At 39.9% G+C, this 41619-nt stretch carries 35 protein-coding genes and 2 pseudogenes (1 of these 37 cut by a window edge); 1 reads left to right on the top strand and 36 read right to left on the bottom strand.

Annotation, left to right across the window (positions count from 1 at the left end):
• Positions 1-170 precede the first annotated feature (170 nt).
• The 30 genes and pseudogenes from H8716_RS13705 to H8716_RS13560 all read right to left on the bottom strand — a co-directional run.
• Positions 171-1022, bottom strand: a pseudogene (locus H8716_RS13705) (glutamine--fructose-6-phosphate transaminase (isomerizing)); the annotation flags it as partial.
• 98 nt (positions 1023-1120) lie between these two features.
• Positions 1121-1315 (bottom strand): 4Fe-4S dicluster domain-containing protein, encoded by a 195-nt coding sequence (locus H8716_RS13700; protein ID WP_055299463.1) that lies wholly within the window; start codon positions 1313-1315, stop codon positions 1121-1123.
• 11 nt (positions 1316-1326) lie between these two features.
• Positions 1327-2187, bottom strand: a complete 861-nt coding sequence (locus H8716_RS13695) for an acyltransferase family protein (RefSeq protein ID WP_055299465.1) — start codon at positions 2185-2187, stop codon at positions 1327-1329.
• Positions 2188-2286: 99 nt separating this feature from the next.
• Positions 2287-3333 carry a Coenzyme F420 hydrogenase/dehydrogenase, beta subunit C-terminal domain gene (locus H8716_RS13690; RefSeq protein ID WP_249309620.1) on the bottom strand — a complete coding sequence of 349 codons (1047 nt, stop codon included), beginning with the start codon at positions 3331-3333 and terminating at the stop codon, positions 2287-2289.
• A 41-nt stretch (positions 3334-3374) separates the two neighbouring features.
• The gene (locus tag H8716_RS13685; protein WP_187002764.1) at positions 3375-4232 is read right to left on the bottom strand and encodes an ATP-grasp fold amidoligase family protein; all 858 of its coding nucleotides are present in this window, start codon (positions 4230-4232) and stop codon (positions 3375-3377) included.
• Positions 4233-4248: 16 nt separating this feature from the next.
• Positions 4249-5649 carry a lipopolysaccharide biosynthesis protein gene (locus H8716_RS13680; protein WP_177387069.1) on the bottom strand — a complete coding sequence of 467 codons (1401 nt, stop codon included), beginning with the start codon at positions 5647-5649 and terminating at the stop codon, positions 4249-4251.
• A gap of 35 nt (positions 5650-5684) precedes the next feature.
• Entirely contained in the window at positions 5685-6794 is a 1110-nt protein-coding gene (locus H8716_RS13675; protein ID WP_187002763.1) for a polysaccharide pyruvyl transferase family protein, read from the bottom strand.
• Between the two features lie 62 nt (positions 6795-6856).
• Positions 6857-7795 (bottom strand): glycosyltransferase family 2 protein, encoded by a 939-nt coding sequence (locus tag H8716_RS13670; protein WP_244807216.1) that lies wholly within the window; start codon positions 7793-7795, stop codon positions 6857-6859.
• The gene (locus H8716_RS13665) at positions 7785-8975 is read right to left on the bottom strand and encodes an O-antigen ligase family protein (protein WP_187002761.1); all 1191 of its coding nucleotides are present in this window, start codon (positions 8973-8975) and stop codon (positions 7785-7787) included. The genes H8716_RS13670 and H8716_RS13665 overlap by 11 nt, the downstream gene beginning before the upstream one ends.
• A gap of 117 nt (positions 8976-9092) precedes the next feature.
• A complete protein-coding gene (locus H8716_RS13660) occupies positions 9093-10040 on the bottom strand; it encodes a hypothetical protein (protein WP_249309619.1) in 948 nt (315 codons plus the stop codon).
• A 288-nt stretch (positions 10041-10328) separates the two neighbouring features.
• Entirely contained in the window at positions 10329-11513 is a 1185-nt protein-coding gene (locus tag H8716_RS13655; RefSeq protein WP_173704260.1) for a radical SAM protein, read from the bottom strand.
• 17 nt (positions 11514-11530) lie between these two features.
• Positions 11531-12412 (bottom strand): annotated as a pseudogene (locus tag H8716_RS17765) (glycosyltransferase family 4 protein).
• 396 nt (positions 12413-12808) lie between these two features.
• Entirely contained in the window at positions 12809-14059 is a 1251-nt protein-coding gene (locus tag H8716_RS13645) for a nucleotide sugar dehydrogenase (protein WP_276529928.1), read from the bottom strand.
• A 33-nt stretch (positions 14060-14092) separates the two neighbouring features.
• Positions 14093-15124: an NAD-dependent epimerase/dehydratase family protein gene (locus tag H8716_RS13640; RefSeq protein ID WP_187002793.1), complete on the bottom strand. Its 1032-nt coding sequence runs from the start codon at positions 15122-15124 to the stop codon at positions 14093-14095.
• A gap of 22 nt (positions 15125-15146) precedes the next feature.
• Positions 15147-16292 (bottom strand): glycosyltransferase family 4 protein, encoded by a 1146-nt coding sequence (locus H8716_RS13635; RefSeq protein WP_249309618.1) that lies wholly within the window; start codon positions 16290-16292, stop codon positions 15147-15149.
• 88 nt (positions 16293-16380) lie between these two features.
• The gene (locus tag H8716_RS13630) at positions 16381-17832 is read right to left on the bottom strand and encodes a sugar transferase (RefSeq protein ID WP_118486136.1); all 1452 of its coding nucleotides are present in this window, start codon (positions 17830-17832) and stop codon (positions 16381-16383) included.
• 675 nt (positions 17833-18507) lie between these two features.
• Positions 18508-19785 carry a sugar transferase gene (locus H8716_RS13625; protein ID WP_249309615.1) on the bottom strand — a complete coding sequence of 426 codons (1278 nt, stop codon included), beginning with the start codon at positions 19783-19785 and terminating at the stop codon, positions 18508-18510.
• Between the two features lie 67 nt (positions 19786-19852).
• Positions 19853-20503, bottom strand: coding sequence for a LytR C-terminal domain-containing protein (locus H8716_RS13620; protein ID WP_249309614.1), 651 nt, complete (start codon positions 20501-20503; stop codon positions 19853-19855).
• An 18-nt stretch (positions 20504-20521) separates the two neighbouring features.
• Complete coding sequence (locus H8716_RS13615; protein WP_249309612.1) at positions 20522-21421, bottom strand: hypothetical protein; 900 nt, start codon at positions 21419-21421, stop codon at positions 20522-20524.
• A 2-nt stretch (positions 21422-21423) separates the two neighbouring features.
• Entirely contained in the window at positions 21424-22245 is an 822-nt protein-coding gene (locus H8716_RS13610) for a CpsD/CapB family tyrosine-protein kinase (RefSeq protein ID WP_249309610.1), read from the bottom strand.
• A 12-nt stretch (positions 22246-22257) separates the two neighbouring features.
• Positions 22258-22983, bottom strand: coding sequence for a YveK family protein (locus tag H8716_RS13605; protein ID WP_249309608.1), 726 nt, complete (start codon positions 22981-22983; stop codon positions 22258-22260).
• 12 nt (positions 22984-22995) lie between these two features.
• Positions 22996-23715 carry a CpsB/CapC family capsule biosynthesis tyrosine phosphatase gene (locus tag H8716_RS13600; RefSeq protein WP_249309607.1) on the bottom strand — a complete coding sequence of 240 codons (720 nt, stop codon included), beginning with the start codon at positions 23713-23715 and terminating at the stop codon, positions 22996-22998.
• Between the two features lie 738 nt (positions 23716-24453).
• On the bottom strand, positions 24454-25620 hold the full coding sequence (rlmD, locus tag H8716_RS13595; protein ID WP_249309606.1) for a 23S rRNA (uracil(1939)-C(5))-methyltransferase RlmD: 1167 nt from the start codon (positions 25618-25620) through the stop codon (positions 24454-24456).
• A gap of 832 nt (positions 25621-26452) precedes the next feature.
• Complete coding sequence (locus tag H8716_RS13590) at positions 26453-26788, bottom strand: EamA family transporter (RefSeq protein ID WP_249309605.1); 336 nt, start codon at positions 26786-26788, stop codon at positions 26453-26455.
• Positions 26781-27131, bottom strand: coding sequence for an EamA family transporter (locus H8716_RS13585; RefSeq protein WP_249309604.1), 351 nt, complete (start codon positions 27129-27131; stop codon positions 26781-26783). The genes H8716_RS13590 and H8716_RS13585 overlap by 8 nt, the downstream gene beginning before the upstream one ends.
• Positions 27119-28327 (bottom strand): ATP-grasp domain-containing protein, encoded by a 1209-nt coding sequence (locus tag H8716_RS13580; protein WP_249309603.1) that lies wholly within the window; start codon positions 28325-28327, stop codon positions 27119-27121. The genes H8716_RS13585 and H8716_RS13580 overlap by 13 nt, the downstream gene beginning before the upstream one ends.
• Positions 28324-29268 carry a glycosyltransferase family 2 protein gene (locus H8716_RS13575; RefSeq protein ID WP_249309601.1) on the bottom strand — a complete coding sequence of 315 codons (945 nt, stop codon included), beginning with the start codon at positions 29266-29268 and terminating at the stop codon, positions 28324-28326. Before H8716_RS13575 ends, H8716_RS13580 begins: the two co-directional genes overlap by 4 nt.
• A complete protein-coding gene (locus H8716_RS13570) occupies positions 29265-30224 on the bottom strand; it encodes a 1-aminocyclopropane-1-carboxylate deaminase/D-cysteine desulfhydrase (protein WP_249309599.1) in 960 nt (319 codons plus the stop codon). Before H8716_RS13570 ends, H8716_RS13575 begins: the two co-directional genes overlap by 4 nt.
• Positions 30225-30434: 210 nt before the next feature.
• Positions 30435-32021 carry an AAA family ATPase gene (locus tag H8716_RS13565; protein WP_249309597.1) on the bottom strand — a complete coding sequence of 529 codons (1587 nt, stop codon included), beginning with the start codon at positions 32019-32021 and terminating at the stop codon, positions 30435-30437.
• A gap of 66 nt (positions 32022-32087) precedes the next feature.
• Entirely contained in the window at positions 32088-33341 is a 1254-nt protein-coding gene (locus H8716_RS13560; protein ID WP_249309595.1) for a saccharopine dehydrogenase family protein, read from the bottom strand.
• Positions 33342-33574: 233 nt separating this feature from the next.
• On the opposite strand from H8716_RS13560, the gene H8716_RS13555 reads away from it, so the two are divergent.
• Entirely contained in the window at positions 33575-34600 is a 1026-nt protein-coding gene (locus H8716_RS13555) for a branched-chain amino acid aminotransferase (protein WP_249309594.1), read from the top strand.
• A 133-nt stretch (positions 34601-34733) separates the two neighbouring features.
• On the opposite strand, the gene H8716_RS13550 is transcribed toward H8716_RS13555, so the two are convergent.
• From H8716_RS13550 to H8716_RS13525, 6 genes are all read right to left on the bottom strand, one after another.
• Positions 34734-35714: an ABC transporter permease gene (locus H8716_RS13550; RefSeq protein WP_249309592.1), complete on the bottom strand. Its 981-nt coding sequence runs from the start codon at positions 35712-35714 to the stop codon at positions 34734-34736.
• A gap of 11 nt (positions 35715-35725) precedes the next feature.
• Positions 35726-36802 carry an ABC transporter permease gene (locus H8716_RS13545; protein ID WP_330606629.1) on the bottom strand — a complete coding sequence of 359 codons (1077 nt, stop codon included), beginning with the start codon at positions 36800-36802 and terminating at the stop codon, positions 35726-35728.
• Complete coding sequence (locus H8716_RS13540) at positions 36795-38333, bottom strand: ABC transporter ATP-binding protein (RefSeq protein ID WP_249309588.1); 1539 nt, start codon at positions 38331-38333, stop codon at positions 36795-36797. Before H8716_RS13540 ends, H8716_RS13545 begins: the two co-directional genes overlap by 8 nt.
• A gap of 194 nt (positions 38334-38527) precedes the next feature.
• Positions 38528-39703 carry a BMP family ABC transporter substrate-binding protein gene (locus H8716_RS13535; protein ID WP_249309586.1) on the bottom strand — a complete coding sequence of 392 codons (1176 nt, stop codon included), beginning with the start codon at positions 39701-39703 and terminating at the stop codon, positions 38528-38530.
• A 144-nt stretch (positions 39704-39847) separates the two neighbouring features.
• The gene (locus H8716_RS13530; protein ID WP_249309584.1) at positions 39848-40492 is read right to left on the bottom strand and encodes an HAD family hydrolase; all 645 of its coding nucleotides are present in this window, start codon (positions 40490-40492) and stop codon (positions 39848-39850) included.
• Between the two features lie 54 nt (positions 40493-40546).
• On the bottom strand, positions 40547-41619 hold the 3' portion of the coding sequence (locus tag H8716_RS13525; protein WP_249309582.1) for a helix-turn-helix domain-containing protein. It continues 118 nt past the right edge of the window; only the last 1073 of its 1191 coding nucleotides appear in the window; its start codon lies beyond the right edge, outside the window — the gene reads right to left on this strand; the stop codon is at positions 40547-40549.

The raw sequence follows: 41619 nt of genomic DNA, 5'->3' as shown, positions 1-41619 counted from the left end.
ATCGATATTGAAAGTGTTGACCCATCTAAAGACCTCTCTATGAGAGAAGTATATGGACTGGATCCAGCAATGGCAAAGTAACTTAATAAACAAAATGGAGTGGCTCCGTTAGTCCGGACAGGTGGCTCTCGCCACACCGGACTGGCGGCTCTGCCGCACCGTAATATTCATGTCAAATCAATAAAATTCTCTTTTACAACAGAATTAATTGTATCTCCCACAACTTTAGGCTGCTCATGGATTTCTTTCATCATAAAATGTTCGTATCCTGCTTTTTCAGCCGCTTCTGCGTTCCAGTCAATAGTTTTTAATTCTTTCTCAATTTCATCTCCATCAAGATTATAGAAAGTAATTTCGCCCTTCCTTACACGAGCCATCTCCATGTTACCAATATAATATACATTTCTTGTATATTTTAAAATAGCAGGTACATCAGATGCGATATAAGATTCTCCATCTTCAATACCAAGAATCATTGGACTATCTTTTCTTGCGACATAAATTTCTTCTGGATATTCATTAAACATTACGGCTAAAGCATATGAACCACGAATACGCACCATTGCATGATTAATTGCATCTACTGGTGTCCCCTCATATTTTTTATAATAGTAATCAACAAGCTTCACTGCGACTTCCGTATCAGTATCAGAATAGAATGCATAGCCCTTTCTTACAAGTTTCTCTTTCAATTCCTGATAATTCTCAATGATACCGTTATGTACTGCTACAACATTTCCATCATCACTTCTATGCGGATGAGCATTATTCTCTGATGGTTCTCCATGAGTTGCCCACCTAGTATGACCAATTCCACATGAACCAATTACTGCTTTCCCATCATTGGTTTTTTCAGCAAGAATTTTAAGTCGTCCCTTTGCTTTTATAATATCAACATCCCTATCTCCATCACGAACTGCAATTCCTGCAGAATCATAACCACGATATTCTAACTTAGACAAACCATCTAATAAAATAGGTGCTGCCTGTTCTTTACCTGTAAATCCTACAATTCCACACATAATTATTTACTCCCTTTTACTTGTAATCTTGCCTTATGATAAATCTTATAGCAAAATTATTATCTTAGCTTTTACTTTATTGTTTCCCTCTTATTTTATTATGTTTCTTTAAATGGACATACCTTCAGACATTGATAGCATTTAATACACTTCTTTTCGTCTATCTGAGGATATTCAAATCCTTCTTCATCTTCAATCATTGAAATTGCCATTTGAGAACAAATTGCATAACAAGCGGTACACCCACAACATTCTTTTTTTTCTTTAAATAGTACAGGTATTTTCCTGTCCATCTTTTCCTCCTTTATACGCCTATTATATAAGCATGTTTTCCTAGTATTCTATGTGCCATCATAACGCACACTGTAGAAATCATGATTACAAATATTGCATTTATCGGAAATACATTTGCCATTGGAACTAACTTATTTAAGATTCTAATTATCAACATATGACACAGATATATTCCAAAAGAATTATCGCCCAAAACTTTTAAAAATTTTTTTAAAACAACTGGTTGCTCATTCAAATTTAAATCACCAGCTTCTATGTATATGTATGCACTTATACAAAAAAGCCCCGTTGTTATAATAGAACTCATTTTTAATTGTGTTGTCGCCATATCAAAGTTTCCCATCCAATACCAAATAAATCCTTCAACACCTTGAATTACCAATGAAAACAGGCACAAGTTAGTTAAACATTTTGGGGATAATTGTAAATTGATATACCCATTTTTTAAACTTACCCCTAAGTAATAAAATCCAAACCAAAAAACAAATAATTCACCCTGAAATGGAAAGCCTAATTCAATATTAAACCACAAGCTTATATAACGAATTAGAAAAATGCTAACGGGTGTTACAAACCACCCTAATTTAGAAAATCTACTTCGCAAAAGTTTAAACGTAACTGGTATTAATAGTACCATCTGTATATAAACCAGAATAAAATAATATATTCCATTACATTTTGACATGAAAACATCCGGTATAAAGGTATTTATTCTACGATTCACTATCGCAAATATAAATGACCAAATTATATAAGGAACAATTATTTTTTTAATTCTGCGATATATTATATCTCTATATACTCCATTTTCGTTTTCTTTGGTTAAATAACCAGAAAGAAATATAAACATACCTACTGCAAAATTAACCAATGGCCGAATTATTACTCCGTACCCCCCCACGCATATGTATTATATGTATGGATAACAATTACTGCAATAATTGATAACCCTCGCATTATTTGTATTTTTTTATTCATTCTTCTCTCCCACATTGAACTGCATTAACATACCGTAATCAAGATTTGACTTTATACCCCCCCGTCTTGCTCTTTTAAGCACCGGTTTTAATATCTTCTTAATAGCATTTTTTATTCTTTGTTTTATTGGCAAAGATAAATAACTTTTTCTTAACTCTTCAAAATCCATTTTCTTCATATCTATAAAAAAAGTCTCTCTCTCTTTTGGTCTATAAACAGAACGGAACTCTGCTGGATTTTCTTTTGTAGCATCGTCATATTCTACTTCCATAACTTTTACAGATGACTTAGATATGAGCCTGTTAAATATTTTTTCTCCTTGATTCGTTCGAACAATTACCAAAGATGTTCCTTTACTATCATTCATTTCTGGAGCAATAGTGTCAATCCCCCAGAAATCTCCTATCGTTAAATCTGATAATCTTAATGTCTTTGCTTTACATTCATAGCAGGATGGTCTAAGGCAGAAATCACTTAAAAACATTTGCATATACGGGTCTTTGCTTTTAGAGATATAAACTTCTTTAGACGAACCATACTCCTTCATTCCAAAGTTTTCCCATCCTTGATCTTTACATCTAAAATTAACTTTCTCCATCTTGCCTTGCATTTTATTTTCCATATAATCTACATATTCTTTCCACAATGCAGGTGATGGAACCCCATGGCAAATAATATCAACACAAATAAGATTTTTATAATCTTTCTGAAGAAATTTCTTTAATCCATTAATTTGACATCCTGTTCCAGTAAATAAAACCAATCTATTTAACACTAAATTTTCACGAACATTCTTAAAAATATTTTTAATTTTAGCTTGTAAATATTTGGATCCCAGGAGTTTCTCTAAATCTTGCTTTTCTGTAATGCCAATATACTCAGCTTCTGTGCAAGATGCATTCATTGCAACTCCATAAACAATTCCTTTTTTTTCAAGAACCTCATTTGCCAACAAAGAAAAAATTGCACCTGAAGAGCTTTTCATCCTTATGTCATTGTCATAATATGCCGCATACGCTTTTTTTTCGTTTATCGCCATATTCTATCTCCCTCCAAACTGTAAATTTCCCCAAATACACCTTATTTAATCTTATCCAAATCCATGAGTTCTCCCCATTTCAAATCTGTCTCAAGCGTAATATCCGTATCAAAACCGCCTTGATCAAAAAAGGTCAGTTCTCCAAAATAAATTTGCCCATCTATATTATATAAATCCACTCTCATATGAACCAAATTCTCTGAGAGTTGTTCGGCAATCCTTATCATTTTTTCATAGTTTTCCGGTCTTTCCACATTTGATTCAGGTTCTAATTCCGGTTTTTGATATAATAAGCGATTCCACCCTTTATCATAAAAACGAAAAGTTGGATGTCCAGATGCCCTATTCGTACATACCATCACGCTATCCATTTTTCCATTAAACATAAAAAATTTATAATCATTTGGTACCGTATTCGTTATCATTTTTTCTGCTATAATCCGATGCTTCAAGTTTTTATATGGCCATTCTCTGCATAGATAATAATAATTATTTTTTAAACTCTTTTCCAATACATTTTTTGTTTTATCTATATCCATATTGTTTTTATCATTTATAAGTACTACTCCACCAGAATCATGTGTTGTTTTTAAAACAAAATTAGATGGCAATTTTGAAAAGTCTATATCTTCAAAACGATCCCACACACCGTAAGTAGGTATAACATATTGTTCACCAATTTTATCTGCAACATATTTTTTTGCCTCATATTTATCTACCATTATTTGGTAGTGTTCTTTTCGGTCATTTATTTTCAACCAATTAAGTTTTTCATTATAGGATCTTGGATTACTCAAATCCAGCTTTCTCTTCAATTTACTAAAAAAAACCATTCTTAAATAAATTGAATCCGGCAAGACTTTAGCTAAATTTACAAAAACTTTTTTATATAATTTCATATGTTTTTCCTTTCATTTACTTTCTTTTGACAAATTTATGAATTATCGCTTTCATTTCCTCACGATACATAAACGAAGTTATTATCAAAGAAACTATTCCAAATAAAAATGCCTGTATTTCACCAAATGAAATAAGAATAAGTGAATGTATGATTAGCAATACAAACGAAAAAATATTACGCTTGAAACTTATCCCTATGTTCATTTCTATTTTCATATCACGTGCCCTTATCAAAAGCACAGCAAAATATCCTAAACAAGTTCCAATCGCAATTCCCTGCATTCCAAGCGGCCTAACTAAAATAAAATTGAATAAAAGATTGGTCGCAGCACCTAATGCAGTTGTAATAAAAACTTTATTTGTTTTAGCCCCTACCGTATACACAACACTAAAGAAAGAAGCATAGCAACTAATAATTGTTGACACCGATAATAAAGGTACATATTCCCATGCTATGGCAAACTCTTTGCTCATAACGCCTACATAAACCGGCTTAATAAGCATAACAATTCCAATTGTAATAAATACCATTCCAAATGACGTAACATTGAAAACATTTTGATAAAATCCTTTTTTGTCTTCACTTGATTCAACCTCAATAGCAGACATTTGCCAGGCCTGAATAAACAAAGAATAGACCATATTTATGATTTGAGGTATTTTTAAAGCAAGTGAATATATTCCATTTGCACTATCCCCCAAAAAGTAATTGATAATATATTTGTCACCAGCTGCCATAATCCACCACATTAAACTGTTCGGGACTAACGGGATACTATATTTCAAAATCATTTTCAATATTTTTTTATCAATACATTTAAAGGAGACAACTTTAAAAAAATCACTGAATACAAGAATATATATTGTGCCAATAACTGCTGCTAACAACGTCGCATATAAATATCCAGCCATTCCCCACTTAAAAACTAAAAGAAAAAGTACATTGAATCCCAATGTCGTAGCTGTTGTAATTAGACCAAAAATTGTAAATTTTACATTCTGATTTATTGCCCGAAAATACTCACTATATATCTGATTAAATGTTCTAACAACTAGAAGAGCAACAAATATCCAAATATATTCATCAAATTTGAAAATCATTTTATACACTGGAGTAAATGCTATAGATATTGCAGCTCCAAATAAAAAAACTGCAAAGCAATTACTTGCTGCTTCTTTTGGCGTTAAGTCTTTTCCAAGAACAAAACGTATAAGTGCTTCATTAACCATCATAGTTGAAAATGGAATTACCATGCCTAATGACGTTATAAACAAATCAATTGTTCCATATTCTGCTGTTGTCAACACATATGTATATAATGGAACAATCAAAAAGGTTAATATTTTACTTCCAAAATTACCCACTGCAAAAATTGCGGTATTATATACTAATTTTTTATAATTATTCTCACTCATTTATTTAACCTCGCATTATCCTTTTTGTACTATCATTATTCATCTAATGCATGGTGAATAAATCTGTATGCCTTTTCCCTTTCCTTTTTTAACGACTGATTGGTTATTGAAAAATCATATTCAAACTTGACATCTTGAAAGTTTCCAGTATAATGCAGTTTTTCCAAATGAAATGTTTTTAATAAAGTGTTTATTCTACTTCCCATTCCTGTATGTTTCCCATTTCTATCAAATACTAGAAATGGTCTATTATATAAAATTGAGAAAACCGACGCATGAAATGAATCTGTACATACAAATTCAGCTGTTTTTATAAGATATACAAACTCAGACGGTCCACAACAATAAAATTCACTTTCTAAATTAGATAAATCAATAATTTCACAATCTTTTTCTGCTGCAATTTTATGTATAGCACTTATATATTCCTTTGTTTCAGTTCCCAAAAAATAGCAAACAATATATTTATCCGGAAGCATTTCCTTTGGTTTTTTTACAATTCGATCCCATTCTTCTTTTTGTAACATCATTGTTGGATCAATCAATATTTCTATGTCCTGGCGATTTGTTATTCTTTCTATAATATTTTTTGCGGCCTCCTCTCTTACTGATATTGCATCAAATTTCGAAATATACTGTTTCACTCTTCCTTTATAGTCTAACGGTATCTCTTCTATTCCGAATGATGCACTTATTGCAATCTTTTTTTTCTGAGTAAAAGTAAGCAAATCCAAATCACTCAGTCCACCATAAATCGGATTCCATATCTGATCTGAACCGACAAAATAGTAATCATATTTATCAAATTCTTGCAATCTTGAGAAAGAAAAAAAATGTTTTGAGTTTGCAATTTTTTTGTTAAATTCCAAAAAGTTTTTCTTTCTTTCTTTAGGATCTTTTGGATCAACGCAGTCCTTTATTTTGTCTCCTTTTAAAATATAACGGAACCAACCTTTTATGTATAATTTTATTACTTCAGTATGATTCACCTTATTGTTATTCAAACAAGGAACATTTACAATATTAACTGTATTTAATCCTTCTTTTTTCAGAATCTCTTGCACCGCATAGTTTTGTAGTTTATTTCCAAAATTTGAATTACCATACAGTGAAACGATTGCTGCTGTTTTTTTATTATTATTCATAATTAATCCTCTATATAAGTTCCTTATAGCCCAAAATATAACAATATATAATTTCAACACTCTTATTCATACTTTTTTTTGCTAATCAATAAAAGTGTCCTATATATTAATATTTTAATATGTTTTTTCCCACTTGGTTTTATAACAACTTTATTTTTTTTCAAAATTCCAGCAATTTTTTGAATATTTTCATTTATTACCTTTGAATTATAAGAAGTATCATTTTTCACTCGTGCTTTCCAATACGTGGTAAAAAGAAGTGCCATCCATAATTCTAAACTATATCTAAGTGAGCTTCTCTCCAATTTTGCATGTACCATCAAAATCATCTTTAATGATCTTGCGAAAGATTCTGCCGTAGGTTTTGAAGATAATGAGGATGAATCAACATCATGATATATAGTATAATAACATTTAGATGAATAGAAATAATTATTGCATTTATCCAAATAGATATATGTGGTATATAAATCTTCAAATATAGTTGACTCATAAAACATATCTTCTGTTAATATACTTTTTCTAAAAATCTTTGCCCCCAAACCCGGTCTAACAACCTCATCTAATTCTTCAATATTGTGCAATCCTTCCCTAGTCTCATTGAATCCTGGAATAATATCTTTCGTATCGCCAATAATATCCTCTCTATCAAAAAAAAGAACATCTATTTTTTCATTTTTTTCAAACAAATCATTAATTTCTCTAAATACATCAGAAGTCGTAACCCAATCATCACTATCCACAAAGAAAAACAAATCTCCTGACGATTTTTCAAATCCAAATTTTCTTGTTAAACCTGGTCCCGTATTTTCTTTCGTGTACGCCTTGATTCTACTATCCATTTCTTGGTATTTTTTCATCAATAAATAACTATTGTCTTTTGAGCTATCATCCACTAATATTAATTCATAATCCTCATATGTTTGACTCAAAACAGACTGTACTAATTTATCTAAATATCTTTCTGCATTATATACAGGTACAATTACACTAATTTTCATACCTCTTCCTTTCCTTGTAAGCTTGTCCTAAAATAATTCCATATGCAACAGCTATTGGCTGTATAATATTTGATTCTTCAAAAAAATAACTAAACGCACTTAGGAAAATCGTAATAATCAATAACATCCCCATAACTGGAGCATACTTATTTTTTTCTCGTATAAACTTTATTTCTATAATAATTAAAAATAAAACGAATAATACTAATAATGATAAGCCTATTATTCCATAATCATATAGGTACTCTATGTAACTATTATGTGAAAAGCGAGAAAATCCGCCTGGTCTAAGACGATAATAAACACTTTGAAAACCATGTCCCCAAATTTTTTCTCTTAAATTTGACACATTAAATGCTTGAAGAGTAATCGCCCAAATAACATCTCGACCGCTCCCTCCATCCGTACTTAATTTTGAAAAACGGTCAAAAATCTCAAGCCCCGATCTATTTTCAAGATACAATACTGCTCCACTACCTATACAAATAGCAATAAAAAGATACATATATCTTTTCCATTTTTCTTTCAACGACCCTTGTATGTGTGCATCTAATACTAGCATCACGAATATCCCTAAAATTAATGCTATCGTACCAGTTCTTTTTGTTGATGCGACAGATATAGCAACACATAATAATATACACAAATTTCGCGAGTTCTTTCCTTTAACAAAAATGACAACCAGTGGCAATGCAGTTAAACAATAATATGTTAGAAATACTACCTGCCCTATATTTCCATTTCCTGCTAAATGTATTTTTATAAGGAATACAGAAATAAGACACATTATAAAGTAATATATTAATGTCTTATTTTCAGTATTTTTATTCATTTCATTATGACAAGTAAAGTTATAATACACAATAACACTTAACGGCCAAATAAATATATCAATTGGCGTATAAGGTAAATAAATTGAATCATTTAATATAGTAATTACACATTGATATACAACTAGAATCCCTAAAATCAAAGTAATACAATTTATTGATTTTCTTTTTAATGTTATCAATTCCTCCAAAAAATAACACAGCAAAACTATTGCCTGCATACCAAATCCCAAAAGTCTTATAGTGCTATTTTGGTTTGTTTGATATAGCATTTTAAGCATGATGGAAAAAAACAAACAGTTATATGATAACCACATTAAAATTTTATTAGGTTTTATTTTTAGTTCCACAAATATTCCTCCTGAATAAATGACCATTTCATAATTGAAATTATAATTTTTGTTATATTTTTATGTATTACATTCAATTTTCTATCATTTATTATTCAGTGTCGAATATTTATGTCGTTACTCACATTTTCCTAAAAAAGCTCCTATCATCATAGCTATCGGTACCGCTATCGGATGCACGAAAGCAGATTCTGCCATTGATACAATTATCAAATAACATATTCCACTCATTGCTGCAGCATAATATGAATTTTCTACTCTTCTAATTCCTTGGATTGCTTTGAGTAACATCATTACTGCAAAAATGTACGAAAACAGTCCAAAATATCCTGATTGCCCTAATACCATTGGCCAAAACGAATCACTTATAAATTGTGATGCCCCGATGCGTAACCCATTAATATTAGATAATCCATATGCTGCATATACCGATGAATAGTATACTCCAGAATAATATGAACCGAATGTAGCAAATCCTGCACCTAATGGAAACATATCTCTTGCAATTTCAAACGCTTTTGTAAGTAATTGATACCTAGCAGAATCCGGAATGATTGAACTGAAAAAATAATATTGTATTTGATCCCATCCTAAAATCACAACCAAAGGAATAAATAGCAACATTGTTCTCAGCGTTATTTTTTTCTTTCGAACAAACACAAAATAACATATTAATATGATTGCAAGTGCGGCTCCAAAAGCTTTGCTTCTTAAAGTAGAACACATTATGAGCAATAGCATTATTATATATTTCTTGCTTCCTGTTACATAATTTTTAAGTGAAAGGAGAATCATAATCAAAAACACACAGCAAGCTACAAGTACCGTTGGATGCGTGTACATCAATTGTTCAGATCTTAAACCATATCTTTCTGTCGCTTGGAAAATGTGAAGTGAATAATCAATAACAATTAACACTCCATACAATATCGTAATGCATTTTACATGAAAATATATTTTGCTTGCATATTTTTGCATATCTATTTTTGCAAAAATCTTTTTTCCAACATATAATGCAAGCCAAAATTTTATACATAAAAATGCATCCGATACTTCTGCTTTCAATATACTTTGATATCTATAAATGACACTAGATAGAAAACCAAAACATAAGAATACTAGAATGAACCTAGCATACCCCCCCCCATGTACATTTTTGTATTTTAAGTTTAAATTGATTCTTTTTTAGTTCAAATACAAAAACAGGGATAGATAATACCGCAAATAGTTCATCCATATAACCAACAACGGGTATATACTGTTCCATCCAATCTTTGAATACAAATATATATACTAGACATATGAAAATAGCATATCGCTTTGTAGTCTTACTTTTTGTTATAGAATACATTTTTATTTCTCCATCTGTTTTGCAATATCTTCATCAACAATCTGTTCTCCAGATTTATGTTTCAGTTGCTCTTTCGAAGCTTCACTTAATCCATTGTTAATTACACAATTAACATCACACGTACTACATTTATCAAGTTCTTCTTTTGTGACTTTTCCATCACGATAGTCACAGCAAATACGATTTTCATACATACTGTATGGTGTTTTACTAAACAAAGATTTAAATTTATGTATCAAAACCCATGTTGCTGGTTTCCAGATATATTTGTGCATAGCAGGTGAAACAGAGCCAATCATCCAACAATCACGATCACAGCAACGAACTTTCTTTCGTACCTCTTCTGCCTGTGGACTATTCCACAGTTCATCCCAAGACTGATTATTTAAATTACCCATAACTTCTTTATCCTTAGTTCCATTGCAAGGCATAACATCACCATATGGATCAATAAAGAATGTATCAAAACTCATATCACATGGAAGAAGTCTTTTTTGACCATAAATATAATTAATTAATCCATGATTAAAATATGCTCTAAACCATTTTTTAGGACTATTGCTACGTAACAACTCATTAACTAACTTTTCAAAATTTTTTGCAACCATTGGTCGGTCATGTATGATATTTTTTGCTTCTACGAAATAAAAACTATTATGTAAAGAAGCCGTTGCAAATTCCATTCCCATTTCATTACTAATTTTATATAGCGGTACAAGATCTGGTGCATTTTTATCCTGTACAGTCATACCAAACCCAACATCTTTCATACCCATTTCTCTAAGTTTTTTTAATGTGCCATATCCACGCTGATAACCGTTCTGGAGACCTCGTATTTCATTATTTGTCTCCTCAAGTCCTTCGATAGAAATACGTATACCAATATTAGGAAATTCTTTACAAAGATCTACAATACGATCTGTAAAAAATCCATTAGTTGAAATAACAATACGATCAGATTTTTTATATAACTCACGTACAATATCTTTCAAATCTGTTCTAATAAAAGGTTCTCCGCCTGTGATATTCGTAAAATACATTTTCGGCAATTTTTTTATTGTATCCAAGCTGATTTCCTCTTCTGGCTTAGATGGTGCTTTATAACGATTACACATTGAACATCTTGCATTACAACGATATGTAACGATTACTGTACCATTTAATTTTTTTTCTGCATTTTTTTTCATTTTTATTAATTACCTCTTTACTTTCTACTCTTGACAGCCTCATTAAAAATCTTCATCAAATCTTCATAATGTGTTTGTGGTGCAAATCTACTTTCAAGCCTTTTTCTACTAGCTTGCCCCATCTTTTTAACCAAGGTATCATCATCTAACATCTTAATTTTTTTTATAAGATCTTCAACATTTGATGGTTTAAATAAATATCCATTTTCTCCATCAATAACTAATTCAGGAAGACTTCCTATATTACTAGCAATAACTGGCTTTTAATATTTAAACGACTCTAAAGCAGTATTAGGTAAGTTATCATACCAAATTGAAGGAATTAATGTAAATCTAGCTCCTTTAATAACATTCTCTAGTTCCGCTCCACTCTTAAACCCAAGAAATTCAACATTCTTCATTTTATGATTCTCTACATATTTTTTCAGCCGTTTTGCCTCATCTGTTGTATCATCTCCCATAATTTTAACAGTATATTCAGGCAGTTTTTCATACGCTTTTATAACAGTTTCAACTCCCTTTTCTTCAGTAACACGTCCGAAATATAGTCCATACGATCCAATCTGCTGTTTCCCTATTGTTGTTTTACTTGCTGTAAAAGTAGGAATGCAATGAATTCTTTTTTCTTCAAATCCATTTAATGATAATTTTTTCTTCAAAAATTCTGATGGTGTTATAAATGCATATACATTTTTATATACATTTATCATTTTATGAAATTTCATAGAAAACACTCTTACAACAGATGCAAATAACGATCCTTTCACACATCTCTTTTTAATACAACTCTTATATCCCTTTGATAAACACTCCTCACAGACTTTCTTTTCATACATAAAATCAAATCTTGGACATAACAGAAAATAATCCGATAATCTTAATACAACAGGGACTCCCATTTTATTTGCACCTGTAATTACACTCGGAGACAATTTATTAACAAAATGAATAATATATACTAAATCTGGTTTTACATCATTTATTTCTTTTTTTAGTGCCTTTTCTACTTCACGAGAATAAATACTTCGTGTAAGTAACTGCCAAATTGATTTAGGTGTCTTTTTCACTTCATCAAAATATGTTGTATCTCGTCCACCAATTGGTTCTACAAAGTATTTTGAATATTCTGTTTCGACATTTTTATTGGAATGTATGGAAAAGGGTATAACCTCATGTCCATTATCTTCAAGCATCTTTTTAATATTAAACATATATTTTTCAGGGCCACCTGAAATGAAATATCTATAATTTACAATAAGTATTTTCAATGTCTTCTCCTTTCACTTTCAAATTCATCAATCCCTTTGAAAAATATCTCTTGTATATACTTTGTCTTTAACATCATCCAAACAACTATCATAACGATTAGCAATAATTGCCTGACTCTGCTTCTTAAACTCATCTAAATTATTAACTACTCTACTTCCAAAGAAAGTTTCTCCATCTTTCAGTGTAGGCTCATAAATAATAACCGTAGAACCTTTTGCCTTAATTCTCTTCATGACTCCCTGGATAGAACTCTGACGGAAATTATCACTATTACTCTTCATCGTGAGACGATATACACCTACCACAACATCTTTTTCTTTGCTTTCATCCCAGTCATCATTCGCTTCATATGCTCCAGCAAGTTCCAATACTCGATCAGCAATAAAATCCTTTCTCGTTCTATTAGACTCAACAATTGCTTCAATAAGATTTTCAGGAACATCTGCGTAGTTAGCAAGCAACTGCTTTGTATCTTTTGGTAAACAGTATCCACCATATCCAAAAGATGGATTATTATAATGTGTTCCAATACGAGGATCGAGACATACTCCATTAATAATCTGCTGTGTATTCAGACCTTTCATTTCGGCATAAGTATCTAACTCATTGAAATAAGAAACCCGTAATGCCAAATATGTATTTGCAAACAATTTGACTGCTTCTGCCTCTGTAAAGCCCATAAATAAAGTATCAATATCTTCTTTAATAGCACCTTCCTGTAAGAGCTGTGCAAACGTATGTGCAGCTTTTACTAAACGTGCATTATTAATATCTGTTCCAACAATAATTCGGCTTGGATACAAATTGTCGTATAACGCCTTACTTTCTCTTAAAAATTCCGGACTAAAAATAATATTATCACAATGAAATTTTTCTCTAATACTTGTTGTATATCCAACAGGAATAGTCGATTTAATAACCATAATCGCTTCCGGATTATATTCAATGACTAATTTTATAACTGCTTCTACTGCAGAAGTATCAAAAAAATTCTTTTTGCTATCATAATTTGTTGGAGCTGCAATAACAACAAAATCTGCATCCTTATAAGCTTCTTCTGCATCCAATGTAGCTGTTAAATTCAAATTTTTTTCTTCTAAATATTTTTCAATATAATCATCCTGAATTGGAGATTTCTTATTGTTAATTAACTCTACCTTTTCTGAAATAATATCTACTGCTGTCACCTGATGATGCTGACTCAATAAAGTAGCAATAGATAATCCAACATATCCTGTCCCTGCCACAGCAATTTTCAATGAATTAAAATCTCTCATTTTTTCTCTCTTCTTCCTATTCTTAAAATATATTTACATATAAAACTCTTTGTACCATTCTGCAAACTTGCGTAATCCTTCACGTAAAGTTGTCGATGGCTTAAAACCATAGTCCCTTTCCAATGCTTGCGTATCAGCATATGTCACAGGAACATCTCCCGGCTGCATCGGAACAAGTTCTTTATGTGACTCAAAATCATAATCTTCTGGCAAAACCCTTGCTCTAATTAATTCTTCCTGAAGAATTTGTACAAAATCTAATAAGTTCTCTGGATGATTATTTCCAATATTGTAAACAGCATATGGCGGAATCGGCAAACCATCTTCTCCGTTCTTTTTCTCTGGTGCCCCCTGCATTATCCGTACAACGCCTTCCACAATATCCTCAACATAAGTAAAATCTCTTTTACAATTTCCATAATTAAAAATTTTAATAGTTTCTCCATTTAACAATTTATTTGTGAATCCAAAGTATGCCATATCGGGTCTTCCTGCCGGTCCATAAACAGTAAAGAAACGTAAACCAGTTGATGGAATATTATAGAGTTTTGAATATGCATGAGCCATCAACTCATTGCTTTTTTTCGTTGCCGCATATAACGATACTGGATTATCTACTTTATCATCTGTACTATACGGAACTTTCTTATTACTTCCATATACTGAAGAACTCGATGCATATACCAAATGTTCTACCGGATAATGTCTACATCCCTCTAATATGTTATAAAATCCAATCAAATTACCTTCTATATATGCGTCTGGATTTGTAATAGAATATCTCACACCTGCCTGTGCCCCTAAATTCACAACCACTTGAGGAGTATACTTCTCAAAAATCGAATTAATAAGTTCCTTATCTGCCAAATTTCCTTTTACAAAGGAAAATGTCTTACTAGATGAAAGTTTTTCTAATCTATATTCTTTTAAACGAACATCATAATAATCATTCATATTATCGAGTCCAACTATTTTTATTCCTTCTATTTCTTTTAATAACCTTTCAGCCAAGTTTGATCCAATAAATCCAGCTACACCTGTAATAAAAATCGTCTTGTTTTTCAATTCAATAAATTCTTTGCTCATTTTATCTCCTATACAATTCTAATGTTCTCTCCACAACATCATCCCAATTATATTTTTCACAAATATAACCTGCTGCTTCATCTTTATATTTCTGTACCTGTTGTGCATCCTCACATGCTTCTTGAAGCTTACTCTGCAAATCTGCTACATTACTTTTTTTAAATATGATTGCCTTATCTTCCACTACAGAAGCACATTCATCTATGTCAGATACCAAACAACAATTTCCATAACTCATTGCTTCTAAAAGACTTAATGACATTCCCTCTAAATCGCTTGGTAAACTATAAATATAAGCATTGCTGTATAGTTCATCTAACAACTGTCCCTGAACAAATCCGGTAAAAATAATTCTGTCATCGTCTTTTGCCATTTCTTTTAACTGGTTAGCAAATTCATCAGTATCCGAACTGCCCCCTGCAATGACTAACTTCTTATCTGTTTTTACGTTCTTAAAGCCTTCAATCAGATAAGTAATTCCTTTTTCCGGAACAAGGCGTCCTAAAAATAAAATATAATCATCTTTCTTTAAACCAAATTTCTTGTCAATAAGTTCTGCCTTTCTAATAACTGGACGATTCACACCATTAGGGATAAACTTTGTATCACGTCCATAAGTCTCTTTAAAATAATTTTGTACTCCCTCACTGAGAACAATAATTTCATCTGCAAATTTAACAGCACATTTTTCGCCAAGCATAATATATGTGCTGGCTAACTTGCCCCATTTTGCTCTTTGATGATCAAGTCCATGAATCGTAGCGATACAACGTTTTCCAAATAATTTTGGCAACCATAACATTGCACATGGTCCTTCTGCATGAAAATGTACCACATCATATTTTCCAAACGCTGCTGCTACCGCTGCAAAAAATGAAGCACTCATCGCTGCTAGTCCTTTTTTATCTATCGTTGGTACATATTTCATTCGGATACCTTTATATTCTTTTAATTTCTTCTCATCAAATTCTTTACCACTTACATGATGTCCATTACGGTTATATACTGTTATCTTATGTCCTAGTTTTGCCATGCGAACCGTTAATTCTTCAACGACAATTTCAATTCCACCTTGACGACTCGGAATTGTCTTATGTCCAAGAACTGCAATTTTAAGTGGAAAAGTATTAATTTTCCTTTTATTCATAACTTCCTCTTATTATATTTATTACTTATCTATTATTACCTTCTGTGGCTTAAATTCTATTTACGGAAATCAAGCCACAATCATTTCATCACATAGATCCATCTTTTCTAAGAACTACCATTACTGTTTTAAGCAATATTTTTATATCTAGCCCAATGTTCCAATTTGTGATATACTCTTTGTCAAGACGAACCACTTCTTCAAAATCAGTAATGTCACTACGTCCGCTGACCTGCCACATACCGGTTATTCCTGGCTTAATTGCCAATCTTGCACGATGGTGCAGCTCATAAAAATTCGTTTCCGAAATCAAAGGTGGCCTGGTTCCAATTATTGACATATCACCTTTCAACACGTTAAAAAACTGCGGAAATTCGTCAATGCTTGTTCTTCTAATAAAATCCCCAATACCAGTCTTATGTGTTCCATCTGGAAGAATCTTATTTCCAATAACTCGTGGGTCAAAATCCAATTTGAACATCTTTTCATCACCCAGCTTGTTATCTTTCATAAGTTCAGCCTTACGTTCTTCTGCATCCATATACATGCTTCGGAACTTATACATTTTGAATCTCTTTCCATTCTTTCCTACACGTTCCTGTGCAAAGAAAATCGGTCCCGGTGATGCTATGTAAATTGCTGGAGCAACAAATATAAACAAGATTCCAGTAATCAGGCATCCTACCAAACCTCCGGCAATATCCATCAATCGTTTCAGCATCAGATCTCTTGTAGATGCATAGTTAATACTGGTAGTCAGTACTGTATAATCTCCAACTTTTTCTACAAACTGTTTTTTCCCCGGCACGCTTTGTACCTTTGCAAGATTCAGATGAACGGTTACTCCGGTTTCTGTAAACTGCTCGATCAGTTCTTTTGGATATGGAACTACACCGGATGTCACAATCAGAACTTCATCAATCCATTCCTTGCAGACATATTCAGCAGCATTTTCCATATTTGCAACTACTTTCACACCATCAATATACTTTCCTGTCATTTCTTTATCTATGACAGCAATTCCAGCAATCTTATACCGGGCATAATTATGCTCTTTCATGCTCTCTACTACTGAACTCACTACATCTGCTGAAACAACAAGAAGTAAGGAACGATTTTCACCATCTTCCATTTTCTTTCTAAGCAAATGTTTCCACAGCTCTCGTACCAGATAAGTAAGTAGAATATAGATAACGATATTCAGTACCAATGCCAGTCTGGAATATTGTTGTCCTTCCTGAAGCATAAACAGATAAAGCAATAAACATGCTCCGAGAATTATTCCATGCTGTGCTGTTACAACAAAATCTTTATAGTAGCCTCTTTTCAAAACGTTTTTCAATGTTCCCATCGCAAACAGTACTACCAAATCTGCTACTTCCATAAAGACAGCCATATTTCTGTAAAGAATTAGCTGGTATGGATTAGCTCCATATCCGCTTAACGCATACGCCAAAACGAACGCCACCTGCAAGCAGATTAAGTCCAAGATGATAAAATCCACATGTTTTATCCATCCTGTAGAATCTTTTCTATACATACTTTCTTTCCCCTTTACTCATTTTTCAGATCCCATTACGTTCGTTTTCAACTAACTGCTACAATCCTCTGACTTACCAACGAACAAAGACTTTTTATAAGAAAATACGCAGTCCTTCACAGAACTTTGTATATTACATTCAATACTACTAAGAAACAATCTATGCCCGGCACATAACCCAATTATCAGGGCAGGCAAAGCACAATAAAAAAATGGATTTCGATTAATTAAGAAATGTGATGCTATTTGATAATAGATAGCAGCCATAAGCAGACAGCCTATAGAAACTGCCAGATAGATTTTCCGATGTTTCATCAGATTCTTGCCATATTCAATTTTTCCGTTTGCTTCTTTCCCACTATAAGGGGCTAGGGAATTGCATTTGCACTCAGCGATCCGCTTCTGCTTCATTTTTCATACCTCGCTTTACCCCCCCCCCACACATACACACTCTGGGGGATTTTAATTTTTTAGTTTTTCATTGTTCATATCTGCAACTAACGTCCCTTAGCCTGTCATTCTTTTCAGACTAACAGGCTCAAGTTTTCTCCTTTTCGATTTTTTTATTGCTCTGTGATTGGGTCAAACTGAGCATCCAAAGAGCCATCCAATATCTATGAACCGCTATAATGTGACCCTGCTGCAGCAATGAAAAATCGAATTATCATAAAACGCTTAAGCCACACATGCCGCATAAATACTGGAGTTTTCTCTGGTTGTCCCTATTATATCTCGGACTCCTATAATCGACATATCACCTTTTAATACATTGAAAAACTGTGGAAATTCATCGATACTCGTCCGTCTGATGAAGTCACCGATACCGGTCTTATGGGTTCCGTCCGGAAGGATCTTATTTCCGATCACACGTGGGTCAAAGTCCATTTTGAACATTTTTCCGTCACCCAGTTTGTTATCTTTCATTAGTTCAGCTTTACGTTCTTCCGCATCCAGATACATGCTTCGGAACTTGTACATCTTGAATCGCTTTCCGTTCTTCCCCACACGTTCCTGTGCAAAGAAGATCGGTCCGGGTGATGCTATGTAGATGGCAGGTGCCACAAACAGAAACAGGATTCCGGTGATCAGGCATCCTGCGATTCCACCGACGATATCCATCAGCCGTTTCAACATCAGTTCTCTGGTAGATGCATAATTGATACTGGTTGTTAGGACGGTATAATCTCCTATCTTCTCTACAAACTGCTTCTTACCAGGTACATTCTGGATCTTTGCCAGATTCAGATGTACAGTCACCCCTGTCTCTGTAAATTGTTCGATCAGTTCCTTTGGATATGGGACTGCATCTGATGTGACAATCAGGACTTCGTCGATCCATTGCTTGCAGACATATTCTGCTGCATTTTCCACATCAGCAACTACTTCCACGCCGTCTATATACTGTCCTGTCATTTCCTTGTCGATAATGACAAGTCCTGCAAGTGTATATCTTGCGTAGTTATTTGTCTTCATATTCTCTACGGTAGCATGTGCCACATCTTCTGATACTACCATCAGTAAGGAACGGTTCCCTCCATCCTGCATCTTCTTTCTGATGTTGTATTTCCATAGTTCTCTTACCAGATAGGTGAGCAGTATATAGATCACGATAGTCGATATCATGATCATTCTGGAATACTGCTGTCCTTCCTGTATCATGAACAGATATAAGATAGACATGGCTCCAAGTATCACACCTTGCTGCAGCGTCATGACGAAATTCCGGTAATGTCCCCGTTTCAGGACATTCTTCATGGTTCCAAGTGCAAACATGATCAGCATGTTTGCCACTTCAATGAAGATCGCCATATTCCGGTACAGAATGATCCCATACAGATCAAGCTTATGAATCCTTAACGCATATGCCAGCACAAATGCAATCTGTAAGCAGATCATATCTAAGATAATAAAGTCCACATGCTTTATCCATCCCGTAGATTCTTTTTTATACATCTTCTCTTCTCCTCCTCCGCTGTTGCGAAGGTTTTTGCTTTGTCATTTTTATGTCCGTCTCTGCTGTCTATTCTTCTGCGTCGTTCTTTCCGATAATAATATATACATCCACATCCCCTGGTGCGGATCCGTCTTCCATAGTGATGTTGGCAGTGAATTCATCTGCTGTTACTTCTGCTTCCGGGAACAGCTTCTTCAGATCTGCCACATCTTCTTCCTTCTCTGCGTAGATCCGTGTCTGTTCGATAGCGGATCCTGGGAAGCTGGCGCCTTCTACGTTCTTATAGCCTTCTTTTTTCAATTCCTTCTGCCATTTTGATGCCATTCCATCTTTTCCGCTGCCGTTCAGCACCAGAATATTTCTTGAAAGGAGTACTTCGTTTTCCGTCTCTGTTTCGCTCTCTGATTCCGTTTCCGTCTCAGTTGCTGCGATATCTGTCTCTGATTCAGACGCTTTTTCTGTCTCACCATTGCTGACTTCCTTATCCCAGGCACTGGTCTCCGGTGTCACATCACTGGCTTCTGTCAGACTGTCTTTGTTCTCTGTACCACCATTCTCTTTTGCGCCAAGTTCTTTGATCTGTTCTTCGAATGCTGTCTGTTTCTGTCTGGTGTATTTCACCAGATAGCCGATTCCTCCAAGGAGAACCACTACCGCCAGAATATAAAGAAATGCTCTGAACGGGCTGCGCTTTGGTCCAATATCATTTTTCGCCATATTCTCTTCCCTTCCACACTATACTTCTTCGTAAAACAAATTGATAATCATCTGTTCCAGCTGCTGTTCATCCGGATAGAACATCTCGGCCGTGCCTGAGCTGCGCCGTTCTCCCTGCAGCTGATAATAATCCATAATACCTTCTGAGGTCTGGTCCATGGTCTCTGCCAGACTCTGATACTTGTTCCTGGTGATGCTGGTCTGCAGGTTGTCCCGCATGATCTGTTCTTCCTGAACTGCCATATTCGGATCTTTCTGCATGAGATCTGCGAATTCTCCCATATATGCCATGAGTCCATCTGCAAGTGCATGGATCTCTATCTTGGAAGAACGGTTGGCTACCACATATTCATTGATGGTAATGTCTCCAAGCAGTGTCTCTACTGCATTCACCAGATTCTCACAGCTGACCTCGCCGCCGTCTCCATAACTGTAGGCATCCTTCAGCACGCCTTCACTGACTCCCATATCCTTGCCGGTACTGTCATACTGGTGCATCTGTGCCACAGTCTCTCCGTCCAGGGTAAGTACATTGATCTTCTGATTCTTCTTATCCATAATAAACAGGGTAAGTGTCTCAGCCTTCGCTTTACCGCCATAAGTGGCTTCTGCTTCCAGCTTACCTTCGGAATCCAGTTCCGCATACAAGATGTTGGTAATCTGGGCATTGTACTGATACTCTTTGCCATCCCAGGTTCTGGTACGATAGCCGCCCTTCATATCCACAGCATTGCCTGCCGTCACATGCATCTGGGACTGTGACTGATAAGACCGGTAAAGCACTGTTCCTGCGCCGACAGCTACCACCGCCACAATCACTGCGCTCCCGGCTGCCAGTCCCTTGTTATGACGTACCCATCTGCGCATCCGGTACCAGATACTGTGTCTGTGATGATGTTTATGATGATGTGTACTCATATCTATGCTCTCTTCTTATCTCTTCCACTTTTTGCATTGGCTTTCTGGGCAGCTTTGTTCTGCTTCTTGGCCGCTTTGGCAGCTTTCTTCGTATTGCCTTCTCCATAGCCATATCCGTAACCGTAGCCATATCCATAACCATAGCCATATCCCTTATTGCTTGCGCCTACTTTGTTCAGTACCGCACCCAGGATACGTACCCCTGCATACTCCAGCTGTCTGGTTGCCTTGACTGCCAGGGTCTTCTCTGTCTTGCCACACTCTACAACCAGTACCGTTCCATCACACTTCTTGGCGATCAGTGCGCCGTCGATAACCGGGCATACAGGCGGTGTATCTACAATGACATATTCGTAATTCTTCTTCAGTTCTTCCAGAAGCTGCACAAATAACGGTCCGGAAAGTAACTCACTTGGGTTCGGTGCTACTGCTCCGGTAAAGATCATATCCATGCATGGGTCATCGGTATGATAGATGATATCATTCAGTGATACCCGGCCACACAGGAATTCGCTCAGTCCGCAGACGCTCTGCTGGATCTGGTAACGGGCCATGACTTCAGAGTTACGGATATCGCAGTCCAGATAAATGGTTCTGGTTCCCAGTCCTGCCATACTCTTTGCCAGACGGAATGCCGTAGAGGACTTTCCTTCATTCGGCATGGCACTGGTCACTGCGATCGTTCTCAGTTCATATCCACTGAGCTGGATGTTTCCTCGAAGCACATTGATTGCTTCTCTTGCCTGAAAAGGCAGTTCTTCCATCTGAGGTATCACTTGACGAAATGTCTGAAAGTTACCTCTCCAATTCTGCTGCTGTTCCATCTAATCTATATCTCACTTTCCCTTTTTTTCATTATAGTATGGCACGGTTGCCAGTACCGGCAGGTGCAGGTATTTGTCAATATCTTCTTCTGTCTTCATGGTTCCGTCCATCAGCATCTGAAGGATGAAGATCGCGCATGCCACGCATGCTCCCAGGAAGCCACCGATTGCCAGATACTTGAATAAGCTTGGTGTGACATCCTGTACTGCTTCTGCTACAGAGTAATCAATCACGGTCGGTTCACCGCTTCCGATGATCTGGTAGATCTGGCTGACACTGATGTTCAGCAGTGCATTGGTGATGTTGCGGCTCATCTCCGGATCATCACAGGTTACCTTGATATCTACGATATGGGTGGAATCCGGATTGGATACTGCTACCAGCTTGGCCAGCTGCTTATAATCCAGATTCAGATCCAGTTCTTCGATCACGCGATTCAGCACCGTACGGCTCTTGATGATGTTCGCATAGTCATCCGTCAGCGCAGAAGACAGCTGCAGATCCGAAAAGGAAAGAGCTGACTCGGTATTGGTGATGTAAATAGAGGCATCTGCCTGATAGGATGGCTTCACCAGAAAAGTATGATATGCACCGAAGATCAGTGCTCCTACCAGAAGTGCCAGAAAGATCTCTTTCCATTTTGACTTCAGCAGATAGAAGATCTCTAAGAGGTCAATCTCCATCTCCGCATCCTGTGTGTTCAGGTTCACAGGCTGTTTTTCCATTGTGTTTTCCATTCAATACTCCCCTCATTCTTTTCTTAATATTTGGTGTACATTTTTTACAAAAATCTTTCTCTGGATTTCTGTGTCTACATTCTTCCGTATCCATCTGATGGCGTCATCAGCATGATATGGCCGGTAATGGGTACCATGGCAGTCGCTTCCCACCAGGTCCACGGTGCCGTCCTGCAGCATCTTCTGCCACTGGGACTTCCGGAACCATCCCGGCTTCTTCAGAAAAGTGTCGTAGTTCATCTGTAACAGTATTCCCCTGTTCTTCAGTTCCTGGATACGTTCTTCGTGCTCCAGACATTCGTAGCGCTCAAAGTGAGCCAGTATCGGGTAGTAGCCTCCTTGCTGCAGCAGAGTCAGTATCTGCTGAATCTGTGCATAGGCGCAGTCCGGCGAAAATTCTGTCAGTACATAACGGCTGCCCGCCATGGTCAGTACTTCTCCCCGGTTCAGCTTGTCAACAAGACCGGAATACCCGAAACATTCCTGTCCTGCATACAGACGTATGTCCAACTGTTCTTCTCTGCACCGCAGCTTTACCTGCTGCAGAAGTTGTCGAATCGTCGATCCGTCTGGTTCATACTTCTCCGGATAGTAATGTGGTGTGGCGATGACCGCCCGTATGCCCTGCTCATATGCTTCATGCAGTGCAGCCATAGTCTCGTCCATGTCCTGTGCACCATCATCGATCCCCGGTAATATGTGACAATGCATGTCGCATATTCTGATAGCCATGTTCTATATCCCTCCATCTCTTTGTGCCATCTCATAACTGTTCAGGACCTATTATATCTGTGAAGGCACTGAACTGATACATCTTCAGACTCCGTTCTCACCTATGATCATAACGGATATCTGTCTGCAAATCAAGTCTGACGAGTGATTCGAATTCATAGTACCTTCGGCGCAAAAAAAACACCATGGATACTATATCGCCTTTGATATTCAAAGTATCGATTCTCCCCCATGATGCATAATCTTCTCCGTCAGTCTCTTCTATGATGTAATTGTTATTTTGCCCCCCCCCGCGCCAAATCCGACATTTTATGCGATTTTTCGTCTTAAATGGCGCACTTCAAGATGCGAATCCATGCTTTTTATGTCTGTTTTTAGTTTAGTCATTTTTATATATCCTGTCAAGATGTTTTAATCTAACTTTATGTATTGATTCACATCCCAAATTTGTCAAGTGCAAATTATGTCATATTTTCTGCAGATTTTGTAAAACATTCGTGTATCCCCTTATATCCAATTCTCAGAGAGCCATTAACTATTGATTTTTTGTCATTATGTTAATGGCAATTCTGACTTACATAGATCAATATGGAATACATAAAAATAGCCGTCCTGCTCTCGACCAAAGTTCAGGAACGGCTATCTCTATGATAACTTAGTATGAAATTCGCCGGGTCAGGTGATGTGCACTCACCTTCCGACTACCTGTCTACAGGATAATGTGTTCTGCCATTTTTGTCAACGTTTTTTCACCAGCTGAACTACCATCTCGCAATGTTCCGTGAAACCGAACATATCCACTGGCTGCATTTTTCTGACCTGATATCCGTTTCTGGCCAGGTATTTCAGATCACGTGCCAGGGTATCCGGTCCGCAGGATACGTAGACGATGCGTTTCGGTGCAAGCCGGATCACGGAGGACAGAAAGGCTTCGTCGCTGCCGCTTCTCGGCGGATCCATGAAGACCACATCTGCCTTCTCTCCTTCTTCGGCCATGGATACCATGAATCTGCCGGCATCTCCTTCATAGAAGGCGATGTTCTTGATCTGATTCAGCTTCGCATTGATTCTGGCATCTTTTACTGCGTTGCGGTTCAACTCTACGCCAATGACTTCACGGACTTTCTTCGCTGCTACCATGCCGATGGTTCCAATCCCGCAGTAGGCATCGATGACCCGTTCTTTTCCGGTCAGTTCTGCATAATCCATGGCAGTCTGATACAGACGTTCTGTCTGTACCGGATTGACCTGATAGAAGGACTGTGGCGAGATGCGGAAGGTACAGCCACATAAGATGTCTTCAATATAGCCTTTTCCGTAAAGTACGATATCACGTTCTCCCAGGACCATGCTGGTCTTCTTGTCGTTCACGTTCAGTACTACTGTAGTGATCTCCGGATGCTCTTTGCGCAGTGCTTTCACAAAATTGTTCTTAGACGGCAGGATTGGTGAGGAAAGCACCAGTACTGCCATCACCTGTCCGGTGGCAAATCCCCGGCGCACCAGCACATGACGAAGTAAACCGTAGCCGGTATCCTCATCATAGGTACGAATCTTGAAGGATCTTAACAGTCCACGGATGGTGCGGATAATAGACTGGGAGATCTCGTCCTCGATCATACATTCGTCGATATTCACGATCTTGTGGGTTCCGGCTTCGTAGGTACCGGAAACGATCTCTCCTTTTCTGGTTCTGCCAAAGACCGCATGTACCTTGTTGCGGTAATGCAGAGGATCCTTCATGCCGATAATCGGCTCCGGCTTGCCAAAGTCCTTCAGAAGCTTATTCATTTCTTTCTGTTTTTTCTTCAACTGGGCAGCGTAATCTATGCCCTGATACTGACAGCCGCCACACTTCTTCGCATAGGGGCAGGTGGTGATGTTCTTGTTATTCTTTGTTTCCATAGTAATTTCCTTTTTATATTTTTTGTTGCATTTATCTATCTATAAGTTGTATAATGAAATCTGGGTAGTTGGGGGACGCTCTCATCCAATCTGAGCCTTACAGAAAGGATGATTATTATGAGTACATACGAGGAATTGCAAATAATACTTACTACTGCTTTGCTTATCATTGCTATTTTAAGTTATACAAATAAGAAATAGTCGTCCCACACTCTGACAAAGTTCGGACGACTATTTCTTATAGTTTGTTTCAATTTTCGCCAGGTTGGGTGAGTTGCAATCACCTTCCGACTACCTTATTAATTACAGTCTACACCTTTTCTATCCTTTTGTCAAACTATTCTATAAGTTCTATTTGCTCATAATTCGCATAGATTTACCAATTAAGTTCTATTGTATGTGATAATTTTCATATTTTCAGTTGCGTTTATTCGGTTATAAGTTGTGTAATATGTTTGGGTAGCTGGGGACGCGCTCTCATCCGATCTGAGCCTTACAGAAAGGGTGATAATTATGGTTTCATGGAATGACATTTTTACTTTCGCCATCATGCTGATGGCAATTCTGACCTACATAGGCCAACATGGAATACATAAAAAATAGCCGTCCTGCACTCCGGTAAAGTTAGGACGACTATTTTTGTAATACGTTTAAAATTTCGCTGGGTCAGGTGAGTTGCAGCCACCTTCCAACTACCTTATTGACTATAGTGTACACCATTTCTGTCATTTTGTCAAACTGTTCTGAACGTCCAATTTACACCACTTTTGCAGAATATTGAGGTTGAACCGGAGCACCGAGAGCCACAAAACACCGTCCCCAATGGACTAGACTAGAGTGTATACACGATGACGCCGGCGATGATGATCAGGTTGCCGATGAGTTTCCACTTGGTGAAGCTTTCGTGCAGGATGACGCCGGACAGGATCATGACGAAGACATAGGTGCAGGTGTCGATGACTGCGCCGTATTTCATGTCTACCTGGGTATATGCGTAGGTGTTGACCAGCAGTACTGCAAAGAAGATGAAGTAGGACAATATGACACGCCAGTTCAGGTATTCGAAGATGGCGTTCTTATGGGTCTGGTTCGCGCTCTGTTTCAGCAGAATCTGGGATGATGCGGAAAAGAAGGTCGCGATAAACATAATCAATAAATATTTATTCATGGGCAACCACCACCAATACTCCGATGAACACGATGATCATGCCGATGATATTGTTCACCGATAAATTTTCGTGGAATATGATCACCGCCCAGATCTGGGACCAGATCAGGTATACGGTACGGTTGGCATATGCCACATTTAATTCGAACTTTTTGATGACTTTCTGCCAGATGACCGCATATAATGCACAGTTCAGCAGCATCAGGAAGAGAAACAGGTACAGCATCGGTGAGGTCAGTCCTTCCCGGTTGTAGAATCCGGATGCTGCTTTGGAGTACACGCTGGTAAAGGAGAACAGCATGACCGTCAGGTGCAGAAGTATGTATTTTTTTATCTTTTCCATATCTCCTCCAGTGTCACGCCGTCGATGCTGATGCAGCGGTAGACTTCCATCATCCAGGCATCCAGCCGGCTCTCATCCTCTGTTCTGGCTATGATGTGACCAATACGGTCGGTACCGTCTGCCATGGCGAAGACCTTATGGCCCACCGGGAAGTCCAGGGATACGGTTACTCCCTGCTCTTCCAGCTTACGGATTCCTTCTATGTTAATATGGGAAATTTTTCCTTCTATCGGGCTGAGAAGCAGTTTGGCCATGCATGGCTGCCTGCCGGTGCAGTTGAACTCCACCTGCTCGCCCAGCGCACTGCGGATCATTTTTTCATAAAAGTCAAATCCATAATAGATGGAGATCAGTTCCGGAATACAGGTAGCTCCTGTTCTTCCGCCCATCTCGATGATGGATACCTTATTGCCGTCCACGAAGACGTCTGCATTGACAGAGCATCGATCTGCGCCTGATGCGGTCACTGCTGCCTGCATCTGTCTGCCGATCTCGTCATAGACTTCCCGGCTGCCGGTATACGGGAAGGCATGCCCCACCGGTATGGTGGTGTTCTTTCCTCTGTATACGAACTTAGTATGTGGTGCCATGAACACAAGCTGTCCGTCCTGGACGAATCCGTCCACACCGATCTCGGTTCCCTTAATGAATCCTTCTACCAACACATAATCTCTGGTGGAACGCTTCGCTGCGTGATGATAGGCCTCTTCCAGCCGTTCCGGCTGTTCTACTACGGTAATTCCGCGGCTTCCTGAACTGTCTACCCGCTTCACAACTACCGGGTAACCGATCCGTTCTGCAGCTGATCTGGCCTCTGTCAGGCTGTAAACACGCATGCCTGTGGATGCCGATACACCGCCTTTTAAAAAGGCTTCTTTCATCAGCGCCTTGTCCGTCAGGATGGCTGCGGCTTCCTGTGGAATGCCGGATAACCCCATTTTCTCACAGACATAACCGATAGTGGATACTGCCACGTCGGTACCTGATGTACAGATGCCGTCGATCTGTTCTTCTCTGGCAGCTTCCAGAATACCGTCTTTGTCTCTGGTATCCAGTTCGTAGATCTTATTTGCCAGGGCGAAGCCCTGATAGTCTCCCGGAATGCTGACCACTATGGTGTAGAGCCCCATACGGCGGGCGGTCTGAATCAGCGGTACCTGATAGGTGCCCGCTCCTAAAATCATGATTTTTTTCACTGTTTTTCATCCTCTGTTACATTAATGGTCTCACGGACAATGTACTGCGGGGTCCGGTTCAGAATCAGTATCATTTTGCCCAGATATTCTCCGATAATACCCAGCACCATGAGAATCAGTCCGGCAAGCACCACAATGATGCAGATGGTGGATGCCCAGCCCACGGTCACGGTCGGGTCGATCAGTTTGTAAATGATGATGCACAGAGCTGCCAGGAATCCTCCTGCTGCCGAAATACATCCTAGTACGGATGAGATACGCAGTGGAATCACAGAGTAATTCCAGTATGCCAGCCACAGCTTCATCAGTTTCTTCAGAGTATAATTGGACGTGCCCACTTCCCGCTTGAAGTGCTCCACTTCTACATTACCGATCTTGTGGGTGGTACGGTAAAAAATACCGTCAATATATGGATTAAAGCTGTCGTATTTGATCACTTCATCCCGCACCTGACGGGTAATCATCCAGAAATTACTGGATACAATATTCTTCGGTCTGCCCAGAAGAATTCTGGAAGATACCTCGTTCAGCTTGCTGGACAGATTCTTCAGAAAAGAGTTCTTCTTCTTCGGATAACATCCGTATACCAGGTCGAATCCTTCTTCCATCTTGTGAATCAGCTTGCTGATCTGTGATGGATGAGTCTGCATGTCATCATCCATTCCCAGGATATAATCACCGGTTGTATAGTGCAGGGCTGCCATCAGTGCGTTGTGCTGTCCGAAGTTACGCAGCAGATTCACGCCCTTCACATTCGGGTAATCCCGTCCCAGCTTCTCGATCTCGCCGTAAGTGTCATCCTTCGGTGAGCCATCATTGACCAGAACGAACTCGCAGTCGTACTCTGGCATTTTCTTAAATTCTTCCATGACCATCTCGGTTACTTTGCGGATCGTAGCCTGAGAATTGTAACATGGAATGACGATAGAAATTAATTTCATAAAGTTCCTCCCGGAAGACAGTCATAAAACAGCGGTGTGCCGCCGGTGTGCAGAAAGAGCACGTCACAGTCCTCCAAATGATGTTCCTCGATGTATTCTTTCATGCCCCAGAATGCCTTACCGGTATAGGTCGGATCCAGCGGCAGTCCATTGCGGCAGAATTCTTCCCGGATCACATGCATGATACGGTCATCGTACTGGCCATAGCCTGCCTGACGGTATGCCATCTCCAGATGCAGTTCTTTTGCAAAATGCTCCGGCAGTTCCAGATGATGTTTCTCAAAATATTCCCGGATGCCGGTCTGCATGACATTCATGGCGCGGTCGTATTCTCTGGATGAGATGGAGATCCCTACGATCTTCTCCGGTCCCTGTTCCAGGATCTTGCCGCTGACCAGCCCGCACTGTGTGGAGCCTGTACCGGATGCAAAAAAGATATGGGAAAAGAGGATTCCTTCCTGTTCTTCCCAGGCACGGATCTCTCGATAGCCGTCTACATATGCCTGTACCGGAGTGCCTTCGTTGCCGATGCCGAACTTGTCTCCGAAGATATAATAAGGATGCTTTCCTTCTGCTGTCAGGCGGTTCATGGTATCTTCCACGGTCTGAGCGATATTCGTCTTCTCACATGGGATCACTTCTGCCCCCAGCCACTTCATCAGGCGGCTGTTGTTTGTTTCGATACCGGCTTCTTCTCCTGCCTCACCGGAGCAGATCATGTAGCACGGCACCTTGTGGGCACAGCACAGATTCGCCAGCACACGGCACAGATTGGAACGGCTGTTGCCATACACAATCATGCAGTCCTTCCCCTTTTCCAGCATATCGTTGAAAAAGGCTCTGCCGATGCGCACCTTGTTGCCTCCCAGGGAAAATGGTAAGAGGTCTTCTCTTTTACAATATAAACGGACGTTCCGGTTGTTGGGAAAGTCCAGTTTCTGAATCGGTGTGTTCATATAGTTTCCTTTATAAATAAGTATGTTGTCTGTAATTCTCAGTGTTACGCGTCATATTATAGACTATGGGGGGAGGGATTTCAACCTTATTCCGTGTTTTATTCACACTTAAAGAGCAGTATTTTGTCTTGTAACACGCTTGTTTTCTATGATTCGCGTGCACCTGTCAGAGACTGCTCTTTTAAGCTGTGAATGAAAGACGATCATCCTTTATTTTGTGTATTTTTCAATGATACATTTATGATGTTTTGTTTTTTTATCATAGCTGAGTGCTGCCAGTAGTATTTTTCCTGTGTATGCCTCTATGGATGCCGGATATTGTTTTTCTTTTATCTGATTTATTGCAGTCTGTACATCTTGATTCCACTTCAATTCTACTACCAGTGCCGGATATTCCTGTTGATATTCTGGTTTCGGCAGGAATATAAAGTCTGCAAATCCTCTTCCCGCAGGCATCTCACGAACCGGTTTGAAATAATACTGCATTGCGCTTAGATATGCTATTGTGAGGACACTGCTGAGTGAATTTTCATTATTGTACTGGATCGCAGATGCATATTCCATATGAATCTGTTCCATATCTGAAGCTACTTTTTCTGCATCCATATCTAATGTTGCGTTTAATAATTCTTCCGATTTTATTTGAAATTCAGTAAATTCATTCCATTTTTTCCGTCTGACCGCTTTTAACAGCTCCTGACGTATCTCTTCATTTGGAACAAAAGCCATCTCTTTGTCCTGATTGTACCCCAGATATCCCAGGTGAATCAGATAAGTAAGAACATCATCTTTATTGACAAAATTCACTGCATCATTCTGGAAAGAAGTCACATCCACTTTCACAGATGCTCCTGACAGCATCTCAATGATTGCTGTTTTCAATCCATCAAAATTCATATTGATCAGCGGAACAATTGCTTCATAGGTTCCTGTTTCTGACCAGTAACTTTTGAACCGTTTCTTAGTCATTACGCTGACTACTGCCCTGGGATTGTAGATCTGTTCCGCTTCCAGAAGATAGCCGTCATACCAGCACTTTACTTTATCAAAATCAACCTGATAAGTCTGGCACAGATCTTTGACCTCGTCTTGTGTAAATCCGATATAAGGTGCCATATTACTGGCATCCATCATAGTAAATTCATCAAAGTTATTCAGCGCTGACTCTGTCCGAATTTTCTTTATCGGTAAGATACCAGTTATATAAGCAAGTGCAATATAACTGGTTGGCATAATACCTTTGAACATTCCTCTGAGAAAATCTATATAGTCCTTCTGTATTTTCTCATTAGACCCTTCATCACGAATAAGGACATCCCATTCATCGATAATTACTACGAATTTCCGTCCTGTAGAAGCATTGATTCGAGACATTACACCATAGGCAGTCTTCACATCTTTCAACGGAATCTCCGGATACAATTCCCTCAATTCTGAGATTAAATGTTCATTGATATATCGGACTGCTGCATCCGGTGAGCCGGCATCCATCATGCACCATTGTACATCAAACCGTATCACATCATATTGATTCAGATATTTCCGGAAATCTTTGCTTTTCGCTATCTCCAGTGTGGAAAACATTGCTTCTGAATCGCATCCTTTGCTATAATAGGCTGTAAGCATGTTTGCTGTAATGGACTTGCCAAAACGTCTTGGGCGGCTATTGCAGATAAAAGCATTATCTGTGTTCAATACTGTATTCGTGTACTCTATTAATTTTGTCTTATCCACGTAAATCAATGAATTCAGTGTTTTCTGAAATGCACTGTTATCCGGATTCACAAAAAGCCCCATCTGCTCACCCCCTGATCTCAAATCTTGTTTTTTATAAGTATAGCATATTCACCGTTTCTATACCACTTATTTCAGTTCCTGTATTCTGTATTCATATCCGCTTTCGTCCATCAGCTGAATATATGGTTCCGGATCGAAGTATTCCGGGGAGTAGACTCCTGCTTCTTTCCAGATGCCTTTGCCGATGAGTTCCAGTGCCAGAGCTGCCCCGAATCCTGTCTGGGCGGTAACTGCCTGGTTGCCCCAGCGTTTCATGGATTCCTGATTGTCAAATGGCTGGTAAAGGAAGTATTCTTTGTCCTGTCCGTCCTTTTTGCCGATGCAGTGGACACCTACCAGCATTTTACCTGTCATCTCGTCTCCGATGTCTTTTGGCTGTGGGGCGCAGGCTGCTACTACGTCTCTTGGAATGACGGATACATTTCCTACCTGTACCGGGTGGATACTGCGAAGCCCCAGCTTGTCCAGTACCTTCAGGGCTGTGATCAGATTCTCATCCAGACTGATCTTGAAAGTGGCTTTTTTCAGACCATACTGCTTCAGGAAACGTGCCATGGTAACGACTTCTTCATGTTCCACTTTGACCAGTGTGTTCGGTCCTACTCCATCCGGCATGTCGAAGACTTCCTGCCCGGCAAAGGCTTTTTCTACAATAAAGCCACCCTTTTCTTCGTCGTATTCCACGTTCGGGTTCATAACTTCATCCAGCACGGTCCATACGTTAAAGCCGAACATGATATCATCCGGATCCGCTCCCGGCACGGTCAGGTTGCCGCCATCTTTTACGTGGGCTTCTGTCATCTCATCAAAGAGATGGGTTGCCGCATATTTGGCAAAGACGTTGACAACGCCTGGGTCGATCCCCATACAGATGACTGCCATATTGCCCTGCTTCTTCCATGCCTCGTGACGGTCGAAGTTATATTTCGTCATTGGTTCTGTGTAGCTGTTCTCAATGCCCAGCCCCAGCTTCGGTTCATCCATCGGCACAGACCAGGTGCCCATGCTACCGTAATTGACACCTGTGGCAAAGGCTGCGTCAAAGATCATGTTGCTGGCAAATGGCGGTGCCGCATCCATGACAAAATCAATCTTATGTGCTTTGATCAGGTTTTTCATATCTTCCCGGTCTGTGGCATTCACTTTTTCTGCCTCAAAACGAGTGTCACCGCTGAGCTTGTCTACCACTTCCTGAGCACGTGCTTTATCATAGTCACAGACCAGCACATACTCAAGCCATTCTCCCTTCGGATCTCTCCACTGCATTACTTTTACAATACTTTCGCCGACAGCGCCGGCGCCAACTAACATCATTCGCATACTATGTTCTCCTCTTTTTTGATTTTGGATTTAGAAAAATCGTATTACTTTTTCATTTTCCCGTCAATTCTTTTTTATAGTTAAAGACTTTTTACAGCATGGATATAATTGATTTCAATACTCTGGAAATCTCTTGACGCTCCTTTTATTCGGGTGTAAACTGGAAACAATAATTCCTTTAGCAGATTAAAGTGTCTGCTGGATGATCCACATACGTTAGGAGGAAGTTTATTATGGAAAAGAAAAATATCGACTGGTCAAATCTTGGATTTGGCTATATGCCTACAGATTATCGTTTTGTAGCGAATTACAAAGATGGTGCATGGGAGGAAGGTGCACTGACTACGGATGCTACTGTTACTATTTCTGAATGTGCAGGTGTTCTGCAGTATGCACAGACTTGTTTTGAAGGTATGAAGGCTTATACTACAGAAGACGGACGTACCGTTATTTTCCGTCCTGACCTGAATGCAGCACGTATGGCTGACTCCTGCCGCAGACTGGAGATGCCGGTATTCCCTGAAGATAAGTTCGTAGAAGCTGTTGTAAATGTAGTAAAAGCCAACGAAGCATTTGTTCCACCTTACGGATCAGGCGCTACTCTTTACATCCGTCCATATATGTTCGGAAGTGACGCTGTCATCGGTGTAAAACCTGCCAGTGAATATCAGTTCCGTGTATTTGCTACCCCTGTTGGTCCTTACTTCAAGGGCGGCGCTAAACCAATCGTAATCCGTGTCAGTGATTATGACCGTGCAGCACCTCACGGAACAGGTCATATCAAGGCCGGACTGAACTATGCTATGAGCCTCTATCCAATCATGGAAGCGCATCGCGAAGGATTCGCTGAGAATATGTACCTGGATGCTGCTACCAGAACTAAGGTAGAAGAGACCGGTGGAGCGAACTTCATCTTCGTTACCAAGGATAACAAGGTCGTTACTCCGAAGTCCGGCAGTATTCTGCCATCTATCACACGTCGTTCTCTGATCTATGTTGCCAAGGAATATCTTGGACTGGAAGTAGAAGAACGTGAAGTATACTTCGATGAGGTAAAGGACTTCGCAGAATGTGGTCTGTGCGGTACAGCCGCTGTGATCTCTCCGGTTGGAAAGATCAACGATCACGGCAAGGAGATCTGTTTCCCAAGCGGAATGGACGAGATGGGACCGGTTATCACCAAGCTGCGTGAGACACTGACCGGTATCCAGATGGGACATATCAAGGCTCCGGAAGGATGGATCAAGGTCGTAGAATAAATTAATCTGCAGATATAAATTGAGCCCCGGTGCATTTTAAACGATGCATCTGGGCTCTTTTTCTATCTTCCAGTCGTACAGTTCTCATACGGTGCCATATAGCCGAAAGTATATATGGATCTCTGGCTCCTGTTTAACGTTCCTCTCGGAAGTATGCCTGTCCCAGGCCTTCCGGTGGCTGGTCTTCTTTCTTCTTACGGAAGCTGATAAATACCAGCACAATGATCGTTACCACATATGGTAATGCTTTGAATATTTCCTGTGTACTTCTTCCCAGTCCCGGAATATACAGGTAAAGGATATACAGTGCACCAAAGAGGATGGATCCCCAGATGGCGTTGATCGGCTTCCACATAGCAAAAATAACTAACGCTACTGCCAGCCATCCACGGTCACCGAATCCGTTGTCTGTCCAAGTTCCTCCACTGTATTCCATAACGAAGTACAGTCCGCCAAGTCCTGCGATACCGGCTCCGATACAGGTGGCAAGGTATTTGTATTTGCTGACATTGATACCTGCAGCATCTGCGGTTCCCGGATTCTCGCCCACGGCGCGGAGGTTCAGTCCGTTTCTGGTACGGAACAGGAAGAAGGATAATAAAATGGCAAGTAAAAGTGCCACATAAGTCAGGAAACCATAAGAAAAGAAAATGCTTCCGATCACCGGAATCTTTGACAGACCCGGAATCTTTGCCTGATAAGCACTGGCTGTTGTGCTCACGGAGATCTGTCCTACACCTCCTGCCAGCTTGGAAATGGATCCACCGAAGAAGTTACCGAATCCGGTTCCGAAGGTGGTCAGTGCCAGACCGGTTACGTTCTGGTTGGCACGAAGGGTGATGGTCAGGATACTGTAGATCAGTCCGCCCAGCATAGCGCATAAGAATGCACAGATCAGGGAAATCAGCATGCCGACGAAAGCATTAGGATTCTCGGTTCCTTTTTCATAGAAGAAGGCTCCCATCAGTCCGGCGATACCGCCCATGTACATGATACCCGGAATACCAAGGTTCAGGTTGCCTGATTTCTCAGTCAGGATCTCTCCTTCTGCTCCAAACAGGATTCCCATGCCCTGAACGATTGCTTTTTGTATAAAAATAATAATTGTGCCCATTGCAGTTCCTCCTATTTTCTGTTTCTTTCGATTTTGTAGTTAATAAAGAATTCTGCTCCCAACAGGAAAAACAGAATGATTCCAAGCATGATGCTGGATGCATTTTCATTCAGTCCGTACTGGGATGCAATCTGAGTAGCACCTTTTTCCATAAATACCAGTCCGAAAGCAATCAGGATCATGATGAAGGTATTGAACTTCGCCATCCATGCTACGATGATGGCGGTAAATCCACGCCCATTCGCTGTGGATGTGGAGATGGTGTGTGCGGAACCGCTGACCAGAATGAATCCGGCAATACCACAGATCGCGCCGGAGATTGCCATGGTGCGCAGCATAACCTTGCTGACATTGATACCTGCATAGCGCGCAGTGCTGTCGCTCTCTCCCACAACCGCTACTTCATAGCCCTGTTTGCTGTATTTCAGATAAATAAACATGGCAACCGTCAATATGGTAACGATGACTACATTCCAGAAGTAGGCGTTGCCTGCCACAGATGGCAGCCATCCTGCCTGTGTTGCCTGATTGATGATACCTACACTGTTGGAGCCTTTTGGATTCTCCCAGAAACAGATGCAGAACGTTACCACCTGCATAGCTACGTAGTTCATCATCAGGGTAAACAGTGTCTCGTTGGTGTTCCAGTGTGCCTTGAAGAAAGTAGGAATCAGTCCCCAGATCAGTCCTCCGATGGCACTGCCAGCCAGCATTAACAGGATCAATACTACGTTTGGTACTTTATCAGACAGATAGATCATGCATGCGGCGGATACCACACCACCGATCAATACCTGTCCTTCGGCTCCGATATTCCAGAAACGCATCTTAAATGCCGGTGCCAGACCAACTGCGATACACAACAGTACCAGCGTATCTCGGATCGTGATCCAGATACGGCGGCTGCTTCCCAGTGCGCCGTCAAAAATTGCCTTATAAACCCCCAGCGGATTCATGTGTACCAGTCCCACGATGACTGCCGCACAGACGATCAGTGCCAGAAGAATGGCTGCCACGTAGATCATGATACGTTTTCCAAGGGTGATGGATTCCCGCTTGGACATATGAAACATTGGTTCTTTATTCATGGGAAACGCCTCCCTTCTCATGCTTTGTCATCAGTACTCCCACTTCATCTTTCTTGGCCGTACGTCCATCCAGTACTCCCGTGATCTGACCGCCGCAGAGTACGGCAATCCGATCGCACAGCTCCAGAAGGACATCCAGGTCTTCAATGACACAGATCACTGCTACGCCTTTTTTCTTCTGCTCATTTAACAGGTTATAGATGGCATAGGATGAGTTGATATCGATTCCTCTGGTCGGATAAGCTACCATCAGCACCTTTGGCTTCTGGGCAATCTCCCGTCCCACCAGTACCTTCTGTACGTTTCCACCTGACATCTGTCCCACCGGTGCAGAGATACTTGGTGTCACGATCTCTAACTGATCCTTGATCTTCTGTGCCAGTTCACCCGGTGTCTTACGGTCCAGGAAATTGGACTTTCCTCTCTGGTAGCTTCGCAGCATGATGTTGTCTGTCATATCCATGGATCCAACCAGTCCCATTCCCAGACGGTCTTCCGGCACGAATGCCAGACGCACGCCCAGTGCACGGATATCTGCCACATCCAGGTTAGCGATCTCTTTTGACTGGTTTTCTTCCGGATAAAAAGTGATGCTTCCTTCGGATACCGGCTGAAGTCCTGCGATGGCCTCCAGCAGTTCCTTCTGGCCGCCGCCTGAGATACCTGCGATACCCAGAATCTCACCGCCGTATACCGTCAGATCTGCGTGATCCAGGGTTACTACTTCATTAATGTCCTTGCAGGTCACATTTTTCAGTTCCAGACGCTTCACCGGATTCACCGGTTCCGGACGGTCGATGTTAAGTTCAACTTTCGCACCTACCATCATCTCTGTCAGGGACTCTACGGTAGCTTCGGATGTCTTCACCGTATCAATGTAGAGACCTTTTCTCAGAATAGATACCCGGTCGGATACGGACAATACTTCGTGTAACTTATGGGTAATCAGGATGATGGAACATCCGTCTTTCTTCATATTCTTTAATACTTCAAAAAGCCGGTCGGCTTCCTGTGGTGTCAGTACCGCTGTCGGCTCATCCAGAATCAGTATTCTGGCGCCGCGGTACAGCAGCTTGATGATCTCTACTGTCTGTTTTTCTGATACGGACATCTGGTAGATCTTCTTCTTCGGATCAATCTCGAATCCATATTTTACAGCCAGTTCAAGAATCTCTTTATTCACCTGCTTCATATTCAGGATCTGTTTTCCCGGCAGTCCGAGAATGATATTTTCTGCTGCTGTCAGAATGTCTACCAGTTTGAAGTGCTGATGCACCATTCCGATTCCAAGATCAAAGGAATCCTTTGGAGATCGGATTCTCACTTCTCTTCCGTCTACCTTGATCATTCCCTCATCCGGATAGTAAATACCGGATATCATATTCATCAAAGTGGTCTTACCACTTCCGTTTTCACCAAGCAGACAGAGGATCTCTCCCTTTTTTACCTCTAGGTCTACTTTTTCGTTGGCAGTGACGCTGCCGAAACGCTTGGTGATATTGTGTAATTCTATAGCGTATGTCTGCTCCACGTATGTTCCTCCTTATGTCGGCTGTATTATCAAATACGCCTTGGCGTATTTGCTGCGAGGTGCGCGTCATGCCTGCATGACATGTTTCTTCTGCGCACCTCTGCAATCTGCCAGAGGCTCTATATTTTATAGCTCCTGCTATAAAATATAGGGGCTGCATTGCTGCAACCCCCTTTGATAGGTTTCCCTGTTTCTTATTCTACGATAGAATCAATACCATCGATGATGATATCAAATGCCGGAGCTGATCCATATTCAGATTCGTGGAAATATCCGTCAGAGATATACTCGATACCGTTCTTTTCGTAAGTATCCAGTGTCTTACCATCTACTGTCCATGTAGCTGTATCAAATACGTGCAGAGATCCGTCTTCAATCTGGCTCTCTACTTCGTCTACAACTTCCTGTGTTCCTTCTGCTACTGCCTTTTCATTCAGAGGAGTAATCAGAACAGCGCCGTCCTTCAGACCTGCTGTCCAGTCTTTTTCAATCTCTGTTCCGTCGATCATGCACTGTACTGCGTAAGTGTAATATACACCCCAGTTATTGCTGGAAGAGGTCAGTGCACTGTCAGGAGCAGTCTCGATCATGTCTACGTTGTAACCTACACATGGAACGCCTGCTGCCTGAGCTGCGGTAGGAGCACCTGTGGTATCTGCATGCTGTCCGATCAGTACACATCCGTCTGCGATCAGAGCTTCTGCACATTCTTTTTCCAGGTCAAAGCTTGCCCAGCTGTTGGTGTATTTTACTTCCATAGTAACGGATGGGCACTGGCTCTTTGCACCAAGATAGAAGGATGTAAATCCAGAAATTACTTCTGCGTATGGATATGCACCAACGTATCCGATTCTTGCCTGTTCTTCTGTAATGTCACCATTCTCGATCATCTCATTCAGCTTCATTCCTGCAACCACACCGGATACATATCTTGCTTCATAGATGTTATCGAAGTAGTTGTGCATGTTATCCAGTCCGCTGCTTGCTGCCTGATATCCTGTTGCATGACAGAACTGTACGTCCGGGAACTCGCCTGCTGCCTGAATCAGATAAGTCTCATGACCAAAGCTGGTACCAAAGATAATCTGGCATCCCTGGTCTGCCAGATCTGCTGCAGCGTCATAACATGTCTCGTCTTCCCCGATCAGAGTCTTCTCAATCACCTGAGATTCTTCCAGCCCAAATGTCTCCATCATCTCATCTATACCTGCCATATGTGCAGCGGTATAACCTTCGTTTTCATCACCGATGTAGATGGCTCCGACCTTCAGATTCTCTGCCGCAATACCTTCTGCATCTGCTGCACACACCGCACCTGTAGCTGCGATTGCTGTTGTCATTAACACTGCAAGTAATTTTGTACGTTTCATCCTCTGCTTCCTCCTCAAAAATATAAAAGTTTTATTAGTACTCACGATTATAACTGTATAATAAAAAAATTGTCGTGTCAATTCTTTTCACTCTTTTTTATATCAGGAAAAATACGAAAAGAAATCGTTTGTTTGGGTATATTTTTAAAGCCTCTCCAACAGTTCTTCCGGGGTATGGACAATGCAGTCCGCCCCGTTTTCTTTTAAGAAACTTTCCGGACGGAATCCCCATGTGACTGCGATTTCTTTCATACCGGCATGGAAAGCAGTCTGGATATCTACTTCAGAATCGCCGATATAGACTGCCTCGTCTTTGCTGATCTGAAACTTTTCCAGAACCGCCAGTACGCTGTCCGGTGCCGGTTTTCTGCGGATGCCTTCCCGCTCGCCCACTGCAAAATCAAACATTCCCCTGAAATAGTCTTCACAGAGAATCTGCACCGCAAAGTCCCCTTTGTTAGAGACTACCGCTGTGAGGATGCCTTTTTCACGTAAACTCTTTAAAAGCTCCATGATGCCGCTATAGGGACGGGTTTTCACTGCACAATGGTCTTTGTAATATTCTTTAAATGTAGTAAATACCTGCTCAATCTGCTCGTCACTGCTGCCCTTCGGCACCGCACGCTCGATCAGCTTATGTATGCCATTTCCCACAAACCAGCGTACCTCATCAATGGTATGCTCCGGCATATGATAAACAGACAGCGCATAATTCGTGCTGTCTGCCAGGTCCTCTAAAGTATCTAAAATGGTTCCGTCTAAATCGAATATGGCTAATTTGTATCTCATATATTGTCCTTTTTCCGCACTGCCTTAGCTGCTTTGTTTGATCTGATATCTGTATCATGATACTTCCGTCTCACTCTCCTGGGACATCTCTGTCCACATATCTTCACCAATCGCAGTGCTTTCCTCTTTTATGGTTATTTTGTAATCCGAATCCACCTGAATATCATATCCGTAGCAGCTTTCTTCACCAGTTTCTGCGTCTTCTGCATTGGCATAATAGGTAAATGCTACACGATAGACATCCGGATGCAGATCGATCTGGTTATAACTATACCCCACTACCCAGTCCTCTTCAAGATCTTTTTCATTGATAAGAAGCTGTGTGGCATACTGCTCTGCCACATCTCCCCGGCTGGTACCCACGGCATTCTCAATAGATCTGGCTGCAAATCCATGCAACGTCCATACAACAAGCAGAATATTTACAATCAGCACCATAAAACCGGCAATCAGACCTTTCTTCTCCCGACGCAAGCTTTTCAGAACATGATAATCCAGATAAACCATAAGTCCCAGATTGAGCATACAGGTAACAAGATTTGCTCCCTGGGCATGATGATCCCAGAAACTGTCCGGTATCATAACCGAACACAATACCAGAAAAAATCCTGCCAGCAGAAAAGTAAAGGCTCCATAGATTCTCCGGCTCTCTGCATCTGCCCGGTTTTTCCAGAGATAATAGCCGGATACTACCGGTCCTGCACCAAGGAAACCGACAAAAACAGCGCCTCCCAGACTAGCCTGCCCGGACAGCTTAGTCAGGATTGTCACAATCAAAATCACGGGTATTGCAAGGTAGCCTGCCATCTTATCCTGATGCTGTTGCTGCTTTCGAATCTCTTCCATGGTGTGCATCATCTCTGTCACCTCCGCTGATGTGTATAATGTGTCTTTTTCTTTCGTCACACTTCCATTTTGAGGCTCCCCATCATTCTTGTTTTCTCCGTCCGTCTGGGAAGTTCCACATTTTTGTTCTTTCTGGCTATTCCATCCTTCCCGGCTCATTGTCTCTGCTTTTGGATCATTGTCTGCATCCTGTACCTCTGACCTCATCAATTCCAGCAATGAGATCCCCAGTGCATCTGCAAGCGGTTCCATGGTGTTAATATCCGGAAATCCCAGTCCTC

This window comes from Jingyaoa shaoxingensis (assembly GCF_014385005.1).
Classification (GTDB): Bacteria; Bacillota; Clostridia; order Lachnospirales; family Lachnospiraceae; genus Marvinbryantia; species Marvinbryantia shaoxingensis.
The sequence above is the reverse complement of the archived record's forward strand: the minus strand, read 5'-3'. Positions and strand labels throughout refer to the sequence as shown.

Coding starts and splice junctions, on each gene's coding strand:
- H8716_RS13700 (WP_055299463.1), bottom strand. CDS start 1,315: ATGGACAGGAAAATACCTGTACTATTTAAAGAAAAAAAAGAATGTTGT.
- H8716_RS13690 (WP_249309620.1), bottom strand. CDS start 3,333: ATGGCGATAAACGAAAAAAAAGCGTATGCGGCATATTATGACAATGAC.
- H8716_RS13685 (WP_187002764.1), bottom strand. CDS start 4,232: ATGAAATTATATAAAAAAGTTTTTGTAAATTTAGCTAAAGTCTTGCCG.
- H8716_RS13680 (WP_177387069.1), bottom strand. CDS start 5,649: ATGAGTGAGAATAATTATAAAAAATTAGTATATAATACCGCAATTTTT.
- H8716_RS13675 (WP_187002763.1), bottom strand. CDS start 6,794: ATGAATAATAATAAAAAAACAGCAGCAATCGTTTCACTGTATGGTAAT.
- H8716_RS13670 (WP_244807216.1), bottom strand. CDS start 7,795: ATGAAAATTAGTGTAATTGTACCTGTATATAATGCAGAAAGATATTTA.
- H8716_RS13655 (WP_173704260.1), bottom strand. CDS start 11,513: ATGAAAAAAAATGCAGAAAAAAAATTAAATGGTACAGTAATCGTTACA.
- H8716_RS13645 (WP_276529928.1), bottom strand. CDS start 14,059: ATGAGAGATTTTAATTCATTGAAAATTGCTGTGGCAGGGACAGGATAT.
- H8716_RS13635 (WP_249309618.1), bottom strand. CDS start 16,292: ATGAATAAAAGGAAAATTAATACTTTTCCACTTAAAATTGCAGTTCTT.
- H8716_RS13630 (WP_118486136.1), bottom strand. CDS start 17,832: ATGTATAGAAAAGATTCTACAGGATGGATAAAACATGTGGATTTTATC.
- H8716_RS13625 (WP_249309615.1), bottom strand. CDS start 19,785: ATGTATAAAAAAGAATCTACGGGATGGATAAAGCATGTGGACTTTATT.
- H8716_RS13620 (WP_249309614.1), bottom strand. CDS start 20,503: ATGGCGAAAAATGATATTGGACCAAAGCGCAGCCCGTTCAGAGCATTT.
- H8716_RS13615 (WP_249309612.1), bottom strand. CDS start 21,421: ATGAGTACACATCATCATAAACATCATCACAGACACAGTATCTGGTAC.
- H8716_RS13610 (WP_249309610.1), bottom strand. CDS start 22,245: ATGGAACAGCAGCAGAATTGGAGAGGTAACTTTCAGACATTTCGTCAA.
- H8716_RS13605 (WP_249309608.1), bottom strand. CDS start 22,983: ATGGAAAACACAATGGAAAAACAGCCTGTGAACCTGAACACACAGGAT.
- H8716_RS13600 (WP_249309607.1), bottom strand. CDS start 23,715: ATGGCTATCAGAATATGCGACATGCATTGTCACATATTACCGGGGATC.
- rlmD (WP_249309606.1), bottom strand. CDS start 25,620: ATGGAAACAAAGAATAACAAGAACATCACCACCTGCCCCTATGCGAAG.
- H8716_RS13590 (WP_249309605.1), bottom strand. CDS start 26,788: ATGAATAAATATTTATTGATTATGTTTATCGCGACCTTCTTTTCCGCA.
- H8716_RS13585 (WP_249309604.1), bottom strand. CDS start 27,131: ATGGAAAAGATAAAAAAATACATACTTCTGCACCTGACGGTCATGCTG.
- H8716_RS13575 (WP_249309601.1), bottom strand. CDS start 29,268: ATGAAATTAATTTCTATCGTCATTCCATGTTACAATTCTCAGGCTACG.
- H8716_RS13570 (WP_249309599.1), bottom strand. CDS start 30,224: ATGAACACACCGATTCAGAAACTGGACTTTCCCAACAACCGGAACGTC.
- H8716_RS13565 (WP_249309597.1), bottom strand. CDS start 32,021: ATGGGGCTTTTTGTGAATCCGGATAACAGTGCATTTCAGAAAACACTG.
- H8716_RS13560 (WP_249309595.1), bottom strand. CDS start 33,341: ATGCGAATGATGTTAGTTGGCGCCGGCGCTGTCGGCGAAAGTATTGTA.
- H8716_RS13555 (WP_249309594.1), top strand. CDS start 33,575: ATGGAAAAGAAAAATATCGACTGGTCAAATCTTGGATTTGGCTATATG.
- H8716_RS13550 (WP_249309592.1), bottom strand. CDS start 35,714: ATGGGCACAATTATTATTTTTATACAAAAAGCAATCGTTCAGGGCATG.
- H8716_RS13545 (WP_330606629.1), bottom strand. CDS start 36,802: ATGAATAAAGAACCAATGTTTCATATGTCCAAGCGGGAATCCATCACC.
- H8716_RS13535 (WP_249309586.1), bottom strand. CDS start 39,703: ATGAAACGTACAAAATTACTTGCAGTGTTAATGACAACAGCAATCGCA.
- H8716_RS13530 (WP_249309584.1), bottom strand. CDS start 40,492: ATGAGATACAAATTAGCCATATTCGATTTAGACGGAACCATTTTAGAT.